Source organism: Burkholderia anthina, assembly GCF_001547525.1.
Lineage (GTDB): Bacteria > Pseudomonadota > Gammaproteobacteria > Burkholderiales > Burkholderiaceae > Burkholderia > Burkholderia semiarida.
Window position 1 is genome coordinate 111,633 of sequence record NZ_CM003769.1, and the last position, 57,671, is coordinate 169,303.

Here is a 57,671-nt window from a genome sequence, read left to right on the forward strand (position 1 = left end):
TGCTGAATCGCGTCCGCCTCGCAGGCGGCGTACCTCGGCAAGTACCGTTCGCCTTCACGCCGGGCGGCGAATGGAAGCTGGACCAAGCCGCGCTGCGCGCAGCGATCGGCCCGAAAACGCGAGCCATGCTGCTGATGTCTCCGTCGATGCCGTCAGGCGGTTTCTTCGATGCGTCCGACTGGCAACTGATCGCGAGCCTGTGTGTGCAGAACGATCTGCTGCTGATCCTCGACAGCGCGATGGAACGGCTGCTCTTCGATGGCCGCACGGTGATCCATCCCGCAGGCCTGCCCGGCATGGCCGAGCGCACGGTCACGGTCGGCGCGGCGTCGAAAGAGTTGCGCATGATTGGCTGGCGGGTAGGCTGGATCGTCGCGCCGGAATGGCTGATTCCCGACCTTGTGGCCGTGTCGCTCGCCAATGTCGTGGTGCCGGTCGGCATTGCCCAGGAGGCTGCGGCGGTTGCGCTCGAACATTCCGCATCCGATCTGCCTGGCTACGTGAGCGAACTCGAGAGGCGGCGCGACACGGTCGCCGCCGAACTGTCGGGGCTTCCGTTCGGCATGCCGGCGGGCGGCTGGTCGATGCTGCTGCGCGTCTCCGACTTCGGCCTGACCGGATCGCAGATGTCGGAGCGGTTGCTGAACCACGGTGTATGTGCAACGGCCATGACCGGATGGGGCGTTGCGCACGGCGACGCGTATGTCCGTTTCGTGTTCGCGAACGAACCGGTCGAGCGCTTGCGCACGCTCGGCGACAAGGTGCGCTTCGCACTGGAGGGCGCATGACGGCGCCCACGAGAACGCTGCATAGTGCGCCGAGCGTCCCTGGCGGGAGGTATCACGGTTTCCGTTTGTAACGGTCGCACGGACTCACATGAGACACCGTCTTTTGCGAAAGTACCGCTCGTGACAATTCGCGTGGCGTGATGCATCCGGCGCCGGGGCGGCGCGATGCCCCCCTGGCCGGACGTCACATCGAGCGAACGCCCTACCGCCCCGCCGGCGGCTGCAGGATGTCGCGCGGGATCGCCGCGATCAGTACGCAACTGACCAGCAGGCAGGCGCCCAGCGCATAGGTACCGTTGTTGATGTTGCCGGTCATTTGCTTGGCGACGCCGGTGATCATCGAGCCCGTGAACCCGGACAGGTTGCCCACCGAGTTGATCAGCGCAATGCCGGCGGCCGCGGCCGTGCCGGACAGGATCTGCCCCGGAAAGGTCCAGTAGATCGGCATCAGCGCGAGAATGCCGCAGGTGGCAATGGTCAGGAATACGATCGATAGCGCGACGTTCTGCGCGAACGCCGCGCTCAGGATCAGGAAGACGCCGCCGATCAGCGCGGGAATCGCCGCATGCAGGCGGCGTTCGCCGGTCTTGCGCGAGTGCGATGCGTTCCACACCATCGCGAAGATGGCCGTCAGATACGGAATGGCGGTCAGCACTCCGATATGCAGCGGGCTTTGCACGCCCGACGCGCGGATGATCGACGGCAGCCAGAAAGCCAGCCCGTAGAAGCCGGTATTGAACGTCAGCAGGATGAAGGTGAGCAGCCAGACGCGCGGGCTACGCAGCGCGGCGCCGATGCTGTGGGACTTGTGCACGGCCTCGGATTCGAGGTTGCGCGACAGCACCGCCTTTTCGTCAGCGGACAGCCACTTCGCCGACTGCGGGCCGTCGCCCAGGCAGGCCAGCACGATGAACGCCACCACGATCGACGGCAGCCCTTCGAGCAGCAGCATCCATTGCCAGCCGCTCATGCCCGACAGGCCGTGCGTCTGCTCCATCAGCCAGCCGGACACGACGCTGCCCAGCGTCAGGCTCAGCGGGATCGCGACCAGGAAGCCCGACATCGCCACGCTCTGACGCCGCGCCGGAAACCAGTAGTTCATGTACAGGATGACGCCCGGGAAAAATCCCGCTTCGCACAGCCCCAGCAGGAAGCGCAGCGTGTAGAACATCGTGGTCGTCTGCACGTGGAAGAACTGCGCGAGCGGCACGATGAAGGCCATCGACGACGACACGATGCCCCACGTGATCATGATTCGCGCAATCCAGAAGCGTGCGCCGTAGCGGTGCAGCAGCAGATTGCTGGGCATCTCGAACAGGAAATAGCCCCAGAAGAAGATACTGGCGCCGAGCGCGTAGACGCCGTCGCTCAGGCTCAGGTCGTCGAGCATCTGCAGCTTCGCGAAACCCACGTTGACGCGGTCCAGGTAGGCCACGACGTAGCACAGCAGCAGCAACGGCAGGATGCGCCGCATGACCTTGCGGTACAGCGCGTCCTCGGACGAATCGGCCGCGGCCGGTGCGGCAGCGGCCTGCGTTAGGGATGGCATCGGTCTGTCTCCAGTTTGTGTAGGTCTTCTTCGTACCGGCGAGTGCGTTTGACGCATCGATGTTACCGATAACATTCCGTGGCAAAAAAAAGCCGACGAGGCGATGGGAGCGATCGGCAAGCTGATACCGGTAACAAATTCGAAGGTAGCACGCGGCGATACGCACGTACAAGTGCCGCCGAACGCGTGGTTTCCCTAGTACGGGCATGGCGGCGACGTGCACGCGTGGGCTGGCCTGCACGGTATGCCGCACCGGTATGATGTAGCCTTTCCAGCCTTCTCCCGACCGCGATTCCGATGCCCAGTCCTACCGCCGTCCGGCCCGCCGGGCCGCCCCGCATGTCCGACGTAGCGCGCCTTGCCGGCGTATCGAAGATGACGGTGTCGCGTGTGCTCGCCGGCCACAGCGTGGCCGCGGAGACGCGCGCACGGGTCTGCGAGGCGATCGACCAGCTCGGCTACGTGGCCGACGCGGCCGCCGGTGCGCTGTCGTCGGGGCGGTCGGAATTCGTCGCGGTGCTGGTGCCGTCGCTGTCGAGCTCCAACTTCTCGGATACCGTGCGCGGCCTGACCGATGCGCTCGAGCCGCATGGCCTCCAGTTGCTGCTCGGCGACACCGACTATGATCTGGAACGCGAAGAGCGGCTGGTGCGCTCGATGCTGAGGCACCAGCCGCGCTGCATCGCGCTGACGGGGTCGCAGCACACCGATGCGACGCGCAAGGTATTGGAGCGCTCGGCGATTCCCGTGGTCGAGATGTGGGACCTGCCCACGCGCCCGATCGACACCGCCGTGGGCTTCTCGAACGTGCGCGCCGCCCGTGCGATGGTGCGCCACCTGGCCGAGCGCGGGTACCGGCGCATCGGCTTTCTGGTCGGCGCCAGCGAACTGGATCGCCGCGGCCTCGACCGGCTCAAGGGATACCAGGCGGAGATCAAGGCGCAGGCGCTCGGCGAGCCGCGCGTCGTGCGGCTGGGCGAATCGCCGATCACGATGAGCCACGGCGGGCCCGCGATGGCCGCGCTGCTCGAGCGATGGCCGGATACCGATGCGGTGATGTGCGTGAGCGACATGTCGGCGTTCGGCGCGATCATGGAATGTCACCGGCGCGGGCTGGCGGTGCCCGCCGACATCGCGGTGGCCGGCTTCGGGAATTTCGAAGTGGCGACATGCTGCCATCCGACGATCACAACGGTATCGGTCGACGCGTACGGCATCGGGCGACGCACGGGCGAAGCGTTGCTGGCGGCATTGCAGGCGCGCGACGGCGGCGCGCCGACCGGGTCGAAAAGCATCCGGATCGACTACACGATCATCCCGCGGGAAAGCGCCTGACCGGCCGACGGCCGGGCGCGTGCCGACACGCGACATGCGCGGCTTCGCACCGATCCCCTGCCCCACACCTTCGCGACGGGCGCACGAAATCCCTTCCGCGACGCAAAAAACCCGTGCTAACATCCAGGCGATGTTACCGGTACCATCCGGCACGCAAAATCAAGAAGGCCCTTCGGAGACAGCCTGCCATGTCACACACCCCCCGCCGTCTGCGCAGCCAGGAATGGTTCGACGACCCCGCGCATGCAGACATGACCGCGCTCTATGTCGAGCGCTTCATGAACTACGGGTTGACGCGCGAGGAGCTGCAGTCGGGCCGCCCTGTCATCGGTATCGCGCAAACAGGCAGCGATCTGGCGCCATGCAATCGTCACCACATCGAGCTCGCCGAGCGCACCAAGGCCGGCATCCGCGACGCGGGCGGCATTCCGATGGAGTTCCCCGTGCATCCGCTGGCCGAGCAAAGCCGCCGGCCCACCGCCGCGCTCGACCGCAACCTCGCCTACCTCGGGCTGGTGGAAGTCCTGCACGGCTTTCCGCTGGACGGTGTGGTGCTGACGACCGGCTGCGACAAGACCACGCCGGCCTGCCTGATGGCGGCCGCCACCGTCGACCTGCCCGCCATCGTGCTGTCGGGCGGCCCGATGCTCGATGGCTGGCACGAGGGCAAGCGCGTCGGCTCCGGCACGGTGATCTGGCATGCGCGCAACCTGCTCGCGGCCGGCGAGATCGACTACGAAGGCTTCATGCAGCTGACCACGGCATCGTCGCCGTCGATCGGCCATTGCAACACCATGGGCACGGCGCTGTCGATGAACAGCCTCGCCGAGGCGCTGGGCATGTCGCTGCCCGGGTGCGCGAGCATTCCCGCGGCCTACCGCGAGCGCGGCCAGATGGCTTACGCGACCGGCAAGCGCGCGGTCGAACTCGTTCGCGAAGACCTGCGCCCGTCGAAGATCATGACGCGCGCGGCGTTCGAGAATGCGATCGTCGTCGCGTCCGCGCTCGGCGCCTCGACCAATTGCCCGCCGCACCTGATCGCCATTGCGCGCCACATGGGCGTCGAACTGAGCCTGGACGACTGGCAGCGCTTCGGTGAAGCCGTGCCGCTGCTCGTCAACTGCATGCCGGCCGGCGAATACCTCGGCGAGAGCTTCCATCGCGCCGGCGGCGTGCCTGCCGTGCTGCGCCAGCTCGATGCGGCCGGCCTGCTGCGGCGCGACTGCCTGACCGTGTCGGGCCGCGCGGTCGGGGAAATCGCCGACACCGCGCAGGACGCCGACCGCGACGTGATCCGTACGCCCGACGCGCCGCTCAAGCACGGCGCCGGCTTCATGGTGCTGTCGGGCAACTTCTTCGACAGCGCGATCATGAAGATGTCGGTGGTGGGCGACGCGTTCCGCCGCACCTACCTGGCCGAGCCGGGCGCGGAGAATACGTTCGAGGCGCGCGCGATCGTGTTCGACGGCCCGGAGGACTACCACGCCCGCATCAACGATCCCGCGCTGAACATCGACGAGCACTGCATCCTGGTGATCCGCGGCTGCGGCACGGTCGGCTACCCGGGCAGCTCGGAAGTCGTGAACATGGCGCCGCCTGCCGAGCTGGTGAAGCGCGGCGTGACGTCGCTGCCGTGCATGGGCGACGGGCGCCAGAGCGGCACGTCGGCCAGCCCGTCGATCCTGAACATGTCGCCGGAAGCCGCGGTGGGCGGCGGCCTCGCGCTGCTGCGCACGAACGACCGTATTCGCGTGGACCTGAATCGCCGCAGCGTCGACGTGCTCGTCGACGAGGACGAACTCGCGCGCCGCCGCGAAACCGCAAGCTTCACCGTGCCGCAAGCGCAAACGCCGTGGCAGGAACTCTATCGCCGGTTCGTCGGCCAGTTGTCCACCGGCGGCTGCCTCGAACCGGCCACGCTGTACCTGAAGGTGATCGAGCAGCGCGGCAACCCGCGCCATTCGCACTGACCCCGCCGCCCCCAAACCTTGCCGAGCTGATCATGCGTACTCCTTCCGTTTCCGATTGCCTTCCGCACGACCTCGCCCACGCGCTGCTGATCGGCCGCGTCTGGCGGGATGACGGCGCCCACGCGGGCCCGAGCGTCGTCGCCGTACGCGGCGGCGAAGTGTTCGACATCACGCGCACCGCGCCGACCACCGCCGACCTGTTCGACCGCCCCGATGCCGTTGCCGTCGCGCGCACCGCCCCCGGCGAATCGCTCGGCCGCGTCGAGCCGCTGCTGCAGGCGGCGCTGGACGGCACGCCGGGCGCCACGCACCTGCTCGCGCCGTGCGACGTGCAGGCCGTCAAGGCGTGCGGCGTCACCTTTGCCGTGAGCCTGATCGAGCGCGTGATCGAGGAACAGGCCGGCGGCGATCCGGCCAAGGCGCGGGAGGTACGCGACACCATCGCGTCGACCATCGGCACCGATCTGTCGAGGATCGTGCCCGGCTCGGAAGCGGCGATGCGCCTGAAGGCGGAACTCGAGCGCCGCGGCGCGTGGTCGCAATACATGGAAGTCGGTATCGGCCCGGACGCCGAGGTGTTCTCCAAGGCGCAGCCGATGTCCGCGGTGGGCTTCGGCGCGGACGTCGGGCTGCTGCCCGTGTCGGTGTGGAACAACCCGGAACCGGAGATCGTGCTGGCCGTGGCCAGCGACGGCAGGCCGGTGGGCGCGACGCTCGGCAACGACGTGAACCTGCGCGACATCGAAGGCCGCTCGGCGCTGCTGCTCGGCAAATGCAAGGACAACAACGGTTCGTGCGCGATCGGCCCGTTCGTGCGGCTGTTCGACGATGGCTTCACGCTCGATGGCGTGCGGGAATGCAGCGTGTCGCTGCGCGTCGAAGGCGCGGACGACGGCTTCGTGCTCGACGGCATCAGCCACATGCGCGAGATCAGCCGCGACCCGGCCGACCTCGTCGCGCAGACCTGCGGCGCGCATCACCAGTATCCGGACGGCTTCATGCTGTTCCTCGGCACGATGTTCTCGCCGATCCAGGATCGCGACGCGCCTGGCGGCGGATTCACGCATCACCTCGGCGACCGTGTCACGATCTCGACACCCGCGCTCGGCGCGCTCGTCAACACCGTGCGGCTTTGCACGGAGATCGCGCCGTGGACCTTCGGCGTGCGCGCGCTGTATGCGAATCTGGCCGCGCGCGGGCTGCTTGCTGCGTGAGGCGTCGAGACAGGCCATGCGAGCGGCGCGCTGCTCGCGGTGACGATATCGCGGTCAATGATCCGCCCTTGAAGCGGTCGCGCAATGTCATGTGCGATAGAACGCGCGTCACGTGCCGTTCGCCTGCTCCGACGCATCATGTCGCGTGTAAACCGCGAGGCCCCACGTCAACAGCGCGGCCAGCGAGAGCGACACCGACATCGCGAACATGCCCGGCGCATACGAATGCGTCGCATCCTTCAGCACGCCGACCATCCAGGGTCCGACGTAGCCGCCGAGGCTGCCCATCGAATTGATGAACGCCATGCCGCCCGCCGCGGCGACGCCGGTCAGATATCGTGACGGCAGGCTGTAGAACGCCGGTCGGGCCGCGCTCAGCCCGATCACCGCGAACACCATGCCGACGAGCGCGGGTAGCAGCGACGAAAACGCGACGGCGAACATCAGGCCCGCTGCGGAGACGACACACGCCAGCGCGAGATGCAGCAGGTGCCGCCCTTGGCGCTCCATCAGCCGCGCCCACGCGATCATGACGACCGCCGCGACGAGGTACGGCACACCCGACAGCAGCCCGACCGCGAACGTCGAAAGCCCGTGCCCCTTCAGCATCAGCGGCAGCCAGATCGCGATGCCGTTGATGCCGATCCAGTAGCAGAAGAGAATGCCGACCATGATCCACACCCGCACGTCGCGAAGCACCGCGCCGAAGTTCCGTTGCGGCAACTCGGCCGATTCGCGGGCAAGCACGTCCGACAGCGCCGCGGATTCCTCTTGCGTCAGCCATTCCGCCTGCTCGGGCCGATCACGCAAGAGCCGCAGGGTCAGCAGGCCGAGCACGCACGCAGGCAACCCTTCGACGATGAACAGCCATTGCCAGCCCTTGAGGCCGCCGGTTCCGTCCAGTTGCATGATGAACGCCGCCAGCACGCCGCCCACGACCGACGACAGCGGGATCGCCACCAGAAACCACGCGAGCACCCGTACGCGCCATGCCTTCGGAAACCAGCACGACAGGTAGAACAGCACGCCGGGAAAGAAGCCCGCTTCGGCCGCCCCGGTCAGTACACGCAGCACGTAGAAGCTGGTCGGCCCCTGGATGAACGCGCACGCGGCGGACAGCAGCCCCCAGCTGATCATGATCCGGGCCAGCCAGCGCCGCGCGCCGAACCGGTAGAGCGCGAGATTGCTCGGCACCTCGAGCACGCAGTACCCGATGAAGAACAGCCCGGCCGCCATGCCGAACTGGCTGCCGGTCAGACCGAGATCGCTGTTCATCGTCAGCGCCGCGAAACCGATGTTGGTCCGGTCGATGTAATTGAAGAAGTAGCCGATTGCCAGCAGCGGGACGAGGCGAACGAGGTTCTTGCGCAATGCACGCTGGAGTGCGGCGTCGTTCGTCACATCCGGCTGGTCGTGCGCAATGGAGAGCGTCGATGCCATGGGTTCACCTGAATCCGAAGAAATGGGCGGGATTGTCGACCAGCATCCGGATGCGGCGCGTCTCGTCCGGCACGATCCGCTCGATCAGGTCGACGAGGTCGCCGTCGTCCGGCATCGGATGGCCCAGGTTCACATGCGGCCAGTCGCTGCCCCATAGCACGCGTTCGGGCGCGTGCTCGGCGAAGCGGCGCGCGACGGGCAACGTGTCCTCGAACGGCGCACCGGTTTTGGACATCCGGTCCGCGCCCGACAGCTTGACCCACACGTTTCCGGTATCGAGCAACGCACACAGGGCACGCACCGACGGGCTGTCCGCTCCTTCGTCGATATCGACCCGCGCCATGTGGTCGATGACCACCGGCATGTCGAGCGAACGGATGAACGGGGAAAATTCGGCGATGTCCTGCCCGGACACGTGAATCGCCATATGCCAGCCGAGCGGCCGGATGCGGGCGGCGACCGTCCTGACCGCGTCCAGGTCCGGACGGCCGCCGAGATGCGCGAGGAAGTTGAACCGTGCGCCGCACACCCCGTTCGCGTCGTACTCCGCAAGAAGCGCGTCCGGGTCGCCCGGCCGAACGAGCGCGACGCCCTTGTAACGCCCGGCTCCATTGCGCAACGCATCAAGCATCGCGCGGTGATCGAACCCATGTCCCTGGCTCTGCACGATCACGGCACGCGAGAAGCCGAGGCGCTCGTGCAGGCGCCGCAACGCCGTTTCCGGCGCAGCGGACGGATCGAAGCTGCGATCGTCAGGCAACGGGTAACGGTCGAACGGCCCGAACACATGGCAATGCGCGTCGCAGCTGTTGGCAGGCAGGCGCAAGAGCGGCCGGCGTGGTTCGGCCAGCGGCGGTGGCGAAAATCGGCGCGTGGACCCGGAGGTAGCCGGGGAAGTCGTGGTCATGTCGGTGGATTCCTCGAGCGTAAGCGATGCTCTGCCGGCGAACGGCGTCGAACCGGCGGCCCGAACGAGCCGCCGTCGACGAATCTTCACTGCGTGCTCGCGATCTTCCGCGCAAACGCTGCGATGGCGTCGGCCATTGCGGCCGGCTGCTCGGGCGCAAGCGCATGACCGGCATCCGGAATCCTCACGATCGTCACGCGGTCGCCCAGCATCGACTTCAACACGTTCGAGAACCGACGCGGCGCGACGGCGTCGTGTTCCGCCTGCAGGTCGAGAATCGGCGCGGTGCCGGCCGCGAAATACGCATCGACCGGCGTCGTCTCGCGCGCATGCGATTCGGCGTCGTGCGTGGCGGCATGCCAGCCGTCCAGCCAGACCCGCGGATCGTTGCCCGGGGCGAAGAATGCCTTCTTCAGGTATTCGATTCGCTTCGCTTCCGGCAGCGACAGATCGCCGGCGCCGTCGATCGCCTGCCGAATCTCCGCGCTGATCGGCTTCTCCGTCGAGCCGGGCGGTACCTTGCCGGCGGACGCGGCCGCGAGCACGACGCCGCGAACGAGGTCGGGCCGGTCGACGGCAAGCATCCGTGCCGGGAAATTGCCCCACGCGTGGCCGACGACGATCGCCGGGCCGCGATGCTCGTTCTCGATCACCATCGCGACGTCCGCCGCGAAATCGTGAACCGACAGGTTCTCCATCGGCCCCTTGCTCTGCCCGATGCCGCGCGGCTCCGGGCGCAGCACGCGAAAACCATCGGCCGCGAGCCGCGCGGCGACCGCGTCATAGTCCCGGCCCGAGCGTCCGAGCGACGGCAGAATCACGATCAGCGGCCCCTGCCCCTCGCGCATCACCTCGATCTGTACATCGCCGTGCCGGACGATTTCCCGGTCGACCGCGGCCGCGCCGGACGATGCAAAGGCGGACACCGCCCACCACAACACGCATGCGGCTACGATGCCGCGCTTCGAACCCTTCATCATGTTTCGCGTCTCCTGATTGATTGACGAATCCATTTGCTACTTTCCGCGCGTACCGCTGCCGATCAATTCGCGCCGTAGACCTTGCGCGCAAAAGCCGCGATCGCATCGCTCATCGCGCGCGGCTGCTCGGGCGCCATCGCATGGCCCGCATCGTCGACGACCTGCACGGTCACGCGATCGCCGAGCCACGGCTTGAACACGTTCGGCACGACGACGGCGTCGTACTGCGCCTGCAGATCGAGCATCGGCACCATACCGCCGCCGAAGTACGCATCGATCGGCGTGACGTTGCGCGCATGCGCCTGCGCCGCATGCACCGCTGGATACCAGCCGGTCAGCCATGCGCTCGGGTCGTGCCCCGGCGCGAAGAACGCCTGCCGGAGGTAGACCAGCCGCTGCGCTTGCGGCACCCGCGGGTCGCCCGCGCCGTCGATCGCTTCACGCAGGCGGCCGTAGGGCTTCTCCGTCGATCCCGGCGGCAGCTTGCCCGCCGAAGCCGCGGCCATCACGAGGCCGCGCACGAGATCGGGGCGGTCGACCGCGAGCATGCGCGCGGGCTGGCTGCCCCATGCGTGCCCGACGATCACGACAGGCCCGGCGTGCGCGTGATCGAGCACGAGCGCGACGTCCGCTGCAAACGCATGCAGGTCGAGACCGGCCATCGGCCCCGTGCTACGGCCGATGCCCCTCGGTTGGGGCCGCAATACGCGGAATCCGTCTCGCGCGAGCAGGCGCGCGACTTCGTCGTAATCTTCCGCGCCGCGCCCCAGCGACGGCAGGATCACGATCACCGGCCCGCGCCCTTGCGCGAGCGTTTCGATCTGGACGTCGCCCTTCGACACGAGCGTGCGCCGAACCGCATTCGCGTCGACAGGATGCGTGGTACAGGCGGCGACCGACGCCGCCAATGCGGCGGTCAGGGTGAACCGCGTCAGGATCTTGTTCGCTTTCATCGTCTCCTCATGGGTCGATACGGACCATTGCGTCAAAGCGGGTCGAGGCCCGTCTCGTGCAGCACCGCGGTAGCCGGCGCCGTCTTCAGGAACGCCGCGAACGCGCGCGACGCGTCGGCGGCCGGCGCATGCACGGCGATCGCCGCCGATATCACGCTGGTTTTCTGCACGTCGGCAGGCAGCGGACCCGCGAACTCGATGCCCGGCGTCACCTTCAGCTCGCTGATCTGCTGCAGCCCCAGCTCGGCGTCGCCGCGCGCGAGTGCGGCGCCGACGAGTTCCTTGCCGCGAATCAGCACGCTCTTCGATTTCATCTGTTCGGCAATGCCGAGCCGCTTGAACAGCGTGCCGACGATGTAGGTGCCGCTTGCTCCTTCGGAGAAGGCAACCGATCTGGCGGAGAGCAACGCACGACGCAGCGCGTCGTCCGTACTGACGTCGGGCACGGCGAGTCCCTTGCGCACCGCGACGCCGATTCCGCTGGCGGCGATATCCGACAGCGATGCGCGGTCGAATCGGCCGGCGTCCACTTCCTGCTGAAGGGCTGGCTTGATCATGAAGCAGATGTCGACCTGCTCGCCGTTGCGCAAGCGCATCGGCAATGCCTCGGGCGACGTGCCGTACGACGGCCCCCAGGCGATCTCGAGACGATGCCCCGACGACTTTTCGAACATCGGCACCAGTTGCTCGAACGCGCCGTGCAGCGCGCCGGTCGCCAGTACGCGAATGTCGTCGGCATGCGCCGCAGGCGACGCCGCACACAGCGTTACCCATGCCACGGCGGCCAGCCAGGCCCGCCTGCTCGTTTTTTCCTTCATGTCTCCTCCTCGAGGTGCACTCTGCATGTTTTCGTTCGTCCGCCGGGCAGCGATTCGCCGACGGCTTCGGCTCAGCCGTAAAGCCTCAGCGGATTGCCGGCCAGCACGGCGTCCGCAAGCGCGTCGTCGCCGCACAGGCCGCGAACGAACGTCAGCAGCGCGAAGTCGTCCGGCGGCGTGCCTTCGATGTTCGGATGCGGCCAGTCCGATCCCCAGATCGAGCGGTCCGGCGCGGCATCGAGCAGCCGGCGGGCAAGCGGCTGCGCATCGGGCCATGCGCGCGCGTCGCCGCCTGCGAATCGATCCACGCCGGACAGCTTGATCCAGCGATACGGATCGCCGAGATGCGCGAGCAACGCGTCGCGTTCGTCGTCGGTCCACGGTGTGTCCAACGACGGTCGCGCCATGTGGTCGATCACCATCGGAATGTCGACCCCGGCCCACGTATCGAGCACCGGCAGCACTTCGGCGAGCCGGCCGTGCAGCAACACGTGCCAGCCGAGCGCCGCCACGCGCTCCGTGGTACGCAGCAGCTTGCCGGTATCGCGCTCGCCTGGCAGGTGCCCCATGAAGTTGAAGCGGATACCACGTACGCCGCCCTCATGCAGCGCGCGCAGCGTCCCGTCGTCCATCGTGTCGTCGACGAGCGCGACGCCGCGATAAGTACCGCCGGTCGCGGCGATCGCCGCCAGCAACGCGGCGTGATCGTGCCGATAGCACGCGGCCTGGACGATCACACCGTGCGTGACGCCGAGCCGTTCGTGCATCGCGAGCAAGCGCGTCATCGGCGCCGCCTCGGGCTGGTAGGCGGCGTCGGCCGGCACCGGAAACTGGTCCCACGGCCCGTAGACGTGCGTGTGGCAATCCCATGCGCTGCCTGTCGGGCAGCCCGGTCGAGCTTGCACCATCAGTCGCACCGTGCCGTCATGCCGCCGTCCACGACGATTTCCGTCCCGGTGATGAAGCGGGCTTCGTCCGAGGCCAGGAACAGCGCGGCGTTCGCCGTGTCACGGCCGTCGCCCATGAAGCCGAGCGGAATGCGGGCGAGGCGGCTCTCGAGCAACTTGTCGACATCGCCGCCGGCGCGTTGCCCGGCGAGACGCGCCTCGACCATCGGCGTATGCAACTGCCCCGGCACGACCGTGTTGACGCGTATCCCCTTCTTCGCGTATTCGACGGCCACCACCTTCGACAGCTGAATCACGCCGGCCTTGCAGGCGGCGTACGCGACCTGCGCGGAGCCGGTCCAGCGGATGCCGGAGGTCGACGCGGTGTTGACGATCGCACCGGCGCCCTGCTGCTCCATGATCGGCAGCACGTGCTTGCAGGTCAGGTAGACGCTCTTCAGGTTGAACGCGACCTGCTTGTCCCACGCCTCTTCCGACAGAGCGACCGGGCCACCCGCAGACGAACCGCCAACGTTGTTGACGAGAATGTCCACCCGGCCATAGGTTTCGCGGCATGCGTCGACCATCGCCGCGACGGCGCCACTGTTCGTGACGTCGCACGTATGCGCGGTAATTTCGCCGCCAAGCTCGGTGACGCGACGGACCGTTTCCGTCATCGCCTCCATGTTGATGTCGACGGCGAAGATCTTCGCGCCCGCGGCCGCGAACAGTGCGGCCACGGCGCGGCCGTTGCCCCAGCCGGGGCCGACGCAGCCCGCGCCGGTCACGATCGCGACCTTGCCTTGCAGACGGCCCGCGCCTGCTTCATTGATGGATGTGTCGTTCATGATGTGTGTGTTCAACCGTGTGTTGCGGGAAGTTCGGGTGCGACGCCAGCGGGCGGCGGCACGTTGAAAACCTTGATGGTCATCGAGATCAGCGTGTAGTAGCCGGCAATGCCGACGAGATCCACGACCGCGCCTTCGCCGAGCGTGTCGACGAGCGCCGCATACAGGGCGTCGCCGATTTCGTGCCGTTCATGCAACTGCGTCACGAATGCGTGGACGAGCTTCTCGTCGTTGCGGACGAACGGCGGCTCGACGCCGTCGCGAATCGCATCGATCACGTCGATCGAGAGCCCGGCCGCCAGCGCGAACGGCTTGTGCGCGGCCCATTCGTACTCGGCCAGCCAGTGGCGCCCCATCGACAGGATGACCAGCTCGGAAAGCCGCGGCGGCACGCTGCTGTCATATCGGCAGTACTGGCCGAGGGCCTGTGCGCAACTGGCGAGCTTGGGGCGATGCAGCCAGACGGCCAGCGGACCGCGCACGCCTTTGCGAGGCCCGCTGGCGATGGCGTCGTACACGTGGCGCTGTTCGTCGGACAGTTGCTCGTGGGCGAGCGGTGCAATACGTTCCATGAATGACATCACCTCGACAGAATTCAGTTGGCTTCGGCGGCCGTGCCGGACCGTTCGGTCCGTGCATCGGCAGGGGTGGCCGCGGCGCGCGAGCGCAGCATCGACCGTCGCGCCGTGCGGCCGGTTTCGCGGTTGAACGCCGCGGCATCGAACAGGCCTTCCCAGCGGGCGATCGCGAATACCGCCATCGTGTTGCCGACCACGTTCACGAGCGCGGTCGCGGTCGCCATGATCCGGTCGATGCCGAACAGCAGGCCGAGCCCGGCGAGCGGCAGCGAGCGGACCGACTGCAGCGTGGCGGCGAGCTTGACGAACGCGCCGCCGGCAACTGTCGTGCCGCCCTTGGACGTCAGGCTCAGAATCGCGAGCAGGCCCAACTGCTGCCAGAGCGAGAACGGCGTATCGGTTGCCTGCGCGATGAAGCCGATCGCGATCGCCATGTAGATCGCGGTGCCGTCGAGATTGAAGCTGTAGCCGGCCGGCAGCACGAACCCGACCACGACCTCGTCGCAGCCGGCCCGCTTCATCTTTTCGACGAGGCGCGGAAACACCACTTCGCTGGACGCCGTACCGAGCGTCAGCAGAAGCTCGTCGCGAATCAACCGCATGATCCCGCCGAACGGCAGGCCGATCGACCAGCTGATTGCGCCGAGCACACCGAACACGAAGATCGCGGACGTCGCGTAATAGAGAACGATGACCTTGAACAGGTACAGCAGCGTCACACCGCCGTAGCTTCCGACCGCGGCCGCCATCGCGCCGAACGCGCCGAGCGGCGCGAGCCGCATGATGAACGCGAGCATCCGGAACAGCACCTTCTGCGTCTCGTCGATGCCGCGCAGCACCACCGAATCGGCGCCGACCGATACGTTCAGCGCGAGCCCGGCCAGGATCGAGATGATCAGGACCTGCACGATGTCGCCTTTCGCGAATGCATCGACGAGCGTATGCGGAATGAGGCTCAGCAAATACGTGACAGCGGAGATCTCGCCGGCATTCGACGTCGTCTTCAGCGCTTCGGCGCTCTCGGCGATGTTGGCGGCATGGAGGCCCGCTCCCGGCGGGAACATGTTGACCATCGCGAAGCCCAGCACCATCGCGATCGTGCTGACCACTTCGAAGTACACGAGCGATTTCACGCCCATTCGACCGAGCATCCGGAGGTCCTTCACGTGGGCCATGCCCTGCACCAGCGTGCAGAAGATGATTGGCGCGAGCATCATCTTCAGCAGCGCGATGAATCCCTGCCCGAACGGCTTCATCGCGATCGCGGCCTTGGGCGCCAGCAGGCCCAGCACGATCGCGCATGCCAGCCCGATCAATACCTGGACGTGAAGTTTCTTCAAACTTTTCATCAGCATTCCTTCCTATATCGTTGTCGATGATTCGTCGGCGGAGCGGGAAAACGCTCAGCAGCGGCGCAGCCGCGAACGAGGCGAACGTGGAATGGAATGGATGCGAGAACGGGGCGGCATGGTGTCTCCGGAATCGTTATAGGTCGATTTGCTATCTGTTCTCAGCATAGAATTCGCCGACTTTTTTGACAAAGACCTTATGAACATGTATTTCTATGCCAAGACGGCATAGCTTAGGGTCTGTTTACATACGGAACGCACATGCGAATGCCCGAAATCGCTCGTAGGGCAAGGAGGAAGGAGCGCCGTTTGGCCGAGCCAAACAAGCGACGCGCGACGCCGCCATGCGGGCGATTTCGGGCATTCCCCTGGAATGATTTTTTAATTTGGGGTTGCCACGAGAACGGCCGCTCGCCGCGTTGTGCTCCTTGCGAATACGTCCAGTATTCGCGGCGTCGCACGCCTCGCGAGCGGCCGTTCTCGTGGCAACGCATGTGTGTTCCGTATGTAAACAGACCCTAAGATCGACATGGACATTCGAGAACTGCGCAGCTTCATTCACGTCGCGCGCGCCGGCAGTTTCAGCCGCGCGGCTGCCGAGCTGTATATCGCGCAACCGGCCCTGAGCCGGCAGATCGCCAAGCTCGAGGAAGAAATCGGCGTGGCGCTCTTCACGCGCTACGGCCGTGGCGTACGTTTGACGGCCGCGGGATCGCGCCTGCTCGAGCATGCCGAAATGATCACACGAATGGTCAGTGAAACGGCGGACCAGGTACGCGCCAGCGCCGATGCCGAGCGCGGCTATCTCGCCGTCGGGTTGCCGCCGACGATCGGCCGGCTGATCGGCACCGATCTCGTTCGCGACTTTCACGCGCACTGGCCGGGCGTATCGCTGCACGTTCGCGAGGGGCTCAGCAACTCGCTGCAGGAATGGGTACTCGACCGGCGCGTCGATCTCGCGGTGGTCTACAACCAACCGCCGCTCGATGCGTTCGACATCGTGCCGCTCTTCAGCGAGCCGCTGATCCTCGTCGCGCCGCCCGATTCGGTGCTCGCGACCCGGAACATGCAAATTCGCGATCTCGCCAACGTGCCGCTGATCCTGCCCGGCCTGCCGCACAGCAACCGGCGGCTGATCGACCAGGCCGCCGTTCAGCACGGCGTCCGGCTGCGCGTCGAATTCGAGATCGACAGCGTCGCGCTGACCAAGCAGCTCGTCCGCGCGGGCGTCGGCTATTCGCTGCTCACCTACGTCGCGATCCAGGAAGAACTGGCGAGGGACGAATTGAAGGCGATCGCGATCGAGCGGCCGGCGATCCGCTCGACCGTGTCGATCAGCACGTTGCGCGAAAATCGTCCGTCACGACTGGTCGATGCGTGGATCCGCCTGCTCAAGGACACACTGTTCCGCTTTACGCGCGACCAGCCCTGGAGCGATCAGGTCGTGTGGCTCGCTGCCGGCGCAGGCGAATAGCCCGCCCGACACGATGGGATGGCGTTGCACACGTCCGTGCTCGACGCCGGCCTCGGTGTACTCGCGGCGGACGGCGTCGCCGTGCTCCGGCGGCGCGGCCCGTGAAGCCGGTGCTCGCCACCCCCGTCACGCTGACCGTCAAGCCGCCACTGGCCGCTCCGCCAGCTTGAACTCGCCGACCGTCTGCGCGAGCCGGGCCGCCTGCTCGCGCAGCGACGTCGCCGCGGCCGCCGATTGCTCGACAAGCGCCGCGTTCTGCTGCGTCGTGTCGTCGAGCTGCGACACCGCCTGATTCACCTGCTCGAGCCCCGTGCTCTGCTCCTTCGCGGCGACGCTGATCTCGGCGATCACGCTCGTGATGTTGCGCACGCCGTCGACGATTTCGTCCATCGTCGCACCGGCTGTCTGGACGAGCCCGGAGCCGCCCTCGATCTTCTCGACCGACGAGTGGATCAGCTGCTTGATTTCCCGTGCGGCCTGCGCGCTGCGCTGCGCGAGCGCACGCACTTCGCCGGCGACGACCGCGAAGCCGCGGCCGTGCTCGTTCGCGCGCGCCGCCTCGACGGCGGCGTTCAACGCGAGGATGTTGGTCTGGAACGCGATGCCGTCGATCACGCCGACGATGTTGGCGATCTCTGCCGACGCCTGCGTGATGTCGTTCATCGTCGAGACGACTTCGCGCACGACCGTGCCGCCCCGCAGCGCGACATCCGACGCCGATTCCGCCAGACGGTTCACCTGGCTCGCCGCGTCGGCCGAGTTGCGGGCCGTGCCGGCGATCTCCTCGAGCGCGGCGGCCGTTTCCTGCAGGCTCGACGCCGCGTGTTCGGTGCGGGCCGACAGATCCTGGTTGCCCTGGGCGATCTCGGCGCTCGCGAGATTGACCGACGCGCTGAACGCACGGATCTGCAGCAGGATCGCACTGATCTTCTCGGCGAACGCGTTGAACGCGTGCGCGATCTGCGCGGCTTCGTCCGCGCCGTCGGCCGGCAGCCGTTTCGTCAGGTCGCCGCTGCCGCTCGATACGTCCGTGAGCGCGTCGCGCACCATCAGGATGCGCTTGAAGGCCGCGTTCGTCATCGCGCCGACGAGCGCGGCCGCGATGACGGCGACGATCACGATCGCCAGCAGCGTGGTCGTCGCGACCGCGCGCATGCCGGCCGTCACGTCGCCCTTGTCGAGCGCGAGCACCAGCGACCAGTCGGTACCGGCGATCGGCCGGGCACGCATCAGCTTGGCGGCGCCGTCGATGTCCACCGCGACGGGCGCGGACGCCGTCTGCAGCGCGCCGAGGCGATCGGCATCGAGTTCCGGCGACAGACCGGTGGCCGGCTTCATGATCAGGTCGGTCTTGGCCGACGCGATCACGCGAGCGCCCTTGTCCACCAGAAATGCGAAGCTCGCCGGCGTCGGGTGAACGGAGGTCACGATCGAGCTCACGTTTTCCATGAACAGGCTGGCTGCCAGCACGCCCTTCACCACGCCGTCGCGCACCACCGGCACCGCGAACGCGACGGCCGGCTTGCCGCTCGTCGCATCGCGGTAGAGCGCCGTCACGACCAGATGGCCCGCGCCGACGGCCTGCTTGTACCAGGGCCGCGCGGTCGGGTCGTAGCCGGGCGCGAGCGGCACGTTCGAGAACGCCGTCTTGTCGGGCAGGCCGAGCGTCAGCACCTCGAAGCCGCCCGACTTGCCGAGCAGCTTCAACGCCGGCACCGGGTCGCCTTCGCCGATCGCGATCGTATCCGCGAGCGCCTGGGTTTCGCGCGACCGGCTCGCCACCCATTCGTCGATCGCCAGCGCGTGGCCGGCCAGGATGGACTTGTGATTCTGGTCGATGGCCTCGTCGTTGTGGGTCTTGACGACGTAATAAACGAGCCCTCCTGTTACGGCCAGCGCCGTCACGACGATGGCGACACATGTCGCCAGTATCCGTGCGCGAATTGATGACAGCATGATGACTTCGGTCTCCGTTGCCGCGTGATTGAACTGGATCGATGAACGAGCCGACCCTTATTCACTTAACGGCACCGACGGCAGGAAATTGAGTCGTGCCGAATGGCCGGCGCGGAGGCCAACCATAAGGACAAATTCGCGGCCGGCAGCCGATACGATGCGTGGCGACGCCGCCAGCCGCTTCGGCCGCACACGTTTGCGTCGCAGTGGGCGGATCGCGCGCGCCGACGGGGTCGCCCGCGGGCCTCGATTTTCGGTTAACCATGCCGTTAACCCGGATTTGACCCGCGCCGACGCCCCGGCAGCCGGCTTCCCCTATGAGCGCGAGCATGCCCGCCTTCACTTCGATCGAGAAAATCGCCGACTGGGCCGGACGCCACCCGCTCGTCGTCGGCGCGTCGGGCACGCTGATGTCGCTCGCGGCGCTCGGGATCAGCGCGGCGACGCTGTGGGCCGCGCGCATCGAAGTCATCGAGCATGCGCACGAGACGTCGCGCAACGTCGCGGCCGTGCTCGCGAGCCAGATCGCGCGGACGGTCGAAACGTCGAACAACGCGCTGATCGCGCTGGCTGCCAATCTCGGCCAACCGGCCGTGCAGCGCATGGACTCCGGGTTGCGGCACGATCTGCTGTTCGAGCGCACCGCGGCCCAGTACCTCACCGGCATGGGCGTGACCGACCGGCGCGGCCAGTTGATCGACGGATGCTGCGGCACGACCCATCGCTGGGACTTCAGCGATCGCGACTACTTCAAGGTCCATCGCGACGCGGACAACGTCGGCCTCTACGTGTCCCAGCCTTATCGCGCACGCTCGCGCGGCGGCAAGGAGTCGATCGCGCTGTCGCGGCGCATCGAGCGGCCCGATCATGCGTTCAACGGGATCGTGGTCGTCGCCATCGATCTCGCTTACTTCGAGCAGCTCCTGTCCCGGCTCGACGTCGGCCCGAACGGGGTCAGCGCGATCGTGCGCGCGGACGGCACGATCCTCGCGAGAAACCCGTCATTGAACGACGGCCAGATGAATCTCCTGCGTCGCTCGAAATCGTTCAAGCGGATGGTGAACAGCGAATCGGGCTTCTATCCCGCGCGTTCGAGCATCGACGGCGTCGTGCGCTTGTATACGTACCAGCGGATACCGGGCACGCCGCTGATCGCGGTCGCTCGCGCCGGCCGAACACGACGTGCTGGCCGGCATCCGCCGCCTGTCGTGGACGGTCGGCGTGTCGGCCATCGTGATCAGCACGCTGTTCTGCGCGGTGGTCTGGCTGCTGGCGTTCGCATTGCGCGACAACCTGCGCAAGCAGACGCTGCTGACCGAGCTCACGCGGACCGATCCGCTCACGGGGCTGCACAATCGCCGCGCGCTCGATACCGCGCTGGCCGACGAATGGGAGCGGCTGCAACGGGGCGGCGACGGCAGTCTCTCGCTGCTGTTCATCGACGCCGATCACTTCAAGCAGTACAACGACCGGCATGGGCACGCGGTGGGCGACACCGCGCTGCGCTTTCTCGCCGAATGCATCCGCGCGCATACGCGGCGGCGCGGCGACTTGGCCGCGCGCTACGGCGGCGAGGAATTCGTCGCGGTATTGCCCGATACGGACGAAACCGGCGCGGCGCAGGTCGCGGAGGCGATTCGCCGCGAGGTGGAACGCAACCGGCTCGACGGGTTTGCGGATGCGGTGCCGCCCTTTACCGTCAGCATCGGCTGCGCGACCGGCCATCGCGCACGCCCCACAACCGTGCACGCGCTGTCGCATCAGGCGGACATGGCGCTCTATCGCGCGAAGCGCGAAGGCAGAAACCGCGTGTGTCGTGCGGAACCGGAGCCGTTCACCCGCTCGGCGTGACGCACGCCGGGCGCCGTCTGAAATTTTTTTGACGGCGGGTCACTCGCAAACGATTGCCGCGCGCAGCGTTCCTAAACTGTTCATCCAGGGTTCCGATAATCAGGAAATCTATTTAATAACACCCCGGGATTCTTGCTATGAATGATCGACGGTTAACGGTTCGCATGAAGCTGATCATGGCTTTCGGACTTCTTACGTGCACGGTCGTGCTCGTCTCGCTCGTCGGCATCGTGTCGCTCGGCAACGCGAACGCGGCATTCGACGACTATGTCAACGGCATCAACGCCCGCGCGACCCTGGCGGACAAGGTTCTCGCCGCGGTCGACCGGCGCGCGATCGCCGCCCGCAACCAGGTCCTGGCGTCCGGGCCACGCGATGCGGACATCGAGAAGGAAGCCGCACTGCAGGCCGACCGCGAAGTCGGCGCGCTGCTGGGTGAACTGACGAATGCGGTCCGCGTCGGCAGCGGCGCGACCGACAAGGCCGCGAACTGGTTCGGCAAATCGGGGCGATCGAGGCGCAGTACGGCCCCGTCGCGCGCGCCATCGTCGAAGCGGCGGCGAACAACCGGCGCGATCAGGCGATCACGATGATCAACGAACAGTGCCGACCGTTGCTGGCCCGGCTCGTCGCGGCCACCGACGCGTATGCGACGTTCTCGCGCACGATGGCCGCCCAACGGGTGAGGGAATCGGACGACCGTTACACGTCGCGACGACTGATGCTGATCGCGATCTGCATCGCCGCCGCGGCCGCGGCCGCGATCTCGGGCCTCTTCATCACCCGCGGCCTGCTGCGCGCGCTGGGCACGGAGCCTGCCGCGCTCAGCGATATCGCCCGCCATATCGCCGCCGGCGATCTCGGCGCCGAATCCGCGACCGGCGCCGCGCCGGCCGGCAGCGTGCTGGCCTCCATGCGCGACATGCAGGCGAACCTGATCCGGCTGATCTCGGAAGTCCGTACCGCCTCGGGCAACGTCGCGACGGGGGCCGGCGAAATCGCGTCCGGCAACCAGGATCTTTCGTCCCGCACCGAACAGCAGGCCGCGTCGCTGCAGGAAACCGCGTCGAGCATGGAGCAACTGACGTCCACCGTGCGCCTGAACGCCGACAACGCGCAGCAGGCGAGCGGCCTGGCCGACAACGCATCGGAGGTCGCGCAGCGCGGCAGCTCGGCCGTCGGCCTGATGGTCGACACGATGACGGACATCAGCGCGAGTTCCGCCAAGATCGCCGAGATCACCGGGATCATCGAAGGGATCGCGTTCCAGACCAACATTCTCGTGCTCAACGCGGCCGTCGAAGCCGCGCGCGCCGGCGAACAAGGCCGCGGCTTCGCGGTGGTGGCCAGCGAAGTCAGAAGTCTTGCGCAGCGTTCGTCGAGCGCCGCGAAGGAAATTCGCGAACTGATCTCGCAATCGGTCCGGAAAATCCAGGACGGCTCGCAGATCGCGAACAACGCGGGCGAGACGATGAGCCAGGTCACGCACGCGATCTCGCGCGTGACCGACATCATGGGCGAGATCGCCGCGGCGTCGAGCGAGCAGAGCCGCGGCATCGAGCAGGTCAATCTGGCCATTACGCAAATGGACGAAGTCACGCAGCAGAATGCGGCGCTCGTCGAGCAGGCCGCCGCCGCGTCGAAGTCGCTCGAGGAACAGGGGCTGCGGCTTGCCGAGGCCGTCTCGCTGTTCCGGCTGGAGACGCGCACGGCGAGCGCGTAGGCCCGCGCCCGCCGCCCCGTATCGGTGACGGACGACGCATGGATTCCGGCGTCCGTCATGTTCAGCACAGGAAATTAACCAAATAGTGGGAATTTCCGCCCGCTGCGTACGACACGAAACAATTCCGTAACGACCGCGTAACGATCGCTCACCACAATCCTCCATCTTCTACCATCAGGATGGAGTCTTGCATGTTTGCGTCACGAAGCCGTTTCCCGCTGCACGTCGCGGCATTGTCGAGTGCGATCGTACTGGCTGCCTGCGGCGGCGGCGACGACGTCGCGTCGACCGGCACGATCGCCGCGGCCGTTCCGGCGCCGCCCGCCGACCCCGGCTTCGTCGACAGCGCGCCGATCCCGAGCGCGCCGGCTTTCGTCGACAACGTCGCGACCAACCAGCGCGGCGACGCGCGCTATGCGACGCTGTCGACCAACGCCGCGGTGCGCGTGCTGGGCCGCTTCCTCGATCTCTGGCAACCGGCGACGATGCTGGTCGACGCCGGCGTGAGCGCGCCGGCGAACGGCGCGTTCCCCGCCATCTCGCCATCGCCCTGCTCCGGGCTACCGAACAGCGGCGTGCCGTGCGGCACGATCCTGAACGACGCAGTGCTGACGGCCAACGTGCAGTACGTGATCAACGCGACGACCGCCCGTACGCCGCAACAGGCCGACGCCGCGTACTACGACGACCGGCGCGGCAAGGGATACAGCGTGACCGACGGCATGGGCCCGCTCACCGCCGCGTGGCGCACCGCCGCCCAGCAGACGACCAGCATCACCACCGTGCCCGCCGATGCGACGACCGTGCTGTACAACGACGCCGGCAACAACGTCGGCGTCGGCAGCAGCAGCGGCAACGCCAGCTTCGGGAAGGTCGTCGACCTGCTCAACGAAATGGGCAACAACGCGTCGACCGAACCGTCGAAGCGCTTCTTCAAATACGCGCGCCCGTACCGCTGGAGCACGAGCGTGGTCGTCGCGCCGACGCTCGTGCCGGCCGAAAGCGCGACGCCCGCGACCGACGGCGGCTTCATCAGCGGCCACACGGCCGAAGCGATGCGCGATGCGACGACGATGGCGTGGCTCGTGCCGGAACGCTTCCAGGAGATGATCAGCCGCGGCCTCGAGCTCGGCGAGAACCGGATCCTCGCCGGCATGCATTCGCCGCTCGACGTGATCGGCGGGCGCATGCTCGCGCTGGCCGTCAGCGCGGCGAACCTGACCGCGTACGCCGGCGACGCGCAGGCTGCCTACACGCAAGCCCATCAGACGCTGCAACAACTGACGGGAACGAGCGCCACGACGTTCTCCGCATTCGCGCACTCGGGCACGACGGCCACCGACCGCTTCGCAGACTACGCGGCGAACAAGGCCGCGTTCCTGCGCCGCATGACGTTCGGCTTCGGTGCGATCGAATCGACGAACGCGCCGCCGGTCGTGCCGAAGGGCGCGGAGATCCTGCTGCAGACGCGCTTCCCGTACCTGAGCCCCGACCAGCGGCGCGTCGTGCTGAAGACCACCGAGCTGCCGTCCGGCTATCCGGTGATGGACGACGCGGAAGGCTGGGGCCGCCTGAACCTGTTCGCGGCGGCCGACGGTTACGGCGCATTCAACGGCAACGTGATCGTATCGATGGATGCGTCGCAGGGCGGGCTCAATGCCGCCGACGTATGGCGCAACGACGTTTCAGGCGCCGGCAAGCTGACGCTGCAGGGCAGCGGCACGCTGACGCTGGCGGGCAACAACGGCTACACGGGCGGCACGCAGGTAAGCGGCGGCACGCTGGCGGCCGCGTCCGCGACGGCATTCGGCAAGGGGGACGTGTACGTCGGCCCGGGCGGCAGCGTGCGGATCGCGGCCGCCGCGCCCGTGACGGTCGCCACCCGCTACACGCAGCTCGACAACACGACGCTCGAACTCGACATCGACGGCAACGGCGGCGGACGTCTGCGCGTGGGCGGGCCGCTCACCATCGCGGGCGGCACGCTGCACGTGAAATTCGTGAACGGCTACACGCCGAAGGCGGGCGACACCATCGCGCTGATCGACGGCGCGGCGGCCGCCGCGAAGTTCGCGACGGTGACGGTCGACGGGTTCAAGGCCACGCCGGTCTACACCGCGGCGGGCGTGTCGATCACGCTGTCGGCCGCCTGACCGGCACGGAAGATCGATCCTGCAACGGCGCCGCCCACGGGCGAGACTGGCTACCGAAGCGCCGTTGCAGTTCGATGATCGTGGGCAGGTTGAAATCGTGGACGTCCGGCGCGGCGCCGCCCTGCCGCCGGCTCACCTCGACGCAGAGCTCCAGCGCACGCGCGCGGGTCTCGGCGAGCAAGCGCAGCGCCTCGTCGAGCAAGCCCTTCTCCAGTTCCGACAGCGAGCCGTCGTGGCCGGTTTCTCCGATCGCCGGCTCGCTCATGCTGGTTTCCATCGCGGATTTCTCCTTCGCTGTCCGATTGCGCGCAAGGCCGCACACCGACTCTAGCGTCACATGACCGCGCCGCGCAGCCACGGCACGAACTCGCGTTCGCCGATGCCGTTGTCCTCGCTGCGCGATCGTCGTCCGGACGCGACGTCGAGCATCAGCCGGAACAGCCGCGCGCCCGCTTCGTCGACCGTGAGCGAACCGGCGACGATCCCGCCGCTGTCGAAATCCATGTCCGATTGCATTCGCTCGAACAGGCCGCTCGTCGTCGCGATCTTGATCGTCGGCACCGGCTTCGAGCCGAACACCGAACCGCGGCCCGTCGTGAAGCACACGAGATTCGCGCCGCCGGCGATCTGCCCGGTGGCCGACACCGGGTCGTAACCGGGCGTATCCATGAACACGAGCCCCGCTTGCCGCACCGGCTCCGCATAATCGTAGACGGCGCGAAGCGGCGAGCGGCCGCCCTTCGACACCGCGCCGAGCGACTTCTCGAGAATCGTCGTGATGCCGCCGGCGAGATTGCCGGGCGACGGGTTGTTGTTCATTTCTCCGCCGTTGTCGGCGACGTAGCGCTCCCACCATTGCAACCTGCCGAGCAGACGCCCGGCCACGTCGCGCGACGCCGCCCGCGCGATCAGCAGATGCTCGGCGCCGTAGATCTCGGGCGTCTCCGACAGAATCGCGGTGCCGCCGTTGCGAACCAGCAGGTCGACGGCCGCGCCGAGCGCCGGGTTCGCGGTGATGCCCGAGTAACCATCCGAACCCCCGCATTGCAGGCCGACGGTCAGCCGCGATGCCGGCACGGTGCTGCGCCGCGCGCCGTCGGCCGCCTCCACCAACTCCCGCACGATCGACACGCCGCGGGCGACGGTGTCGCGCACGCCGCCCTCGTCCTGGATCACCAGCGTGCGCACCGTGCCGGGCGCCGCCGCGTCGAGCCGTTGCGCGAGCGCCCCGACCTGGTTGACCTCGCAGCCGAGGCCGACGAGCAGCACGCCGGCGAAATTCGGGTTGCGCGCATAGCCGACGAGCGTGCGCCTCAGCAGCTCGATGCCGTCCCCGGTCGCCGACATGCCGCAGCCGCTCTGATGGGTGATCGCGACGACGCCGTCGACATGGCCGAATGCATCGAGCGCGCCGTACCGGTATGCATCGGCGATCGCATGACAGACGCTCGCCGAACAGTTGACGCTCGCGATCACGCCGACGTAGTTGCGGGTGCCCACGCTGCCGTCGGGCCGCACGAATCCGTCGAAGGTGTCGCGGCGATCCGCGGGAACGTCGTGTGCGTCGCCGGCGGGCCCGTCATCGTGCGCATGCCGCTCGGGCATCCCGACGTTGTGCACGTGCACGTGCTCGCCGGCGGCGATGTCGCGCAGCGCGATGCCGATCGGCTGCCCGCATTTGACGATCGCGTCGCCGCGCCCGATCGGCGCGGTGGCGACCTTGTGGCCGGCCGGCACCGCGTCCGCCAGCCGCAGCGGTGCGCCGCGCACGTCGATCGGCACATCCGGCGCCAGCGCGTCGAGTGCGACGGCGACGTTGTCGTCGCCGTGAAGGATCACGATTGCCGGTTGCTTCACGATGCATTTCTCCCTGTCGTTGCGATGCCGGCCGCCGGAGCGCCGGCCGCCGGTTCATGGCGGGCGACGAGTTGCCGCAAGCGCGGTTGTTCGGCCGACAGCGCCAGCGAATCCGCGAGCGCGAGCAACGGCTCGATCCGCCGCGCCACCTTCTCGCGATGATTGACGGCGATATCGGCGATGCGATGCGCGAGAAACGGATTGAGAAAACGCTCGCGCACGCTGTCGACGTAGCGTTCGGCCGTTTCGCGCAAGCCCAGCGCCACGAATACCGGCGCGACTTCATCGCGCCACACGGCCTCGAGACCGTCGCGTAGCCGCGCATCGTTCATCGCGTCCAGCACCGTCTCCGATGCGTCGCGCCCCGCCTCGAGCCACTGCTGCGCGAGCCAGCTGTGCCCGAGATTGAGGAAGAACAGCTTCAGGCGCTCGTGGCTGCGCAAATCGTCGGTGACGACGATCTGCGCGTGCCGGCACGGCAGCGCCATGCCGGCACGCCGTTCGATCGCCCACAGCGCGTACGGCTCCGCGACCGCGCCGACCGGATGAAGCGGCTCGGACACGATGCGGTCGACGAGCGAGTTGACCCACACGCAGCGGTTGCACAGATAGTCGGCGAACGCGTCGGGCAGCCGCCACGCGCGCGCGAGGCCCAGCACGATGTCGCGCAGCGTGTCGCCGTTGTTCGTCACGAGTTCGCACGGCAGGATGGAGACGCCGTCATCGGGCCGCGCCTGCCAGCACGCATGCAGCAGCGCCAGCAGCTTCGCCGGAAAACCGCGCGGCGCGCGCTCCGGCCGGGCCAGCACGTCCGCGGCGTCGCGCGGATCGGCACGATAGCCTGCGTCGCCGGTATTCGACACGATCACGCGCACCGTCTCGATCGCTGCGCCACGTATTTCCGCCCAGTCGCGCTCGGCATCCCACGCGCGATGCACGGCGTGGCACTCGACGATTTCGTCGACGACACCGCCGCGCTCCCGCCCGCGAATCCGCACCGGATAGCGACCGGTGGCGCGCAGCGCGTCGATTCTCGCGCGGCTGGCCGGATTGCCGGTCGTCTGCACGATGCCGATGCCGCCCATCGCGTGGCCGTCGTCCAGCGCCTGGGAGACGAACAGGTCGACGTGCGCCAGCAGGAAGCGGCTCGTGCCGAACTGCAGGATCGGCGGTGTCATCGCGTGCGCTCCGCGTGCCCGATTCGATCGCTCAGCATTCGACGAGCGCCTTCACGACGGTCTGCCCCGCTTCCAGCAGCCGCGGAAGCGCGTCCGGCACGTCCTCGAGCCGCATCCGGTGCGTGTTCAGCGCGCGGTCGGGAATGCGCCCGGCACGCATCGCGTCGAGCACCGTCGCGAAATCCTCGGCCGTCGCATTGCGGCTCGCGAGCAGCGTGGTCTCCCGCTTGTGGAATTCGGGATCCGAAAACGCGACGTGCCCGCGCACGATCGAGATCAACGTGTATTTGCCGCCGTGCGCGACGAACTCGAAGCCGCGATTCATCGCATCGAGGTTGCCCGTCGCGTCGAACACCGCATCGAAATACTCGCCGTTCGTCAATTCCGCGAGACGCGCCGTATCGTCCGCGCCCACCTCCACCGTCGCGTCGACGGCCAGATGCTGCCGGCAGAACGCCAGTCGATCCGCCCGCGTGTCGAGGCACGTGACGTCGGCGCCGCGCAGTTTCGCGAAGATCATCGCGGCCATGCCGATCGGCCCGGCGCCGACGACCAGCGCCCGCTGCCCGGCGCGAACGTCCGCGCGGCGCACCGCATGCGCGCCGATCGCGAGGAATTCCAGCATCGCCGCCTGATCGAGCGAAATGCCGTCGGCCTTGTGCACGAATTGGGCTGGTACGCTCAGGTATTCGGCCAGCGCGCCGTCGCGATGCACGCCGAGCACCTTGATGTTCACGCAGCAGTTCGTGTTGCCGTGACGGCATGCGACGCAGTGTCCGCACGACAGATACGGCATCACGTACACCGCGTCGCCGGCGCCGAGCCCCGACGCCGGTTCCGCCTCGACGACGACCGCGGAAAGCTCGTGACCCATCACGCGCGGATATTCGAGGTATGGCTGGTTGCCGGTGAAGATGTGCAGGTCGGTGCCGCAGATGCCGACCCGTTGCACGCGCAACAGCACTTCGCCGCTGCCGCGCACGGGCAGATCGCGCTGCTGCACGCGCAGCACGCCGGGGGATTCGCAAATCACGCTGAGCATGTCGGGTTCCTTTCGTTCGGGTTCATTCGTCGTGGCGTGCGGTGTCGATCCGGTAGAAGCGGCATGCATTGCCGCCGAAGAGGCCGTCCAGCGCCGCGGCGCCGAGCCACCGCGCGCAATCGTCCTCGCACGCGGCCAGCCATTCGCCGTAGGCGCCGCACGCCGACGCCAGCCGCAGCACCGGCCAGTCGCTGCCCCACATCAGGCGCGTCGGCCCGAACAGGTCGGCCAGTGCGTGGACATACGGCCGCGTGCGCGCCCGCACCACGTCCGGGCCGGCAGACGGCCCGGCCTCTGTCCAGAGGCCGGACAGCTTGCAATGAAGATTCGGCAGGCTCGCGAGCCGGCGCATCGCCGACAGCCACGGCTGCAATTCGCCGCGCTCGATGAACGGCTTCGCACCGTGATCGATCACGATCGGCAGATCGGGATGGCGTCGCGCGAACGTGTGCAGCGCATCGAGATGGCGCGGCATCACCAGCGCATCGAAACGCAGCGCGTGCTCGAGCATCGCGGCGACCGCGCGATCCAGCCGCGGATCGTCGATCCATGCGTCGTCGGGCAGATCCTGCAGCATCGGGCGCAAGCCGCGCGCCTTCGGCGCGGCCGCGAATGCCGCGATCCGCGCCGCTGCGTCGTCGGCCTTCAGGTCGACCCAGCCGACCACGGCGCCGACCGTCGGGGTGTCGGCCGCGAGATCGAGCAGAAAGCGCGTGTCGGCTTCGCTCGGCAGCGATTGCACGAGCACGGTGGTGTCGATACGCGCGGCGTCGAGCAGCGGCGCCAGGTCGGCGGGGCCGAAATCCCGGTGAATCGCGTCGAGCTCGGCCGGCGGCCAGCAGCCGGCCCGCGCGCCGATTCGCCAGTAGTGCTGATGGGCGTCGATGCGCATGGTCATGCGTGGGCTCCCGGAACCGGCGCGCGCGCGTCGAGCAAGCCTTCGTCGCGCAACGCAGCCCACAGTTCGGCCGGCGCGGTGCGCTCGAGCCATTCGATGTTCTGCTTCAACTGGGCCACGCTGCGCGCGCCGATCACGCACGACACGACGGCCGGATGGCCGAACGGAAACTGCAAGGCGGCGGCGGGAAGCGGCACGTCGAAGCGCCTGCACAGCGCGCCCAGGCGCGTCGCCTTGTCGATCACGTCGGCGCTCGCGTCCGCATAGTTGAACTTGCCGTTGCCGGCGAGCACGCCGGAATTGAACACGCCGCCGATCACGATCGCCGTCCCGTCACGGACGCACGCGTCGAGCAGCGGTTCGAGCGCCGTCTGTTCGAGCAGCGTGTAGCGTCCGGCCAGCAGCACGGCGTCGAGCGCCGCTTCGTTCAGCGCGTCGGCCGCGACTTCCCACTCGTTCACGCCGAGACCGAACGCGCCGATCTCGCCGCCCGAGCGCAGCGCCTCCAGCGCGCGAAACCCGCCGCCGCGCGTCAACTGTTCCCAGTAGTGCGCGTGACGATCGCCATGCGTCATCGCACCGATGTCGTGCACGTACAGCATGTCGATCCGCGCGAGCCCGAGCCGTTGCCGACTGTCCTCGTACGAGCGCAGGATGCCGTCGTAGCTGTAGTCGTAGACGGGCCGGAACGGCAGCGGCTCGGCCCAGCCGTCGTCACCCGGCCGCACGCTCGGGTCGGCGCGCATCAGCCGCCCGACCTTCGTGCTGAGCGTGAAGCCGCCGCGCTCGCGTGGGGCGAGCCCCGCGCCCACGCGCCGCTCGGACAGCGTGTAGCCGTAGTACGGCGCGGTGTCGAAATAGCGCAGGCCGGCCGCCCACGCGGCGTCGACGAGCGCGGCCGCGTCGGCCGCCGACATCGGCCGATACAGGCCGCCGAGCTGCGAGCAGCCGAGACCGAGCGCGGACACCGTCAACCCGCTGCGCGGCAAGGTGCGCGTATCGTTCGCGTTCATGCGTGACGACTCGATGCGGGAAAGCGGCACGGGCGATCAGTACAGGACATTCTTCGCCGCCTGCGAATCGAGGTTCTGCTTGTCGACCATCACGACGCCGGTATCGATCAGCTTCGGCGCGGGCTTGCGCTCGATCACGTCGAGCGCCGTGCGCACGCCCTGGTTCCCCATCTGCCACGAACCCTGCACGGCGATCGCCTGCACGGTGCCGTCGCGCACGAAGCCCTGCAGGTCCTCGTTGCCGTCGAAGCCGATCGCCACGACCTTGCCCGCCTTGCCCGACTGCTTCAGCGCGCGGCCCATGCCGACCGCGGTCGGCTCGTTCGCGCCGAAGATGCCCTTCAGGTCGGGGTTCGCCGACAGCACGTCGGTCGTCTGGTTCAGCGCGGTCGCCATTTGCGATTGCGAGTAGTACGGGCCGACGATTTGCAGCTTCGAATGGCTCTCGATGTACTTGCGGAACCCGCCGACGCGGCTGACCTCGGACCCCGCGCCCGGCACGTACGACATGATCGCGATCTTGCCGGACTGCCCGACGCGATCGATCAGCGCTTTCGCGCACAACGCGCCGGCCTTCTCGTTGTCGGTCGACAGGAACGCCTGGTAGTACGGCTTGCCGGCATCCGAGATGGCCGAGTCGATCAGCACGACGGGAATATGCGCTTCCCACGCCTTCTTGATCGCGGGCACGAGCGCATCGGGATCGGACGGCGCGAGCACGATGCCCGCCACATGACGCGTGACCGCGTTGTCGACCATGTTGACCTGCCCGCTGATGTCGGACTCGGCCGCCGGCCCCTGGAACGTCATCGTGTAGCCCTTGGCGCCGTCGAGCGCAGCCTTCGCGCCTTTCTGCACGTTCTGCCAGTAGTTCGAATTGACCGTCTTGACGATCACGGCGATCTCGCCGCCCGCCGCATACGCGCCGCTGTTGCACGCCGCCGCGAACACGCACGCCGATGCCGCCAGCAGGATGGATTTGTTCATGTCTCGCTCCGCTTCTCGTTGGTAGGGACTGCTTGCCGCCGGTCAGGGCCGGCGATTGCGCAACTGGTCGATCCACACCGTGCCCAGGATCACGACGCCGATGATGATCTGCTGGATGAAGCTCGACACGCCGTTCATGTTCAGGCCGTTGCGCAGCACGCCGATCACGAACGCGCCGATCGCCGTGCCGGAAATCGTGCCGACGCCGCCCATCAGCGACGTGCCGCCGATGACCGAGCTCGCGATGGCGTCGAGTTCGTACATCACGCCCTCGTTCGGCTGCCCGGTGACGAGCCGCGACATCAGCACGCAGCCGGTCACGCCCGCGAGCGCGCCGGACAGCACGTAGGTGAACAGCTTCACGCCCTGCACGTTCACGCCCGACAGCCGCGCGGCTTCCGCGTTCGATCCGACCGCGTAGATATGACGGCCGAGCGACGTTCTCGACAGCAGCACGGACACCACGACGAACAGCACGACCATGATCACGACCGGATACGGGATGCCGGGAAACGTCGTGTCGGGGAAGCCGTCCGCGCCGATGCGCGAGATCCGCAGCAGCGCGCCGTTGCCGAGCGCGCCGAACGCGTCGCCGAGATCGGAGACGGGCCGCGCGCCCGTGATCTGCAGCGCGATGCCGCGCGCGACGAGCATCATGCCGAGCGTCGCGATGAACGGCGGCAGGCCCATGCGCGTCACGCAGATGCCGTTGACGAGCCCGCATAGCGCACCGACCAGGATGCCGGCCGCCATCGCGGCAGGCACCGGCACGCCGGCCTTGACGAGCAGCGCCGCGCACACGCCGGCCAGCGCGAGCACCGAGCCGACCGACAGGTCGATGCCGCCCGTGATGATCACGCAGGTGGCGGCCACGCCCAGATAGGCGATGGACGTGACCTGCAGGCCGACGGTCATCAGGTTGTCGACCGAGAAGAACGCCGCGCTCGATATCGAGAACGCGAACACGAGCACGACGAGGCTGCCGAGCGCCGCGAACTTCTGGATCAGGTCGCGCCGCCGCTGTCGCGCCGCCCGCTCGTCGGCCTGGCTTCGATCGGATGTCATTTCAAGCATGGGAACGCCCCGACGCGTAGTGCATGATCTCCTCCTGACTGGTGTGTTTCGTGTCGAGCAATGCGGTCATTCGACCTTCGTGAAAGACGGCGATCCGGTCGGTCATGCCGAGCAGTTCGGGCAATTCCGAGCTGATCAGCACGACGCCGACGCCATCGGCGGCGAGCCGGTCCATCAGCCCGTAGATCGCGAATTTCGCACCGACGTCGATGCCGCGCGTCGGCTCGTCGAAGAACAGGATCTTCGAGCCGCGGTACAGCCATTTGCCGATGACGACCTTCTGCTGGTTGCCGCCGGACAGGTTGCGCACGCGCTGGTGCACGGACGGCGTTCGAATCGCGAGGTCCTGCACGTAGCGGCGCGCCACGTCGAGCTCGTCTTCGAAGCGCAGGAATCCGAAGCGTGACGCGATGCCGCGCACGTTCGCGAGCGTGAGGTTCGCCGCGACGGGCATCGGCAGCGCGAGCCCCTCCTTCTTGCGGTCCTCCGACAGATACGCGATGCCGTGCCGGATCGCCTCGCGCGGCGAGCGGATCGTCACGGGCCGGCCGTGCAGCGCGATCGTGCCGCCGTCCGGGCGATCCGCGCCGAAGATCGCGCGGGCGATCTCGGTGCGTCCGGCACCCATCAATCCCGCGAAACCCAGGATCTCGCCGCGGCGCAGCGCGAACGACACCGGCCCGAACACGCCGTCGCGGCGCAGGTCGCGCACGTCGAGCAGCACGTCGTCCGTCGGCACCGACTGCCGCGACGGATACGCGTCGTCGAGCGTGCGTCCGACCATGCGCGCGACGATGTCGTCGATGCTGACGTCGGCGAAATCGTCCGTCGAGATGTGGCGCCCGTCGCGCAGCACCGTCACGCGATCGACGATCTGCGCCATTTCGTCGAGCCGGTGCGAGATATACAGAATCGCCACGCCGTCGGCGCGCAGTTCCTCGATGATGCGAAAGAGCTGCACCGTTTCCGCTTCCGTCAGCGACGACGTGGGTTCGTCCATGATCAGCACGCGCGCATCGAGCGACAGCGCCTTCGCGATCTCGACCATCTGCTGCTGCGCGATGGACAGCACGCCGACCTTCGTGGTCGGCGCGACGTTCAGGCCGATTCGCGCGATGCAGCGCGCCGCATCCGCATTCATGCGTTTCGCGTCGACGAACGGCCCGCGCCGCGGCTCGCGTGCGAGGAACAGGTTCTCCGCCACGCTCAGGTGCGGGACGAGATTGAGCTCCTGGTGAATGATCGCGATGCCGGCCGCCTGCGCTTCGGAGGCCGAACGAAACCGCACCGGCGCGCCGCGATAGTGAACGACGCCCTCGTCGGGCAGGTACTGGCCGCTGATGATCTTCATCAGCGTGGATTTGCCCGCGCCGTTTTCGCCGCACACCGCATGCACCTCGCCGCGGCGCAGGTCGAGGCGAATGCCGTCGAGCGCGACGACGCCCGGAAAGCGCTTGCGAATCCCTTCCAGGCGCAGGATCTCCCGGTCCGCTTCGTCCTGTGCGGCCTGACCGGGCAGATTGCGAGGCATTGCCATTACGTCTCCTTGAGGCGGATCGACCTCGGCTTCGCCTGGTCAGTCCAATTTGGATGAATTACAGCAATCAAACCCGTTTTGGTCAAGCCAATTTATCTATTTCAATCTGATCTTACCAATGGTAAAAACCCGGACATTATGATGAACGGGCCGCTGCACGGGGCGATGAGGCAGGCGTGATAGACTCCGCGACACGCGCTTGTGCCGAAAGCGCATTGACCTCAATCGATCGGATGAAATCGACAGAACCCAAGCGGCTTTACCAATCGGTCGCGGCCCAGATCGTCGCGTTGATTCGCCAGGGCGAATTCGCGATCGGCGAGCGGCTGCCGCCGGAGCGCGAGCTGGCGCTGACGCTCGGCGTATCGCGTCCGTCGCTTCGCGAGGCGCTGATCGCGCTGGAAATCGGCGGCCAGATCGAAATCCGGATGGGCTCCGGCGTCTATGTCCGCGACACGGCGGCCGACGCCGTCGGCCCGATGGCCACGCTCGGCGACAGTCCGTCGGAATTGATGCAGGCCCGCGCGGCCGTCGAAGGCAGCGTGGCCGCGCTGGCCGCCGCACGGATGACGGCCGCGATGCTCGAACGCCTGCGCCGCACGGTTCAGCGCATGAAGCGGCTCGCGGAGGCCGGCAAATCGCCCGTCGAGGCCGACCGGCAGTTCCACATGCTGATCGCGGAAGCCGCCGGCAATTCGGTGCTCACGCGCTTCGTCGGCGAGCTGTTCGACAGCCGCCACGACCCGATCGCGGCCGCCATGCGCGGCCACGCGGAAAATCCGCAGACGTGGACCGCCGCCGTGCGCGAGCACGAGGACGTGCTCCTAGCGCTACAGGCCGGCGATCCGATCGCGGCCCAGACAGCCATTCGCGCGCATCTTCGCGCGTCCGAAGCGCGGTGGATCGAGGGCGGGCTGAAAGCCGAGCCGGATTCGGAGCCGGATTGACCGGCGCACGGGCGCCGGCAACGCGCTATTCAACGCCCTGCAACACTGCCCGATCGCTCGCCGTGCGGCGCGGCGGCAGCGTGCGCGGCACCAGGCTCGTCACCAGCACCGAGCCGACCACCAGCAGCCCCGCGACCACGCCGAACCCGGCATACGGCGCGCCGGTACGCACGAACAGGGCACCGACCAGCCACGAACTGAACGCGCCGCCGAGCGAACCGAGCATGCTGATCACCGCGATGCCCGCCGCCGCCGCGCGGCCGGTCAGTTGGGCCGCCGGAATCGTCCAGAAAACGATCGGCACGGTGAACGCGCACAGCTGCGCGGTCGCAAGCAAGGTCACGGTGATCCAGACGTGGCCGACCGAGAAGCGCAGAAGCAGCAAACCGCACGCGGTGACGAGCATGCAGGCCACCGTATGCCATCGGCGCTCGCCGTATCGGTCGGAACTCCATGCGATGGCCACGTTGCCGATCATCGTGAATACGGAAATCAGTCCGGACAACCAACCGATTCCGGAGACGCTCGACACCCCGGCCGCCTTCAGCACCGTGGGCGACCAGAACGTCACCGTCCCCATCCCGACGTAGACGCAGAAATAGATCGCGGCAAGCCCGAGCACGCGACCGTTGCGAACGATGTCGAGCACGCGGGCCCCATCATGGCCGACCACTGCCGCGGCCCGATCCGCGTCGAGATCGCGCAACAGCGCCCGCCGATCCGCAGGCGACAGCCATGCCGCCTGTTCCGGCCGGTCGCTCAGCATCAGCGGCGCAACCAGCCCGAGCGCGATGGCCGGCAATCCCTCGATCAGAAACAGCCACTGCCATCCGCGCAAGCCCATCGCGTCCTGCATGTGCGCCATGATCCCGCCGGACAGCGGCCCGCCGATCATGCCGGCGACCGGCACCGCGAGCAGCAGCACGCTGTTGACACGGGCGCGCACCGTATCCGGAAACCAGTACGACAGGTACAGGATCAGGCCCGGAAAGAAGCCGGCCTCGGCGGCGCCGAGCAGAAAGCGCACCACGTACAGCGAGACGCTGCCGGTCACGAACATCTGCGCCACCGTGCAAAGACCCCACAGCACCATGATTCGCATGAGCGTGCGGCTCGCGCCGATGCGCGCGAGCACCAGATTGCTCGGCACCTCGAACGCGGCGTAACTGATGAAGAAGATCGCCGTCGCGGAGCCGAATACGGCTTCGCTCAAGCCAAGGTCCTGCAGGAACTGCAGCTTGGCGAACCCGATGTTGACGCGATCGACGAAGTTGACGACGTAGCAGAGGAACAGAAACGGAATCACGCGCAGCGCGATCCGACGATACAAGACGGCAGGGGGTGACTCGGACATGGACCGCTCCCGGTATGTGGACATGCGTCGGCCGTCGCGTGGGTCGCTCGCGGCCGCGATCGGTGGCGCCGCCACGCGTTGCGCGCACAGGGGCTGCGCGAAGCGCCGCGAGGGAATTATACGAATCTCACAATTCGGGATTTATTGGTAGTTAACACGAGAAAACGCCTCGAACGCCCACCGTGTCATGACTTCAATCCGCATTCGTCATATTTTTAAGAAAACACCGTTTATATGCTCAGCCAATCGCTGCTTTGCCCTTACTGCAAGGTATCGCGTCGCACCCTATGTAAACCCGACCATAAAGATAAATTCAATCCCTTATAATGAGATTTAGAAAAAACTCCTTCAAGTGAGCGCCGATCGGGTTTCGATCGCGTCACCCGGTGTTTTTTTCTGGATATGATCGTCGGCGGGACTGGCCGCGTGGCACGGCGCCTTCGGAAGCCGTCCATCCGTGCGAGTCCAGTCGACCCGCGCGCATGGCGCGAGCGCGCTGCCCGCGCCCGGGCAACATGGGCCGGCTTCGGCCGGCATCGAATTTCAGACGGAATGCGTTAGCCACGCCATGAACCTGCACGCTGAAACACTGTGCTTCTCCGATGTGTTCCTCCATTCCCAGGCGATCGTGAACTGGTCGCAGCACTACGACCAGATCAGTCCGGGCACCGCCACGACCACGCTGCGTCAGGTCGCCGGCCAGCGTTTCCACGTCTTTCGCGAACGCATCAACCAGCGCGTGATGCAGCACGGCCTCGCGCCGCGCGGCCGGCTCTGCTTCGCGCTGCCGATCGCCAGCGCGGTCGCGCCCGTGGTCCAGGGTCGCACCGTCGAGCGACCGAGCCTGCTGACCTTGCGCGGCGGCGAGGAATTCGTCGCCCACCTGCCGTGCGACACCGAGGTGCTCGCCTTCACGATCGACCGCACGCTCACCGCCGATCGCGAACTGGACGAACTCGCGAACCTGCCCGCCCGCATCCTGAAGCAGCCGGTGCTGCCGATCTCGCCCGCACGCTACGGCAATGCGCTGGACGGCCTCGAGCGCGTGCTGCGCCAAGCGCTCGACGGCGACTCGCTCACCGCGCGCGATGCGTTCGACGAACGCGTGCTCGCGCACAGTGTGGTCGGCATCCTGCTCGACCTCGTGCAGCCCGACGACCCGGATGCCGGTGCGCTGCCGTCGGCGTCGACGCAAAGCTACATCGTTCGCCGCAGCCAGGAAATCGCGCTGGAGTGCGACGACGTGCCGACGGTCATCGATCTCTGTCACCACCTCCGAATCAGCCGCCGCACGCTGCAATACAGCTTCCAGAACGTGGTCGGCACCACGCCGACCGCCTACCTCCGCTCGATCCGGCTGAACGCGGTGCGACGCTTCCTGATGACGACGCCCGAGACGATGCGGATCGGCGACGCGGCAGCGCAATTCGGCTTTTGCCATTTCGGGCGTTTCTCCGCGTATTACCACCAGCATTTCCACGAGCTGCCGTCGCACACGCCGCGGCTGAGCTGAGCGCACCGGACGCGCCGCCTCATCCGGGTAATCCCCTGCCGCGTGGTGCATGCGGATTGCCGATAACGGACAACGCCCGTGTTTTCGGCACCGTAAATTTTGTCGTCGGCTCCGCTCGCATGCCCGCTGCACCGCATCGAGCGGCCGTCCAAGCGCATACCCGTGTCGTCGACGAACGTCGGCAGCGATTGCCGGCTCGTCAGCATCGGCGCGCGGCACGGGGATATCGATCAGGCATGCCGGTGTCGATTCCTGACGGACGATCCGGCCAGCGGGACTACTCATGAACGAATCGTCACCCCGGTCCGAAGCGGGGCTCGGCAAGAACGCCGTCGGACTTTCACAAATCGTTTTCTTCGTCGTCGCCGCGGCCGCGCCGCTCACCGCGATGGTCGGCGCGACGCCCGCGGCGTTCTCGCTCGGCAACGGCCCCGGCGTGCCCGGCGTATTCGTGCTGGCGGGCGTCATGTACCTGATCTTCAGCATCGGCTATGCGGCGATGAGCCGGCACATCTCCAATGCGGGCGCATTCTATGCCTACATCGCGAACGGGCTCGGGCGCCCCGCCGGCGTGGGCGGCGCGTTCGTCGCGATCGTCGCGTACAACGCCGTGCAGATCGCGATCTACTGCATGTTCGGCTTCTTCCTGAACGACAGCATCCAGCGGCACTACGGCGTCGACGTGCCGTGGTGGGCATTCGCGCTCGCATGCGTCGTCGCCGTGCACTTCTGCGGTGCGCGACGCATCGAGTTCAGCGGCCGGCTGCTCGGCATGCTGATGATCGGCGAGATCGCGATCGTGATGCTGCTCGATCTCGCGATCATCGCGCACGGCGCGAGCGCCGGCGGCTTCAGCGCGAAACCGTTCAGCCCGGCAATGGTGTTCGCGCCCGGGCTCGGCACCGCGCTCGTGTTCGTGCTCGGCTCGTACATGGGCTTCGAGGCCACGGCGATCTTCTCCGAGGAGGCGCGCGACCCGAAGCGCACGATTCCGCGCGCCACGTACGTGGCCGTGATCCTCATCATGGCGTTCTACGCGCTGTCGTCGTGGGCGATCGTCGAGGCCTGGGGCGAGCGCGCGATCGCCGCGCAGGCCGCACGCGATCCGGCCAACCTCTGGTTCGCCGTCAGCGGTCGGCTGCTCGGCGGCATCGCGACGGACGCGATGAACGTCCTGCTCGTCACGAGCCTGTTCGCGGCCATCCTGTCGTTCCACAACACGATCACGCGCTATTTCTACGCGATGGGCCGCGAACGCGTGCTGTGGCACAAGCTCGGCCATACGTGCCCCGTGCATCGTTGCCCGGACGTCGCCGGCAAGGTGCAGACGCTGATCGCGCTCGCGGCCATCGCCGGATCGGCGGCCTTTCGCCTCGACCCGTTCGCGGTCGTGTTCTCGTGGATGAGCGCGCTGGCCACGATCGGCATCATCGCGGTGCAGATCCTGGTGGCGGCCTCGGTGATCGCGTTCTTCGCGCGCGACCATCGGGACGCCAGCCTCGTGCACCGCCTGATCGCGCCGCTCGTCAGCGTGATCGCGCTCGGCGCCTGCCTCGTGCTGGTCGTGCGCAACCTGTCGGTGCTGAGCGGATCGGATTCGACCTTCGTCGCGATGTTTCCGTATTTCCTCGCCGCCGTCGGCGCGCTCGGCATCCGCGCCGCGCTGCGGTTGAAACGCAGCGACCCCGACCTGTACCGCGCACTCGGACGCGCCGTTCAATAGCCGCCGCCCGGACGGTGCCGCACCGCCGTCCCGTCGCACCCGCCCCGACGCTTTCCCGCCGCCCACGCGCCATGCGACGTGTCGCGCCGGCACGGGTATTCCCTATCCCGATCGCGCCGCAACGATTGCCGATAGCGGACAAGGCGCGCGATTTCATCGACATACAGTAAAGGCGACGTCGAAGCAGCACGGCGGCGGCCGCCCTCGCCGCCGCCCCGTTCCGCCCGACGATTCGCCCCTGGAAACACGGACACCATGATGAAAATTCAGAATCTGATCGACGGCAGGCATTGCGACGCAGCGGCCGGCCGCACCTTCGACAAACTGGCGCCGGCGACCGGCGACTACGTGGCCGCCGTGCCCGCATCGACCGCCGAGGACGTCGATCGCGCGGTGCGCGCCGCGCACGCGGCGCTGCAAGACGACGCCTGGGCGCGCGCGGGCGGCGCGGCCCGCGCCCGCTGGCTGCTTCGGCTGGCGGACCTGGTCGAACGCGACGCCGATGCGCTGACGGAATTGCTGGCCGTCGAACAGGGGCGTCCGCTTGCCGAGATGCGCATGATGGACCTCCCGATGTGCATCGACACGCTGCGCTACTTCGCCGGCTGGGCCGACAAGCTCGAGGGCCGCACGATTCCGACCGACGGCTTCATGGGCCGCCCGACGCTCAGCTACACGCGGCGCGCGCCGGTGGGCGTCGCCGGTCTGATCATCCCGTGGAACGCGCCGTTGATGATCGCCGTGTGGAAGCTCGCGCCGGCGCTGGCGGCCGGCTGCCCGGTGGTCGTCAAGCCGTCGGAGGACACGCCGCTGGCCGTCGCCCGGCTCGGCGAACTCGTCTGCGAAGCCGGCCTTCCCGCCGGGGTCGTCAACATCGTCCACGGCGTGGGCGCGGAAGTCGGCGCCGCGCTGGTCGCGCACCCGCTCGTGAGCAAGATCAGTTTCACCGGCAGCACCGAAGTCGGCCGCGCGATCGCGGGCGTGGCAGCAAGGACCTTCAAGCGCGTCACGCTCGAACTCGGCGGCAAGGCCGCGCAGATCGTCTTCGCGGACGCCGATCTCGACCGTGCGATTCCGTCGCTGATGGCCGGCATGTTCGCGAACCAGGGGCAGACGTGCGCGGCCGGCTCGCGCGTGCTCGCGCACCGCTCGATCGCCCAGGCGCTCGAAGAACGGCTTGCCGACGCGGCCCGGGCGATGCGCGTCGGTCCGCCATCGGAGCCCGGCGTGCAGATGGGCGCGCTCATCAACCCGCGGCACCTCGCGCGCGTGCGAGCGCTCGTCGACGGCGCGCTCGCCGAAGGGGCGGTGATGCTCGCCGGCGACGAACAGGTGCCGCCACGCGGGTGCTTCATGCGCCCGACGATTCTGGGCGGCGTCCATCCGGGCATGCGGATCGCCGGCGACGAGGTATTCGGCCCGGTCGGCATGGTCATGCCGTTCGACACCGAGGACGACGCCGTTCGCATCGCCAACGACACGCCGTTCGGTCTCTCCGCCTCGGTGTGGACGCAGGACGTCGGCACCGCGCACCGCGTCGCCGAGCGGCTCGACGTCGGCGCGGTCGCGATCAACGCGTGGAGCCCGATCGACGCACGCCTGCCGTGGGGCGGCACCAAGCAAAGCGGGATCGGGCGCGACCTGTCGAAGGCCGCGCTCGATGCGTACCTCGAGGAAAAGATCGTCACCGCAGCCCTGTGACCCGACGGCGCGCACCGCGCCACAACCCTGTTCAAGCACTTCGCAAGAGAGACGAGAGACACCATGGACTATCAAAAGCGTCAAAAACGATTCTGGCACCCGATGAGCTCGGCGGCCGCCGGGCATACGACTCCCACCGTGATCATCGCGCGCGGCGACGGCAACTACGTGTACGACGTCGAGGGCCACCGCATGCTCGACGGCGTGGGCGGACTGTGGAACGTCAACGTCGGGCACAACCGGCCGGAAGTGAAAAGCGCGATCGCCCGGCAGATGGATGAGCTGTCGTACTACCAGACCTTCGACGGCGTTGCCCATCCGCGCGTCTACGATCTGGCCGACCGCCTGTGCGCGATGTTCGCGCAGGAGGACATGCAACGGGTGATGTTCGGCAGCGGCGGGTCCGACGCGATCGAGACCGCGCTCAAGATGGCGCGCCAGTACTGGGTCGCCGCGGGTGAGCCGTCGCGCACGAAATTCCTGTCGCTGCGCAACGGCTATCACGGCGTGCACATGGGCGGCACGTCGATTGGCGGCAACGGCGTCTACCATTACAATCACGGCCCGCTGCTGCCCGGCTGCGTGCTGCTCGACACGCCGTGGCTCTATCGCAATCCGTGGAATTGCGACGATCCGCAACAGCTCGTCGAGCACTGCATCCGGCAGCTCGAGGAAACGATCGCGTTCCACGGCCCGCAGACCATTGCCGCGTTCGTCGCCGAACCCGTGCAGGGCGCCGGCGGCCTGATCGTCCCGCCGGCCGATTACTGGGCTCGCGTGCGCGCCGTATGCGACCGCAACGGCATTCTGCTGATCGCGGACGAGGTGGTCACCGGCTTCGGCCGCACCGGCAGCCTGCTCGGCAGCCGCGGCTGGGGCGTCGCCGCCGACATCCTGTGCGTCGCCAAGGGCATTTCCGCCGGCTACGTGCCGCTCGGCGCGACGCTGTACAACGGGCGGATCGCCGACGCGATCGAACATGGGGCGGGCTTCTCGCACGTGGTCATGCACGGCTATACGTACAGCGGCCATCCGCTCGCCTGCGCCGCGTCGCTCGCGGTGCTCGACATCGTCGAGGCCGAGGATCTGCCGGGCAATGCGGCGCGGGTCGGCCAGCGCCTGCTCGAGCAATTGCTGCCGCTGAAGGCCGACTTCGAGACCGTCGGCGACGTCCGCGGCAAGGGGCTGATGCTGGCGCTCGACCTGGTGACCGACAAGGCCAGCCGCACGCTGCTCGATCCGGGCAAGGGGTTCGCCGCCCGCGTGGCCGATGCCGCGCGCCGGCGCGGCGTCCTGGTCCGCGCGATCGCGAACAAGGTCGTGATGTCGCCGCCGCTGACGCTGCGGCAGGACGAAGCCGACTTCATCGCGGTGACGCTGCGCGAAGCGCTGCAGGAATGCTGCGCGGATTCGCTGGCGATCGCCTGAGCGCGAACCGGCCCGGCGCACGGGCTTTTCGTCGAAGGTCCGTGCGCATCGCCGTCCGGCCTCGGTTCGACGAAGATCGCCGCGGGGCGCCGAAGTCGACGATCGGCATCCCGCCTGTTCCCGTTTTGTTTTAAAGGAAGACAAGTCAAATGGAAAACCGGGCCGTTGCATTCACGGTGGAGAAATACCCGCTCGCGCTTCGACTGCTGCACTGGGTCAGGGCGATCCTGATCGGCGCGCAGCTCTGGACCGGCTGGACGATGGTCCGGCTCGACGACAACCTGCCGGCCAAGTTCGACTGGTACTACCCGACGCACAAGGAATTCGGCGTGCTCACGCTGCTGGTGGTCGTCATGCAACTGGCAATCCGTTCGATGAAGCCGTTGCCGCCGCTGCCTTCGACCCTGCCGACGCTCGACCGCAAGCTCGCGAAGATCGGCCACTACCTGCTGTATGCGCTGGCGATCGTCGTGCCGCTGATGGGTTATTCGATGTCGAGCACGTTTACGCAGAGCGACGGCGTGCCGTTCTTCTTTTTCCGCGTACCCGAGCTGCTGCCGAAGAACGACCACTGGTTCGAGGCGTTCCAGTGGTTGCACAGGACGCTCGCCTACACGCTGCTCGCGCTCGTCGTGCTGCATGTGTTCGGCGCGCTGAAGCACCGGTTCTTCGACCGCAACCCGGAAAACGACGTGCTACGGCGAATGCTGTAACGCCGCCACGCGGAAACCTCGCGCCCGGTGAGCTTCCGCATCCGGTCCGCCCGATCGCGGCGGGCCGATCTTCTTCACCATAAATATTTCGTTTTACTAACGACAAGCGGACCCGCCGCACGCGTCCGGCGCCGTCGCACGCCGTCGGAAACCGCGCCGCGTGGGCCGCCCACACCTAGAGATCGACGATGAAAAAGATGATGGCGGCCGTATCGGCCGCGAGCGCCATGGGTTTCGGCCTGACGGCCCATGCGCAAGGCACGGTGACGCTGTACGGCCTGATCGACGAGGGCGTCAATTTCACGAGCAACGCGGGTGGCAGCCACGCTTACCAGATGGTCAGCGGCGATACCGTCGGCAGCAACTGGGGCCTGAAAGGAACCGAGGACCTTGGCGGCGGGCTGAGAGCGCTGTTCCAGCTCGAGAACGGTTTCGACGCGAGCACCGGTGCGCTCGGCGTCACGTCGCGGATGTTCGGCAGGCAGGCCTACGTCGGGCTCGATTCCGATCGGTTCGGCACGCTGACGTTCGGCCGCCAGTACGATCCCACGCTTGACATGTGGAGCCCTTTCACGGCCACCGGAAACTGGCTCGGCGACTTCGGCGCGCATCCGTACGACAACGACAACGCCGACTGGGACTACCGCATCCAGAACAGCATCAAGTACGTGTCGCCGACGTACGGCGGCTTCAAGGGCGAAGTGCTCTACGGGCTCGCGAATCAGGCGGGCGGCTTCGCGCGGAACCGCGTGTACAGCGCCGCCGTGCAGTACCAGGCGGGCGCATTTTCCGCTGCCGTCGCGTACCTGAAGGCCGACAATGGCGGCGCAACCGCGGGCGGCGCGTTGTCGAGCGACGATACGGTTTTCAGCGGCCGCTCGCAGCAGAACATCGATGCCGGTGCATCGTACAAGTTCAGCGACAAGCTGACGCTGTCCGCCGCGTATTCGCATGTCGACGTGACCAACCCGGAATCGAATCTCTACTTCGCGAACCAGCCGGCGGCAGGCTCGCAGCACGCGTGGAAATTCGACAACTTCGAGGTCAACGGCCAGTATTTCTTCCGGCCGGACGTCTGGCTCGGCGCGGCCTATACCTACACGCATGCACATGTCGCGACGGCGGCGGGCGATGCGTCGCCGAGCTGGCACCAGCTATCGATGATGCTCGACTACGATCTCAGCAAGCGGACCTCGACGTACATTCAGGGCGCGTATCAGCATGCAACCGGCAATACCGGCACCGACTTCGACTACGCACACGTGCTCGGCACGGCCGGGCAGTCGTCGGGCCGCAATCAGCTGGCGTTGCGCGTCGGGATGATGCATCGCTTCTGAACCCGGCGGACCACACGGGCTCGCAGCGTGCGCGGCAGCCCGTGCTTTCCCGAACCGTCAGAACTGATGCCGCACGCCGAGCCGAACCGCCGTCTGCGCCGCACCGGACGCCGGCCCGCCAAGCGCCGCTTCGACCTGGGCGCCGTAAGCACCGTCGTGCCCGCGTGCGAATACCGCGTACAGGCCCGTACGTTTCGACAGCGAATAGTCTGCGGTCAACGTGACCTGGTTGGCCGAGCCGACGTCGCCGCCGCGCTGCTGGTACTGGAACCCGCCGCCCAGTTGCAACGACGGCGTGACGGCATAGGTCAACCCGGCGTCGCAAGTGGTGGCCCGCAGCGGCGCGGCGGCGCTGATCCGCACGTCCGACACCATGCCGAAGACACGGAGCGGACCGACGTTGTAGCCGGCCCCGACCGAGAAATTGCGCAGATTGCCGCCGGCGGTCACGTCGTGCTGGCCGAAATAAGCGAGGGCGGCACTGAACGCGCCCTGTGCGTAGGACAGCATCGCGCTTTGCACGCTGCCGCGCGCGACCGTCCCGGGCACGTTGCCGAACCCCCACATGCCGCCGAACGACAATCCGCCGAACGACGGGCTCACGTACTTCACCGCGTTGTTCACCTGGACGCCCCATACACGGTTGTCGAGCGCGCCGCCCGCCGACGCGTTCGCCGGCAAGCCCCACGCGAGCAGGCCGGCCGGCGTGTTCGCACCGATCGCGAACGCCGGCAGGAGATCGCCGACGAAATCGAACTGCCGCCCGAGCGTCACGGTCCCCCAGTCGCCGCCGAGCCCGACGTACGCTTGCGAACTGAACGCGGAGCCCGGCACGGTCAGCGCGCCGTCTGACGTCTGGAACTGGCTTTCGAGCCGAAACACCGCGTAGCCGGCACCGCCGAGATCCTCCCTGCCCGTCAGGCCCCACACGTCGTTGCGCGACACGCCGGCCTGCAACGCGACCTGACGCCCGCCATGCGGGGCGGACGCCACGTCGCTCGTATAGGTCACGCCCGTGTCCAGCGAACCGTAGAGCGTCACGCTCGATTGCGCCAACGTCGGTGCGACGGTTCCGTAGCCGCATAAAGCCATCATCCGAAACCACCCTTTCATCGTCTTCTCCTCATCGAAACTTCCCGGCCGATGCGCGCGCGAACCGACCGGCTCGGCGGCAACCTCGACCTGGTGCGATTGCTTCCATTAAAATAGGAATCCGTATCATTCAAGGTGAAGCGATCCTCCCCGACGCGGCCGGCCCGCACCGCGCCCATTCGCCGCCATGGTCCCGGTCGCCGCCCGCACGACATAAGTTAGACTACGGCCTGTCGCCCGCGGCGGCGCATGCCGTGCCGCACCCCGGCAGCCCGCAGCGCGTGCGTCCTTCCCGTTCCATTGCCGCAAGCCGTCTGAATCCCGGATCACGTCATGTCGAGCCTCACCAAAATGCTGTCCATCCTCGACGTCTTCTCTTCGTCCGCGACGTCGATGACCGCCGAGGAAATCGCCGAACACATGGGCTTTTCGCGCACCACGTGCTATCGCTACGTGAAGGAACTGGCGTCCGTCGGCCTGCTCGTCGGCACCAACGGCCGCTATACGCTCGGCCCACGCATCATCCATCTCGACTACAACATGCGGCAGTCGGACCCGACGCTCACCGCCGCGAAACCCGTCATCCAGAAACTGGTTCAGGTCACCGGCGGCGATGCGCTCGTCTCGACGCTGTTCGACGAGCAGATCATCAACGTGATGCATGAAACCGGCGCCGAGAATCTGCAGTTGGGCTTCGGCCGCGGCCGCATCATGCCGTTGTTCCAGGGCGCGTCGTCGAAGGTGATCGTCGCCGCAATGTCGCGCGCGCGGCTGAAGCGCCTGCACGAACGGCACAACGCCGAGCTGGGCGAGTTCGCCGCCGACTGGACGCAGTTCTGGCGCGCCTGCCAGCAGATCGTCGAGGCCGGATACTGGATCTCGCGCGGCGAGCTCGACGCCGGGTTCGTCGGCATCGCCGCACCGATTCGCACGGCCAGCAGCGGCGACGTCAACAGCAGCCTGTCGCTGATCTTTCGCGCCGAACACTTCGCGTTGTTCGACGAACACGTACTCGGCAAGCTCCTGATCGACGCCACCGCACGGATCGGCGACGCCACCTGAGCATTCGCGCGGCATCGCATCGCGAACAATGCCGCACCCGAAACGCCCACGTGCGCGGTCAGTTCATCTGCGTGATGAACTTGGTGACCAGGTAGCCGTCGAACGTCTCCGTTCCGCCCTCGCTGCCGAAGCCGCTGTCCTTCACGCCGCCGAACGGGATCTCCGCCGGCCCCATGCCGAAGTGATTGATGTTGACCATGCCGGCTTCGAGCGCACGGCCGATCCGGTGCGCATGGCGCGCCGACGTCGTGAACGCGTACGACGCGAGGCCGAACGGCAAGCGGTTGGCTTCGTCGAGCGCATCGTCGAGCGCGTCGAACGGCACGATCCCGACGATCGGCCCGAACGGCTCTTCGTTCATCAGCCGCGTGTCGCGCGCCGGCCCCAGCACGACCGTCGGTGCGAAATAGTGCCCCGGCCCCGCCGTCGGCAGGCGCGCCCCGCCTGCGGCAATCTCCGCCCCTTTTGCCTTCGCGTCGGCGACGAACGCGTCGATCTCGGCTACGCGTCGCGCATGCGCGAGCGGCCCCATCGTGGTCGCCTCTTCCAGCCCGTAGCCGACGCGGATCTTGCCGACCGCCTCGAGATACGCAGCGACGAACCGGTCGAACACCGGGCGCTGCACGAAAAAACGCGTCGGCGATACGCAGACCTGCCCGGCGTTGCGAAACTTGTACGCGGCCAGCATCGTCGCCGCGCGTTCGACGTCGGCGTCCGCACAGACCAGCACCGGTGCATGGCCGCCCAGTTCCATGGTCATGCGTTTCATGTGCGACGCGGCAAGCGCCGCCAGTTGCTTGCCGACCGGCACCGAACCCGTGAACGAGATCTTGCGCACGAGCGGCGACTCGATCAGTTGCCTGGACACGTCGGCCGGCACGCCCCAGACGATGTTCAGGCAGCCCGCTGGTAATCCGGCGTCGTGGAAGATGCGCGCGAGCGCGACGATCGCGCTCGGCGATTCCTCCGGCCCTTTCAGCACCAGCGTGCACCCGGACGCAAGCGCCGCCGCGATCTTGTGCATCGCCTGGCTGAACGGGAAATTCCACGGCGAGAACGCCGCGCACACGCCGATCGGTTCGCGCAGCACCGTCTGGGCGACGTCCGGGGAGCGCGACGGCACGACGCGGCCGTACGTGCGACGCCCTTCCTCCGCGTGCCATTCGAGCTGCTCGGCGGACGACACGACCTCGGCGATCGCCTCGCGAAGCGGCTTGCCCTGGTCCATCGTGATGTGACGTCCGATCGCGTCGGCGCGCTCGCGCACCAGCGCAGCCGCGCGGCGCAGGATGTCCGAGCGCGCGAGCGGCGACTCGCGGCGCCACGTCGCGAACGCGCGATGCGCGGCGCGCACCGCGGCGTCGATATCGGCCGGCGTCGCATGCGGCAGGTCGCCGAGCACGTCGCCGGTGCCCGGATCGAGAACGGGCTGCGTGCGCCGGCCGTCGGCCTGGCGGAACCGGCCGTCGATATACAGATGGAGCGACGCGTAATCGCGCCGCACATCGGGCGCTATGTGGGAGGTCAAGGGCGTAAACGGAATCAAGACGGATACCTCGGTAGAAACTGCACGATGGGCCGGACAACGCGACGATCGCATCACGTGGCCGATGGCGGTGCGCGCAGCAGGCCGCCGATTTCCTGTCGGAGGATCTGGTTTTCCTGCCGGACGAGCAGATGCCGGACCTTGCCGCGAAACGTCCTGAATTCGGGATCGGCCATCAGCACCGCGCGACGCCGGGCACGATCGTCCAGCGAATCGAACGCCCACAGATAGACGAGCTGGTTCAGCGGTCCGATCTCCGTCGCGAAACACCCGACCATCGTGCCGAGCGCGTGCTCCTGCGGCACGCGACCGCATTCCGCGTACAGCCGCAGATACTCGGCGACGCCGCCCGGCACCAGCGTGTACGTGCGTTGCTCAACAAACATGCGCGCTCTCCCGTTGTCGCGCCGCAAACGCCCGGAACGCCGCGGTCACGCCCGCCATGCCGGCGGCATCCGTCTGCGCCGCCACGTAGCGGTCCGGACGGACGACGACGAGCGACCCCGCGTGCCTGTCGAACCATTCGGCCATCGCGTTGTCGACGTCCTCGACGCACTCGCTGCCGTGCGCGCTCGCGATGCGCTGCTCGCGGCACGTTCCGCTGCGCGAACGGACGATCTGCACGAATTTCGCGCCCAGCGCGGCCCAGAACGCGCGATCTTCGTCGCTCAGGCACGCCTGTGGATCGCATCGCCAGCCGATGATCGAAAACCACGGGCCGAGCACGTCGTCGAGCTTGCGACGGGCGCCGTCGGCCGTTTCGACGTCGGGCTGGACGATCATGCGCCCGACGGCGTCCGACGCGCCGGTGACCACGATCCCGTGCGTATAGCTCGGCATCGGCTTGAAGCGCATCTGCAGCACGTAATCCTTCAGGCCGGGCGCATGGCGCGCGAGCCCGAGGAACCGGTCGCGCAGGAACGCGACCAGACGGCTGGTCGGCATCAGCATCGCGCCGAAGGTGTCCGCGAGATCGATCATCGCCTTCGCGTGATCGCGGCGCTCCGATTCGTACGTCGAGATCACGCTCCGGTGCAACGTGCCGTTCACGACCCCCGCGAGCTTCCATGCGAGATTGCCCACGTCGCGCAGCCCCGCGTTCAGCCCCTGGCCGATCCACGGCGGGCTCAGGTGCGCGGCGTCGCCGATGAGCGCCACGCGTCCGGCGACGAAACGTTCGGCCACGCGAGAGTGATGCGTGTAGGTGCGCGCACGCACGATCTCGATGCGATCGACGTCGTCGACGTACGGTTCGATCAGCGCGCGGATCGACTCCGGTTGCGCGATCGCCGCTTCGTCCTCGTGCGGAAACACGAGAAATTCCCAGCGTCGGTAGTTGAACGGCAGATAGATGCAGACGTTCGGGCGTCGCGGGTCGCAGTTCAGCGCGGTGCACGGCTGGTCGAGCTGCGCGTTCTTCACGTCGACCACGACCCATTTGATCGGATGCGTCGTACCGGCCAGCCTGATGCCGAGCATCTCGCGCACGGGGCTGCGTCCGCCGTCGGCCGCCACCACGTAGTCGGCATCGAGTTCGTATTGCCGCCCGTCGGCGGCACGCACCTGAAGCGTCACGCCTTCGTCGTCCTGCTCCAGGCCGACCACCTCTTCGCCCGTGCGCAGGGACACGTGCGGATAGCGCGCCAGTGCGTCGCGCAGCGTACGCTCGGCCAGGTGCTGCATGAAGATGTTGCGTCGCCACCAGCCGAACTCGCGTATCGACGGACGGATGTCGGCGAAACATTCGCCGTTCGCCTTGAACATGCGCAGCGGCACGTTCTGGATGATGTCGCGGCTCAGCTCGTCGGCCAGACCGGCCGTCTGAAACAGCCGCAGCGCCTCGTCGTCGATGCCGACCGCACGCGGGAACTCGACGATCCGCGCCTCGCGTTCGACGACGATCGTATCGACGCCATACAGGCCGAGCAGGTTGGCCATGGCCGCACCATTCGGCCCCGCGCCGACGATGGCGACCGAGGTCCGGTTCCGGTTGTTCGCTTTCATTCGCCCGCGCCTCCCGCGCGCCATGCGGCGTCGTCGAGACGATCGAGCCAGGTGCGCAGCGCGTGATTGAATGCGTCGGGCCGATCGTCGTGCACGTAATGCGTCGCGCCGGGTATGTCGATCCGTTCGATTTCCGCATTGGCGGCCGCCATTTCGGCCGCCACGTCCGCGGACAGGAAATCCGAGTCGCCGCCGCGCAACAACAACGTGGGCACGTGCAGATTGAGGATCAGCGGCCAAAGATGGACGAGTTGCGCCGGTGTCGCGGCCAGCCGGGCCGCCGCGATCCCTTGCGCGTCGTGCCGCCATACGATCCGGCCGCGCGCGTCCGCCTTCAGCGAGTGTGCGAGGCGCGAGTCGAGCGCGGATTCCGCGACGTTCGGCCGCTGGCGTCGCCAGAACGCGCGCGCGTCGTCCCACGACGCGAACGCGTCCGGCGTGTCCCGCAGCTCGCGCTTGATGCGCTCGGAACCCGGCGATCCGGCCGACGCACCGGGACCCATGTCCTCGATCACGAGACCGGCGAGCCGCTCCGGTCGTGCCGCCGCGTAGACGAACGCGTTGGCCCCGCCCATCGAGTGCCCGGCCAGCACGAACCGTCTCAGGTCGAGCGCCCGCACCAGCGCGTCGAGATCGCGCACGTAGGCCGCCGCGTAGTAGTCCCGCCGAGGATCCCAGTCGCTCAGCCCGCGCCCGCGCTGATCGAGCGCGACGACCCGGTAGCGGTCGACCAGCGCATCGGCGACGCTCGCCCAGGTATGCGCGTAACTGCGCAAGCCGTGCAGCATCACCACGGCCGGCGCATCGTCGCGCCCCCAGCTCACGTAGTGCAGCCGCAATCCATCGTTGTCGATCCATCCATCCCTGGCGGATGCCGCGTTCATCATGTGCTCCCCGGCCGGCATGCGCGATCAGACCAGACCGTCGCGACCGACGATCTCGCTCGCCTTCAGGCCGCCGAGCCGCGCATGCAGCCGGCCGCGCGTCGCGAACGCGAAGATCACCAGCACTTCGTCGTCGTTGGGCGCATCGGGAAACAGGCACGTCACCGTGTCGTAGTGCGAGCGCACGTAGAGCGCATCCTTGTGCGCGAGCGGCACGTCGATCACCGTATTGATCGGGCCGCGCTTGCCGCTCGACGGCACCCACGCTTTCCCGCCGCCCAATGCCGCCCGGATCGGCTCGGCGAAGATCGACGTGAGGAACGCGTTGCCGTGTTCGTATTCGCCGGCCGAGCCGACCAGGCAGGCCTTGCCGTAGCTCTCGATCGCGCGGCCGGCGGCGAGCGATTCGATGCGTCGCGCGAATTCCTTGCCGAGCGCGGGCGACGGGCGCACGAGATCGTCGAGGTTTTCGCTGAATCGCCCCGCGTACGGGTTGTGAACGGCCGCGGCGATCACGATCTTGCGCAGCGGCTCGCCATCCGCGAGCTGGCCGGTTTCGTTCGCGAGCGAATCCTCGATCTGCGTGTACCACTTGCGGATATGAAAGCCTTCGAAATTGGCGGTCTTGCTCATCAGTATTCCTTTATAAAACGTCGATGATGCGGATTGAGACGCGGCGCTTCAGTCGAACAGCGGTTCGAGCTGGAACGGATCGCTCGGCGCGTTGTATCGATGCAGCACGCGCTTGCCCTCTTCGTCGTCCGTGACGGTCTCGCAGAAGAATTCGAGCCGGTTGCCGTCGGGGTCCGTGAAATACACGCCGATCCCGACCTTGTGATCGGTGATCTTGACGATCGGCACGCCGCGGCGAAGCAGCATCCCGTACAGGCGACGCAATTCGGTCAGCCCGCCGGCGATCTCGAGGCCGTAGTGCTGCAGGCCGATCGTGCCGAGCTCCGCATCGGACGCCGCGCGAATCAGCGCGATGTCGTGGTGCTTCTGGCCGAACGACATGAACACCCACTGCTCGCCGCGCGCGGTTTCCGTCATGCCGAGCACCTCGGCGTACCACGTGCTCGAACGGTCGGGGTCGCGCACGAACAGCGACAGGTGCGTGCGCTGCACGCGCGGCGTCGGCAGCGGCAGGCCGCTCGCGTTCGCGCGCTCGGCGTGTTGCCGGATATCGGACGGTGTCATCGTTCGCTCCGCTCAGTGGGTCGACTGCGCGTGGGCGGCCAGCGGCGCCTCGAACGGCGTCCACGCCACCGCCGTGATCTCGCTGAAATCGCGCCATTCCTTGATCCAGTTCCGGCCGCCGTCGCTCGAACGGAACAGGTGCCCATACTTGGTGCCCGCATAGACGAGCGCCGGCCGGGCCGCATGCACGCCGAACGCCCAGAACGTGGAGTTCGGCGGCGTGTGCAGGTCCGTCTCGCGCCACGCGTGGCCGCGATCGGCCGAGCGGTAGATTCGGCTGCGGGTGCCCGGCGTGCCGTCGCCGATCGCCATCAGCAGGTCGCCGTCCGGCTCCGGCAGTTGTACGACGGTGCGCGTGTAGTACAGCCCGTCGAAGCGGTCGCGCGACAGCTTGCCGTCCCAGGTCCGGCCGTCGTCCTCGCTCACGTACACGGCGTTGACCGTCAGCAGCACCGTGGTCTTCGGCCGGTCTTGCGCGGCGGGCAGCACGGCGATCGCGTGAATGTCGCTGTTGCGGATCGCGCTGCCGGGGCCGTCCACGCGCGCCCAGCTCGCACCGGCATCCCGGCTGCGCCACGCGCCGCCCTCCTCCACGCCGTACCAGACGTTGTTGCTGTCGTCCGGATCCACGCAGATCGTCAGCAGCCGCGGACGGTTGACGCCCGAGCAAAACTCCGGCAGCTCGGGGGCCGTTCTCGCCCAGGTCAAACCCGCGTCGCTCGACTTGTAAAGCGCGGCACGCGACGGCGCGCCGGTGCCGGCATAGAGCACCGCCGGGTTCGCCGGATCGATCGCGATGGACCAGACCGTCTGCCCGTTCAGCAGGTTGTCCGGCCGAAACCAGTGCGCGCCGCCATCCTCGCTGATGCACAGCCCCGAATCGGCGCCGGCATAGACGCGCGACGGCGTCGCGGGATCCACCGCGAGCGAGCGCACGATGCCGTCGAACTCGATCGGTTCGGCGAGCCCGAGGCGATGCCAGGTCTTGCCGTCGTCGTTCGAGCGCAGGATGCCTTGCCCCGCGGTGGCGACCAGTACGGTTGCGGTCATGAAATGCTCCTCGTGTCAGAGAAAAATGCCGCGGGTGAGCCCGCCGTCGCAGCCGATCGATTCGCCGGTGATCGAGCCGGACTTCGGCGACGCGAGAAACGCGACGATCCACCCCATTTCTTCCGGCTGCAGCACGCGGCGGATCGGCGTGACCTTCACGTAGTTGGCCTCGACCTCCGCGGCCGTGAGCCCCTGCTTGCGCGCCTCCGTCTCGTAGAGCTCGTGGATGTGCGGCGTTTCGACGACGCCCGGGTGAATCGTGTTGACCGTGATGCCGAACGGGCCGAGCTGGTCGGACAGCGTCTTGGTCAGATGCACGATCGCCACGTTGCGCATGCCCGACAGTTGCTTGCTGCCGCGGCCGGTCAGGCCGCCGATATTGACGATCCGGCCGAAGCCGTTGCGCCGCATGTACGGCGCGGCCGCCTTCGCGCAACGCAGGTAGCCGACCACCTTGATATCGATGTCCTGCAGCAACCCTTGCGGATCGGCATGCTCCAGCTCCGCCCGCACGAGCCCGCCCGGGTGCGCCGCGCCGTTCAGCAGGATGTCGAGCCGGCCGAAGCGCTCGACGCTCGCTGCCATCGCCGCTTCGACCGACGCCATGTCGGTCGTGTCCACCGTGACGGGCACGATGGCGCCGGCCGCGCTGCCCAGCGGCGCGAGCGCCGCGCGAATCTCGGCGGCCGCGACTTCGAGGTGTTCGATGCGTCGCGCGGCGATCGCGACGTTGACGCCTTCGCGCGCCAGTTCGAGCGCGACGGCCTTGCCGATGCCCATGCTGCCGCCGGTGATGAACGCGGCTTTTCCGTGCAGTTGCAGATCCATGTCGATGAAAGGTGAGAGTCGGGATTGAGGAAACGAGCGCGTGACGCGATCAGGACAACTGCATTTCGACGAGCGTCGGCCCGTCGGTGCGCGCGAGCGCGCCGTCGAGCGCCTGCACCAGCGCATGCGTGTCGCTCACGCGTTGGGCCGGCACGCCATAGCCGCGCGACAGCGCGAGCCAGTCGATCGGCGGATCGTCCAGCAGCGTCAGGCGGCTGGCGTGCGGCGTGTCGGCCGGCAGGCCGCTGCGCGCGAGCTCGGTCTGCAGGATGCCGTAGCGCCGGTTCGATGCGATCAGCATCACGATCGGCAAACGCTCGCGCGCCATCGTCCACAGCGACTGGATCGTGTACTGCGCACTGCCGTCGGACTGCAGCGCGAACACGCGGCGCGCCGGGCACGCGACGGCGGCGCCGAGCGCCACCGGCAGCCCCTGGCCGATCGCGCCGCCCGTGTTCGTGAGAATGGTGTGGCGGCGCGCGCGTGCCGACGCGGTCACGAACGGGTAGCCGCACGTGCCACCCTCGATCGACACGATCGCATCGTCGGGCAGTGCATTCGCGAGCACGCGGCCGACGGCCTGAGGTGTGAGCGGCCCGTCCTCCACGCGCCAGCGCTCGACGCGCACGCCATCGTCATTCGTTGCCGCCGCGCCGATGCGATCGGCCAGCGCCTCCAGCGCGTCGTCCGCCGCGTCGCCCGGCGCCGCCAGCGTCACGATGTCCTCCGGCCGCGCGAGTTCGCCCGGAATGCCTTCGTAGCCGAAGTAAGTGACGGGCGCGAGCGCGCCGGCCAGCACCACGCGCCGGCCGGCCAGCGCCGCGAGCGCCGGCTCGGGGAAATACGGCAGGCGGTCGATGTCCGGCAGGCCGCCGCCGCGCTCCGCCCGAGCGGGAAACGTCTCGCTGAAGCAGGTCGCACCGGTTGCCGCCGCGATGCGCGCCGCCGCACGCTGGCCGCGCGCGGACAGCGCGCGGGCGCCCATCAGCAGGACGGCGCGATGGCCGCCGAGCAGCAGATCGGCAACCTGTTCGACGCGAGCGGCATCGAACGACACCGCGGCCGGGCGCACGACGGCGGGCCACGCGGCGCCGCGCACCCTGGCCGACTGGAGATCGACGGGCAGCACGAGCGTCGCGACGCCGCGCCGCGCGCCCATCGCGGCCGAAATCGCGTCGGCCGTATCCGTCGCGAGATCCGCGTCGCGCGCCACGCTGCGATACCACACGGACACCGGACGGGCGAGCGATTCGATGTCGGACGTCAGCGGCGCGTCGTACTTCAGATGCTCGCGCGTGTGATCGCCGACGATGTTCAGGATCGGCGTGCGGGCGCGGCGCGCATTGTGCAGGTTGGCAATGCCGTTGGCGTGGCCGGGCCCGAGGTGCAGCAGCGTCATCGCGGGCTTGCCGGCCATGCGGCCATAGCCGTCCGCGGCGCCGGTGCACACGCCCTCGAACAGCCCGAGGATCGAGCGCATGCCCGCCACGGTGTCGAGCGCACCGACGAACGGCATCTCGGTCGTGCCGGGATTGGCGAAACAGACGTCGACGCCGGCATCGCGCGCCGTGGTGAGCACGACGCTCGCCCCGCTTGTTGCTTCGATATCGCTGTTCAACGCTGGAATGTTCATGCGGCTGCTCGACGGGTTTGGCTGAAGTGTTTTTACTGTAATCCCGAATTACGGGATTTGTCAAACAATCCAGTTTCAATTTCGCACTCCATCGAGGCCAGCGTTTACCCGGAATCACATCGTTCAATTCTGGAAGTAACAAGACAGGCGAACTGTTCAGCCTCCATCAGCCAACAATTTATTTCCCACAATTCGGAATTTAACGAAATCGACACATCAGATCGATCGCGTCCGTGGGGCGCGCCGTTTTGCTTCCCTCACTCAATCTCAAAATTACGATTGCAAATGCCTCTCATTTGCATTAAATTGCCGCGCGAATGTACTGTTTGGAACACAGATGTCGGCGCAAGGCCGCCCGCCGTGCCCGAACGCGAAGCACATCAAAAGGGAGGAGTATGAGCAGGAGGAACTGGGCGGCCGCACCGATGGCCATCGTCGTCGGCACGGCCGGCATGGGCGCCGCCGACGCGCAGGAAACGGCGCTGCCGACCATCGAGGTGTCCGCGCAACGCGCGACGGCGCCGTTCCGCACGCGCGAATCGACGAGCGCGACGCGCAGCGAGGCGGACGTGATGGAGATTCCGTTCGCGGTCAGCAGCGTCGATACGAAGCTGATCCAGACCGTGGCCGCGACGCGCGGCGACGATCTTTACGACTGGGTCGCGGGCGTCTCGCGCCAGAACAACTTCGGCGGCCTGTGGGACAACTACGCGGTGCGCGGCTTCGCCGGCGACGGCAACACGTCCGGCACCGACTACCTGGTCAACGGCTTTTCGTGGAATCGCGGCATGAGCGTGCCGCGCGACACCGTGAACCTCGAGCGCATGGAAGTGCTCAAGGGGCCGGCGTCCGCACTGTATGGCCGAGGCGATCCGGGCGGGATCATCAGCTATACGACGAAGCAGCCGCAGTTCGCCCGCGCGAACACCATCGGCGTGTCGGCCGGCAGCTACGGCGCATTGCGCCAGACGCTCGATTCGACCGGCCCCGTCACGAAGTCGCTGGCGTACCGCTTCGTCGCGATGAACGAGAACAACGGCAGCTTTCGCGACACGGTGTCAAGCAAACGCTACCTGTTCTCGCCGTCGTTCACCTGGGACATCGGCGCGGACACGACGGTGCACTACGAGTTCGAGAGCGCGCGTCAGCGCGCGCCGCTCGATCGCGGCGTGCTGGCGGTCAACGGGCAGCTCGGCGTGATCCCCGCGTCGCGCTTTCTCGGCGAGCCGCGCGACGGCGACTACGACGTGCGCAACACGGGCCACCAGTTCACGCTCGAGCATCGCATCGATTCGGCCTG

Annotated in this window: 46 protein-coding genes and 2 pseudogenes (2 of these 48 cut by a window edge); 17 read left to right on the forward strand and 31 right to left on the reverse strand. The window is 67.7% G+C overall.

The annotated features are described in order from the left end of the window. On the forward strand, window positions 1-788 hold the 3' portion of the coding sequence (locus tag WS64_RS16860) for a pyridoxal phosphate-dependent aminotransferase (RefSeq protein WP_060967052.1). 379 nt of this gene lie to the left of the window's left edge; 788 of the gene's 1,167 nt are visible here — the last part of the coding sequence; its start codon lies off the left edge, out of view; the stop codon is at window positions 786-788. Between the two features lie 202 nt (window positions 789-990). Here the strand turns inward: WS64_RS16860 and WS64_RS16865 are convergent, their stop codons facing one another. Further along, window positions 991-2,337, reverse strand: coding sequence for an MFS transporter (locus WS64_RS16865; protein WP_060967053.1), 1,347 nt, complete (start codon window positions 2,335-2,337; stop codon window positions 991-993). Window positions 2,338-2,634: 297 nt separating this feature from the next. Here WS64_RS16865 and WS64_RS16870 point away from each other — a divergent pair, with 297 nt between their 5' ends. The 3 genes from WS64_RS16870 to WS64_RS16880 all read left to right on the forward strand — a co-directional run bounded on the left by WS64_RS16870 (window position 2,635) and on the right by WS64_RS16880 (window position 6,856). Then, the gene (locus WS64_RS16870; protein ID WP_081103862.1) at window positions 2,635-3,672 is read left to right on the forward strand and encodes a LacI family DNA-binding transcriptional regulator; all 1,038 of its coding nucleotides are present in this window, start codon (window positions 2,635-2,637) and stop codon (window positions 3,670-3,672) included. A gap of 188 nt (window positions 3,673-3,860) precedes the next feature. Further along, on the forward strand, window positions 3,861-5,642 hold the full coding sequence (locus WS64_RS16875; protein ID WP_060967055.1) for an IlvD/Edd family dehydratase: 1,782 nt from the start codon (window positions 3,861-3,863) through the stop codon (window positions 5,640-5,642). Window positions 5,643-5,674: 32 nt separating this feature from the next. Further along, window positions 5,675-6,856, forward strand: coding sequence for a fumarylacetoacetate hydrolase family protein (locus WS64_RS16880; RefSeq protein ID WP_060967056.1), 1,182 nt, complete (start codon window positions 5,675-5,677; stop codon window positions 6,854-6,856). 108 nt (window positions 6,857-6,964) lie between these two features. Here the strand turns inward: WS64_RS16880 and WS64_RS16885 are convergent, their stop codons facing one another. From WS64_RS16885 to WS64_RS16925, 9 genes are all read right to left on the reverse strand, one after another. Beyond that, window positions 6,965-8,296 carry an MFS transporter gene (locus WS64_RS16885; RefSeq protein ID WP_060967057.1) on the reverse strand — a complete coding sequence of 444 codons (1,332 nt, stop codon included), beginning with the start codon at window positions 8,294-8,296 and terminating at the stop codon, window positions 6,965-6,967. Between the two features lie 4 nt (window positions 8,297-8,300). Further along, complete coding sequence (locus WS64_RS16890) at window positions 8,301-9,203, reverse strand: amidohydrolase family protein (protein WP_059637877.1); 903 nt, start codon at window positions 9,201-9,203, stop codon at window positions 8,301-8,303. An 86-nt stretch (window positions 9,204-9,289) separates the two neighbouring features. Further along, window positions 9,290-10,183, reverse strand: a complete 894-nt coding sequence (locus WS64_RS16895; RefSeq protein WP_322111788.1) for an alpha/beta fold hydrolase — start codon at window positions 10,181-10,183, stop codon at window positions 9,290-9,292. A 62-nt stretch (window positions 10,184-10,245) separates the two neighbouring features. Next, window positions 10,246-11,136, reverse strand: a complete 891-nt coding sequence (locus WS64_RS16900; RefSeq protein WP_081103863.1) for an alpha/beta fold hydrolase — start codon at window positions 11,134-11,136, stop codon at window positions 10,246-10,248. Window positions 11,137-11,168: 32 nt separating this feature from the next. Then, the gene (locus WS64_RS16905) at window positions 11,169-11,954 is read right to left on the reverse strand and encodes a substrate-binding domain-containing protein (RefSeq protein WP_060967058.1); all 786 of its coding nucleotides are present in this window, start codon (window positions 11,952-11,954) and stop codon (window positions 11,169-11,171) included. A gap of 71 nt (window positions 11,955-12,025) precedes the next feature. After that, on the reverse strand, window positions 12,026-12,862 hold the full coding sequence (locus tag WS64_RS16910) for an amidohydrolase family protein (RefSeq protein ID WP_060967059.1): 837 nt from the start codon (window positions 12,860-12,862) through the stop codon (window positions 12,026-12,028). Beyond that, a complete protein-coding gene (locus WS64_RS16915; RefSeq protein WP_059637575.1) occupies window positions 12,862-13,689 on the reverse strand; it encodes an SDR family NAD(P)-dependent oxidoreductase in 828 nt (275 codons plus the stop codon). The genes WS64_RS16910 and WS64_RS16915 overlap by 1 nt, the downstream gene beginning before the upstream one ends. Window positions 13,690-13,700: 11 nt before the next feature. Next, the gene (locus WS64_RS16920; RefSeq protein WP_059637578.1) at window positions 13,701-14,261 is read right to left on the reverse strand and encodes a carboxymuconolactone decarboxylase family protein; all 561 of its coding nucleotides are present in this window, start codon (window positions 14,259-14,261) and stop codon (window positions 13,701-13,703) included. Between the two features lie 23 nt (window positions 14,262-14,284). Continuing rightward, the gene (locus WS64_RS16925; RefSeq protein ID WP_060967469.1) at window positions 14,285-15,616 is read right to left on the reverse strand and encodes a cation:dicarboxylate symporter family transporter; all 1,332 of its coding nucleotides are present in this window, start codon (window positions 15,614-15,616) and stop codon (window positions 14,285-14,287) included. 529 nt (window positions 15,617-16,145) lie between these two features. Here WS64_RS16925 and WS64_RS16930 point away from each other — a divergent pair. Continuing rightward, window positions 16,146-17,090 carry a LysR family transcriptional regulator gene (locus WS64_RS16930; protein WP_060967060.1) on the forward strand — a complete coding sequence of 315 codons (945 nt, stop codon included), beginning with the start codon at window positions 16,146-16,148 and terminating at the stop codon, window positions 17,088-17,090. Between the two features lie 138 nt (window positions 17,091-17,228). Here the strand turns inward: WS64_RS16930 and WS64_RS16935 are convergent, their stop codons facing one another. Then, window positions 17,229-19,046 carry a methyl-accepting chemotaxis protein gene (locus WS64_RS16935; RefSeq protein ID WP_059577846.1) on the reverse strand — a complete coding sequence of 606 codons (1,818 nt, stop codon included), beginning with the start codon at window positions 19,044-19,046 and terminating at the stop codon, window positions 17,229-17,231. Window positions 19,047-19,375: 329 nt separating this feature from the next. Here WS64_RS16935 and WS64_RS16940 point away from each other — a divergent pair. The 3 genes and pseudogenes from WS64_RS16940 (at window position 19,376) to WS64_RS16950 (ending at window position 24,773) form a co-directional block, all read left to right on the forward strand. Beyond that, window positions 19,376-20,897 (forward strand): annotated as a pseudogene (locus WS64_RS16940) (diguanylate cyclase). Window positions 20,898-21,034: 137 nt separating this feature from the next. Continuing rightward, window positions 21,035-22,620, forward strand: a pseudogene (locus WS64_RS16945) (methyl-accepting chemotaxis protein). Window positions 22,621-22,811: 191 nt separating this feature from the next. Further along, window positions 22,812-24,773 carry a phosphatase PAP2 family protein gene (locus WS64_RS16950; protein WP_060967061.1) on the forward strand — a complete coding sequence of 654 codons (1,962 nt, stop codon included), beginning with the start codon at window positions 22,812-22,814 and terminating at the stop codon, window positions 24,771-24,773. Here WS64_RS16950 and WS64_RS16955 read toward each other — a convergent pair. The 9 genes from WS64_RS16955 to WS64_RS16995 are packed head-to-tail and all read right to left on the reverse strand — an operon-like array spanning window position 24,754 to window position 34,359. Further along, on the reverse strand, window positions 24,754-25,050 hold the full coding sequence (locus tag WS64_RS16955; RefSeq protein ID WP_059637593.1) for a hypothetical protein: 297 nt from the start codon (window positions 25,048-25,050) through the stop codon (window positions 24,754-24,756). The two genes, WS64_RS16950 and WS64_RS16955, sit on opposite strands and share 20 nt — an antisense overlap. A 56-nt stretch (window positions 25,051-25,106) precedes the next feature. Beyond that, window positions 25,107-26,630 carry a UxaA family hydrolase gene (locus tag WS64_RS16960; RefSeq protein WP_060967062.1) on the reverse strand — a complete coding sequence of 508 codons (1,524 nt, stop codon included), beginning with the start codon at window positions 26,628-26,630 and terminating at the stop codon, window positions 25,107-25,109. Then, window positions 26,627-27,808, reverse strand: a complete 1,182-nt coding sequence (locus WS64_RS16965; protein WP_060967063.1) for a mannitol dehydrogenase family protein — start codon at window positions 27,806-27,808, stop codon at window positions 26,627-26,629. The genes WS64_RS16960 and WS64_RS16965 overlap by 4 nt, the downstream gene beginning before the upstream one ends. Window positions 27,809-27,839: 31 nt before the next feature. Continuing rightward, on the reverse strand, window positions 27,840-28,850 hold the full coding sequence (locus WS64_RS16970; protein ID WP_060967064.1) for a zinc-binding alcohol dehydrogenase family protein: 1,011 nt from the start codon (window positions 28,848-28,850) through the stop codon (window positions 27,840-27,842). Between the two features lie 22 nt (window positions 28,851-28,872). Next, the gene (locus tag WS64_RS16975; RefSeq protein ID WP_081103864.1) at window positions 28,873-29,748 is read right to left on the reverse strand and encodes an amidohydrolase family protein; all 876 of its coding nucleotides are present in this window, start codon (window positions 29,746-29,748) and stop codon (window positions 28,873-28,875) included. Further along, the gene (locus WS64_RS16980) at window positions 29,745-30,761 is read right to left on the reverse strand and encodes an aldo/keto reductase (protein ID WP_060967066.1); all 1,017 of its coding nucleotides are present in this window, start codon (window positions 30,759-30,761) and stop codon (window positions 29,745-29,747) included. Before WS64_RS16980 ends, WS64_RS16975 begins: the two co-directional genes overlap by 4 nt. Window positions 30,762-30,797: 36 nt before the next feature. Further along, on the reverse strand, window positions 30,798-31,748 hold the full coding sequence (locus WS64_RS16985) for an ABC transporter substrate-binding protein (RefSeq protein ID WP_059577823.1): 951 nt from the start codon (window positions 31,746-31,748) through the stop codon (window positions 30,798-30,800). Window positions 31,749-31,790: 42 nt separating this feature from the next. Next, complete coding sequence (locus tag WS64_RS16990) at window positions 31,791-32,822, reverse strand: ABC transporter permease (RefSeq protein WP_059577820.1); 1,032 nt, start codon at window positions 32,820-32,822, stop codon at window positions 31,791-31,793. After that, window positions 32,815-34,359 carry a sugar ABC transporter ATP-binding protein gene (locus WS64_RS16995; RefSeq protein WP_060967067.1) on the reverse strand — a complete coding sequence of 515 codons (1,545 nt, stop codon included), beginning with the start codon at window positions 34,357-34,359 and terminating at the stop codon, window positions 32,815-32,817. Before WS64_RS16995 ends, WS64_RS16990 begins: the two co-directional genes overlap by 8 nt. 233 nt (window positions 34,360-34,592) lie before the next feature. Here WS64_RS16995 and WS64_RS17000 point away from each other — a divergent pair, with 233 nt between their 5' ends. Then, a complete protein-coding gene (locus WS64_RS17000) occupies window positions 34,593-35,306 on the forward strand; it encodes a FadR/GntR family transcriptional regulator (protein WP_059577814.1) in 714 nt (237 codons plus the stop codon). Between the two features lie 25 nt (window positions 35,307-35,331). Here WS64_RS17000 and WS64_RS17005 read toward each other — a convergent pair whose 3' ends face one another. Further along, complete coding sequence (locus WS64_RS17005; RefSeq protein WP_060967068.1) at window positions 35,332-36,660, reverse strand: MFS transporter; 1,329 nt, start codon at window positions 36,658-36,660, stop codon at window positions 35,332-35,334. Window positions 36,661-37,228: 568 nt separating this feature from the next. Between WS64_RS17005 and WS64_RS17010 the strand changes: the two genes are divergently transcribed. The 6 genes from WS64_RS17010 to WS64_RS17035 all read left to right on the forward strand — a co-directional run bounded on the left by WS64_RS17010 (window position 37,229) and on the right by WS64_RS17035 (window position 45,075). Further along, window positions 37,229-38,173: a helix-turn-helix domain-containing protein gene (locus tag WS64_RS17010; protein ID WP_059577810.1), complete on the forward strand. Its 945-nt coding sequence runs from the start codon at window positions 37,229-37,231 to the stop codon at window positions 38,171-38,173. 283 nt (window positions 38,174-38,456) lie between these two features. Continuing rightward, complete coding sequence (locus tag WS64_RS17015; RefSeq protein WP_060967069.1) at window positions 38,457-39,896, forward strand: APC family permease; 1,440 nt, start codon at window positions 38,457-38,459, stop codon at window positions 39,894-39,896. Window positions 39,897-40,151: 255 nt separating this feature from the next. Continuing rightward, the gene (locus WS64_RS17020; RefSeq protein WP_060967070.1) at window positions 40,152-41,597 is read left to right on the forward strand and encodes an aldehyde dehydrogenase family protein; all 1,446 of its coding nucleotides are present in this window, start codon (window positions 40,152-40,154) and stop codon (window positions 41,595-41,597) included. A gap of 63 nt (window positions 41,598-41,660) precedes the next feature. After that, window positions 41,661-43,025 carry an aspartate aminotransferase family protein gene (locus tag WS64_RS17025; protein ID WP_060967071.1) on the forward strand — a complete coding sequence of 455 codons (1,365 nt, stop codon included), beginning with the start codon at window positions 41,661-41,663 and terminating at the stop codon, window positions 43,023-43,025. 149 nt (window positions 43,026-43,174) lie between these two features. Continuing rightward, a complete protein-coding gene (locus WS64_RS17030) occupies window positions 43,175-43,738 on the forward strand; it encodes a cytochrome b (RefSeq protein ID WP_060967072.1) in 564 nt (187 codons plus the stop codon). 188 nt (window positions 43,739-43,926) lie between these two features. Then, complete coding sequence (locus WS64_RS17035) at window positions 43,927-45,075, forward strand: porin (protein WP_060967073.1); 1,149 nt, start codon at window positions 43,927-43,929, stop codon at window positions 45,073-45,075. Between the two features lie 57 nt (window positions 45,076-45,132). Here WS64_RS17035 and WS64_RS17040 read toward each other — a convergent pair whose 3' ends face one another. Then, entirely contained in the window at window positions 45,133-46,188 is a 1,056-nt protein-coding gene (locus WS64_RS17040; protein ID WP_060967074.1) for a porin, read from the reverse strand. A gap of 312 nt (window positions 46,189-46,500) precedes the next feature. Between WS64_RS17040 and WS64_RS17045 the strand changes: the two genes are divergently transcribed. Next, on the forward strand, window positions 46,501-47,229 hold the full coding sequence (locus WS64_RS17045; RefSeq protein WP_059577791.1) for an IclR family transcriptional regulator: 729 nt from the start codon (window positions 46,501-46,503) through the stop codon (window positions 47,227-47,229). A 58-nt stretch (window positions 47,230-47,287) separates the two neighbouring features. Here WS64_RS17045 and WS64_RS17050 read toward each other — a convergent pair whose 3' ends face one another. Genes WS64_RS17050 through WS64_RS17090 form a run of 9 tightly spaced genes read right to left on the reverse strand, consistent with a single transcriptional unit; the run spans window position 47,288 to window position 56,371 of the window. Beyond that, window positions 47,288-48,775 carry an NAD-dependent succinate-semialdehyde dehydrogenase gene (locus WS64_RS17050; RefSeq protein ID WP_060967075.1) on the reverse strand — a complete coding sequence of 496 codons (1,488 nt, stop codon included), beginning with the start codon at window positions 48,773-48,775 and terminating at the stop codon, window positions 47,288-47,290. A 53-nt stretch (window positions 48,776-48,828) separates the two neighbouring features. Continuing rightward, the gene (locus WS64_RS17055) at window positions 48,829-49,161 is read right to left on the reverse strand and encodes an NIPSNAP family protein (RefSeq protein WP_060967076.1); all 333 of its coding nucleotides are present in this window, start codon (window positions 49,159-49,161) and stop codon (window positions 48,829-48,831) included. Beyond that, on the reverse strand, window positions 49,151-50,779 hold the full coding sequence (locus WS64_RS17060) for a bifunctional 3-(3-hydroxy-phenyl)propionate/3-hydroxycinnamic acid hydroxylase (RefSeq protein WP_060967470.1): 1,629 nt from the start codon (window positions 50,777-50,779) through the stop codon (window positions 49,151-49,153). The genes WS64_RS17055 and WS64_RS17060 overlap by 11 nt, the downstream gene beginning before the upstream one ends. Continuing rightward, window positions 50,776-51,663, reverse strand: a complete 888-nt coding sequence (locus tag WS64_RS17065) for an alpha/beta fold hydrolase (protein WP_179231827.1) — start codon at window positions 51,661-51,663, stop codon at window positions 50,776-50,778. Before WS64_RS17065 ends, WS64_RS17060 begins: the two co-directional genes overlap by 4 nt. Window positions 51,664-51,690: 27 nt before the next feature. After that, on the reverse strand, window positions 51,691-52,296 hold the full coding sequence (locus WS64_RS17070; RefSeq protein ID WP_059577779.1) for an amino acid synthesis family protein: 606 nt from the start codon (window positions 52,294-52,296) through the stop codon (window positions 51,691-51,693). Window positions 52,297-52,344: 48 nt separating this feature from the next. Then, window positions 52,345-52,860, reverse strand: a complete 516-nt coding sequence (locus tag WS64_RS17075) for a VOC family protein (RefSeq protein WP_060967077.1) — start codon at window positions 52,858-52,860, stop codon at window positions 52,345-52,347. A 12-nt stretch (window positions 52,861-52,872) separates the two neighbouring features. Next, window positions 52,873-53,910, reverse strand: a complete 1,038-nt coding sequence (locus tag WS64_RS17080) for a WD40/YVTN/BNR-like repeat-containing protein (RefSeq protein WP_060967078.1) — start codon at window positions 53,908-53,910, stop codon at window positions 52,873-52,875. A 15-nt stretch (window positions 53,911-53,925) separates the two neighbouring features. After that, the gene (locus WS64_RS17085; RefSeq protein WP_059577770.1) at window positions 53,926-54,738 is read right to left on the reverse strand and encodes an SDR family NAD(P)-dependent oxidoreductase; all 813 of its coding nucleotides are present in this window, start codon (window positions 54,736-54,738) and stop codon (window positions 53,926-53,928) included. A gap of 49 nt (window positions 54,739-54,787) precedes the next feature. After that, entirely contained in the window at window positions 54,788-56,371 is a 1,584-nt protein-coding gene (locus WS64_RS17090; protein ID WP_060967079.1) for an acetolactate synthase large subunit, read from the reverse strand. A gap of 395 nt (window positions 56,372-56,766) precedes the next feature. Here WS64_RS17090 and WS64_RS17095 point away from each other — a divergent pair, with 395 nt between their 5' ends. Further along, window positions 56,767-57,671 carry the start of a TonB-dependent siderophore receptor gene (locus tag WS64_RS17095; RefSeq protein WP_060967080.1) on the forward strand. 1,201 nt of this gene lie beyond the right edge of the window, so the window shows 905 of its 2,106 coding nt (coding positions 1-905); it begins with the start codon at window positions 56,767-56,769; the stop codon falls past the right edge of the window.

What these genes read in the sequence shown, in the direction of transcription:
- WS64_RS17025 (WP_060967071.1), top strand. Translation starts at nt 41,661, where the DNA reads ATGGACTATCAAAAGCGTCAAAAACGATTCTGGCACCCGATGAGCTCG.
- WS64_RS16980 (WP_060967066.1), bottom strand. Translation starts at nt 30,761, where the DNA reads ATGAACGCGAACGATACGCGCACCTTGCCGCGCAGCGGGTTGACGGTG.
- WS64_RS17060 (WP_060967470.1), bottom strand. Translation starts at nt 50,779, where the DNA reads ATGAAAGCGAACAACCGGAACCGGACCTCGGTCGCCATCGTCGGCGCG.
- WS64_RS16920 (WP_059637578.1), bottom strand. Translation starts at nt 14,261, where the DNA reads ATGGAACGTATTGCACCGCTCGCCCACGAGCAACTGTCCGACGAACAG.
- WS64_RS17015 (WP_060967069.1), top strand. Translation starts at nt 38,457, where the DNA reads ATGAACGAATCGTCACCCCGGTCCGAAGCGGGGCTCGGCAAGAACGCC.
- WS64_RS16885 (WP_060967057.1), bottom strand. Translation starts at nt 8,296, where the DNA reads ATGGCATCGACGCTCTCCATTGCGCACGACCAGCCGGATGTGACGAAC.
- WS64_RS17040 (WP_060967074.1), bottom strand. Translation starts at nt 46,188, where the DNA reads ATGAAAGGGTGGTTTCGGATGATGGCTTTATGCGGCTACGGAACCGTC.
- WS64_RS16995 (WP_060967067.1), bottom strand. Translation starts at nt 34,359, where the DNA reads ATGGCAATGCCTCGCAATCTGCCCGGTCAGGCCGCACAGGACGAAGCG.
- WS64_RS16955 (WP_059637593.1), bottom strand. Translation starts at nt 25,050, where the DNA reads ATGGAAACCAGCATGAGCGAGCCGGCGATCGGAGAAACCGGCCACGAC.
- WS64_RS16975 (WP_081103864.1), bottom strand. Translation starts at nt 29,748, where the DNA reads ATGACCATGCGCATCGACGCCCATCAGCACTACTGGCGAATCGGCGCG.
- WS64_RS16910 (WP_060967059.1), bottom strand. Translation starts at nt 12,862, where the DNA reads ATGGTGCAAGCTCGACCGGGCTGCCCGACAGGCAGCGCATGGGATTGC.
- WS64_RS17020 (WP_060967070.1), top strand. Translation starts at nt 40,152, where the DNA reads ATGATGAAAATTCAGAATCTGATCGACGGCAGGCATTGCGACGCAGCG.
- WS64_RS16935 (WP_059577846.1), bottom strand. Translation starts at nt 19,046, where the DNA reads ATGCTGTCATCAATTCGCGCACGGATACTGGCGACATGTGTCGCCATC.
- WS64_RS16965 (WP_060967063.1), bottom strand. Translation starts at nt 27,808, where the DNA reads ATGACACCGCCGATCCTGCAGTTCGGCACGAGCCGCTTCCTGCTGGCG.
- WS64_RS16905 (WP_060967058.1), bottom strand. Translation starts at nt 11,954, where the DNA reads ATGAAGGAAAAAACGAGCAGGCGGGCCTGGCTGGCCGCCGTGGCATGG.
- WS64_RS17055 (WP_060967076.1), bottom strand. Translation starts at nt 49,161, where the DNA reads ATGTTTGTTGAGCAACGCACGTACACGCTGGTGCCGGGCGGCGTCGCC.
- WS64_RS17085 (WP_059577770.1), bottom strand. Translation starts at nt 54,738, where the DNA reads ATGGATCTGCAACTGCACGGAAAAGCCGCGTTCATCACCGGCGGCAGC.
- WS64_RS16890 (WP_059637877.1), bottom strand. Translation starts at nt 9,203, where the DNA reads ATGACCACGACTTCCCCGGCTACCTCCGGGTCCACGCGCCGATTTTCG.
- WS64_RS17045 (WP_059577791.1), top strand. Translation starts at nt 46,501, where the DNA reads ATGTCGAGCCTCACCAAAATGCTGTCCATCCTCGACGTCTTCTCTTCG.
- WS64_RS16870 (WP_081103862.1), top strand. Translation starts at nt 2,635, where the DNA reads ATGCCCAGTCCTACCGCCGTCCGGCCCGCCGGGCCGCCCCGCATGTCC.
- WS64_RS17000 (WP_059577814.1), top strand. Translation starts at nt 34,593, where the DNA reads ATGAAATCGACAGAACCCAAGCGGCTTTACCAATCGGTCGCGGCCCAG.
- WS64_RS16925 (WP_060967469.1), bottom strand. Translation starts at nt 15,616, where the DNA reads ATGAAAAGTTTGAAGAAACTTCACGTCCAGGTATTGATCGGGCTGGCA.
- WS64_RS17005 (WP_060967068.1), bottom strand. Translation starts at nt 36,660, where the DNA reads ATGTCCGAGTCACCCCCTGCCGTCTTGTATCGTCGGATCGCGCTGCGC.
- WS64_RS17075 (WP_060967077.1), bottom strand. Translation starts at nt 52,860, where the DNA reads ATGACACCGTCCGATATCCGGCAACACGCCGAGCGCGCGAACGCGAGC.
- WS64_RS16985 (WP_059577823.1), bottom strand. Translation starts at nt 31,748, where the DNA reads ATGAACAAATCCATCCTGCTGGCGGCATCGGCGTGCGTGTTCGCGGCG.
- WS64_RS16950 (WP_060967061.1), top strand. Translation starts at nt 22,812, where the DNA reads ATGTTTGCGTCACGAAGCCGTTTCCCGCTGCACGTCGCGGCATTGTCG.
- WS64_RS16880 (WP_060967056.1), top strand. Translation starts at nt 5,675, where the DNA reads ATGCGTACTCCTTCCGTTTCCGATTGCCTTCCGCACGACCTCGCCCAC.
- WS64_RS17090 (WP_060967079.1), bottom strand. Translation starts at nt 56,371, where the DNA reads ATGAACATTCCAGCGTTGAACAGCGATATCGAAGCAACAAGCGGGGCG.
- WS64_RS17035 (WP_060967073.1), top strand. Translation starts at nt 43,927, where the DNA reads ATGAAAAAGATGATGGCGGCCGTATCGGCCGCGAGCGCCATGGGTTTC.
- WS64_RS16865 (WP_060967053.1), bottom strand. Translation starts at nt 2,337, where the DNA reads ATGCCATCCCTAACGCAGGCCGCTGCCGCACCGGCCGCGGCCGATTCG.
- WS64_RS17065 (WP_179231827.1), bottom strand. Translation starts at nt 51,663, where the DNA reads ATGAACGCGGCATCCGCCAGGGATGGATGGATCGACAACGATGGATTG.
- WS64_RS17030 (WP_060967072.1), top strand. Translation starts at nt 43,175, where the DNA reads ATGGAAAACCGGGCCGTTGCATTCACGGTGGAGAAATACCCGCTCGCG.
- WS64_RS17010 (WP_059577810.1), top strand. Translation starts at nt 37,229, where the DNA reads ATGAACCTGCACGCTGAAACACTGTGCTTCTCCGATGTGTTCCTCCAT.
- WS64_RS16915 (WP_059637575.1), bottom strand. Translation starts at nt 13,689, where the DNA reads ATGAACGACACATCCATCAATGAAGCAGGCGCGGGCCGTCTGCAAGGC.
- WS64_RS16930 (WP_060967060.1), top strand. Translation starts at nt 16,146, where the DNA reads ATGGACATTCGAGAACTGCGCAGCTTCATTCACGTCGCGCGCGCCGGC.
- WS64_RS16970 (WP_060967064.1), bottom strand. Translation starts at nt 28,850, where the DNA reads ATGCTCAGCGTGATTTGCGAATCCCCCGGCGTGCTGCGCGTGCAGCAG.
- WS64_RS17080 (WP_060967078.1), bottom strand. Translation starts at nt 53,910, where the DNA reads ATGACCGCAACCGTACTGGTCGCCACCGCGGGGCAAGGCATCCTGCGC.
- WS64_RS16900 (WP_081103863.1), bottom strand. Translation starts at nt 11,136, where the DNA reads ATGAAAGCGAACAAGATCCTGACGCGGTTCACCCTGACCGCCGCATTG.
- WS64_RS17070 (WP_059577779.1), bottom strand. Translation starts at nt 52,296, where the DNA reads ATGAGCAAGACCGCCAATTTCGAAGGCTTTCATATCCGCAAGTGGTAC.
- WS64_RS16875 (WP_060967055.1), top strand. Translation starts at nt 3,861, where the DNA reads ATGTCACACACCCCCCGCCGTCTGCGCAGCCAGGAATGGTTCGACGAC.
- WS64_RS16895 (WP_322111788.1), bottom strand. Translation starts at nt 10,183, where the DNA reads ATGATGAAGGGTTCGAAGCGCGGCATCGTAGCCGCATGCGTGTTGTGG.
- WS64_RS16990 (WP_059577820.1), bottom strand. Translation starts at nt 32,822, where the DNA reads ATGCTTGAAATGACATCCGATCGAAGCCAGGCCGACGAGCGGGCGGCG.